The sequence below is a fragment of the Streptomyces sp. NPDC001663 genome (assembly GCF_042893105.1).
Classification (GTDB): domain Bacteria; phylum Actinomycetota; class Actinomycetes; order Streptomycetales; family Streptomycetaceae; genus Streptomyces.
In genome coordinates this window covers 56,373-111,820 of record NZ_JBIAUR010000020.1, presented here as the reverse complement: position 1 = coordinate 111,820, position 55,448 = coordinate 56,373, and the positions used below count along the sequence as shown (strand labels likewise).

The window sequence follows — 55,448 nt, the reverse complement described above, 5'->3', positions numbered from 1 at the left end:
GCCGAACATCAAGGTGCTGGCCGGCTCCGCGAGCCAGGACCTCTTCTACGTCTCCGGCTCCAACCTCTCCATCGACCTGGAGTACTTCAAGGCGCTCGGCGTGAACTTCGTCGAGCCGTCGGAGAAGGCCAAGGCGAAGGGCGGCGGCTGGTACGAGTCGCTCAGCTGGGAGAACGTCGACAAGTACGACGCGGACATCATCATGATGGACAACCGCACGTCGGCGATCCAGCCCGCGGACATCACCGAGGCGACCTGGAAGAAGCTGCCGGCGGTGAAGGCGGGCCAGGTCATCGCCCGCAACCCCGAGCCGATCCTGTCCTACGACAAGTGCACCCCGCTGCTCACCAGCCTTGCCGAGGCGATCGAGAAGGCGAAGAAGGTCAGCTGACATGACTACGGCCGTAGCCGCCCCGTTCCGTTTCTTCTCTCTGCAGGTCGTACGGACGAGGCGGCTCGGCCCGTCTCTGGTCCGGGTCACCTTCGGCGGGGAGGAGCTGCAGTACTTCTTCTCCCACGGGCGCGACCAGTCGCTGTCGCTGTTCGTGCCGCATCCGGGCCAGCCGGAGCCCGTCGTGCCGATCGAGCTCGGCGACGGCTGGTGGCAGGCCTGGCGTGAACTCCCGGACGACGTACGGGCGGTGATGCGGTCGTACACGCTCCGGGCCCTGCGGCGCGAACCCGACGAGATCGACATCGACTTCGTGCTGCACACCCCGGCCGGGCCCGCCTCCGCGTGGGCCGCCCGGGCCGGGGCCGGTGACCGGGTGCTGCTCCTCGGGCCCGCGATCGCCGACAACCGGGCGATCCGCTTCCGTCCGCCCGAGGACACCGACCTCGTGCTCCTCTGGGGCGACGAGACCGCCCTGCCCGCCGTCTCGGCCATCCTCGAGTCACTGCCGGCCGACACCCGTGCCCGGGTCTGGCTGGAGGTGCACGACGCCGGGGACATCCAGGACCTGGTGACCGAGGCCGACGCCGAGATCAACTGGCTGGTCCGGGGCGCAGATGGCGTCGAGGGGTCCCCCATGGCCCTCGACGCCCTTCGTGACGCCCAACTCCCGCCCGCCGAGCGGCCGTACGTCTGGATCGCGGGCGAGTCCGGGTGCGTGAAGGCGCTGCGGCGGCATTTCGTGGGCGAGCGCGGCGTGGACCGGCGTCGCGTCACCTTCGTCGGCTACTGGCGCCAGGGGATGACCGAGGAGCAGCTCCGCGCCGCCGAGTAGCCGTCAAGTAGCCGCCGAACAGCCTCAGTTGAGGCGGACGTGACGACCGTCACGGCACAGGCAGGTTTCCCCTTCATCAACTTAGGTTAGCCTTACCTAAGTTGATTGCCGAGGTCGGAGGACCCCCACCATGCGCTCGCACCTGCTCAATGACACGACCGCGGAGCAGTACCGCCGCTCCGTGACCGAAGGCGTCGAGCGGGTGGCCGGCAAACTCGCCGCCACCAAGCGTCCGTTCACCGGCGTCACGGTCGACGCCCTCGCTCCCCTCATCGACGGGATCGACCTCGACAAGCCGCTGCACGACACCGCCGCCGTACTCGACGAGCTGGAGGAGGTCTACCTCCGGGACGCGGTCTACTTCCACCACCCGCGCTATCTCGCCCACCTCAACTGCCCGGTCGTCATCCCGGCCGTGCTCGGTGAGGCGGTCCTGTCCGCGGTCAACTCCTCCCTGGACACCTGGGACCAGTCGGCCGGCGGCACCCTGATCGAGCGCAAGCTCATCGACTGGACAACCGCCCGCATCGGCCTCGGCCCCGCCGCCGACGGCGTGTTCACCTCCGGCGGCACGCAGTCCAACCTGCAGGCGCTGCTGCTGGCCCGGGAAGAGGCCAAGACCGACAGCTTCGCCAAACTGCGCATCTTCGCCTCCGAGGTCAGCCACTTCAGCGTCAGGAAGTCGGCCAAACTGCTCGGCCTGAGCCAGGACTCCGTGGTCTGCGTCCCCGTCGACCACGACAAGCGGATGCAGACCGTCGCGCTCGCCCGTGAGCTGGAGCGCTGCAAGAAGGACGGCCTGGTCCCCATGGCCGTCGTCGCCACCGCCGGCACCACCGACTTCGGCTCCATCGACCCGCTGCCCGAGATCGCCGAGCTGTGCGCCCAGTTCGGGGCCTGGATGCATGTGGACGCCGCCTACGGCTGCGGTCTGCTCGCCTCGCTCAGGTACCGGGACCGCATCGACGGCATCGAGCGCGCCGACTCGGTCACCGTCGACTACCACAAGTCCTTCTTCCAGCCGGTGAGTTCGTCCGCCGTGCTGGTCCGGGACGCCGCCACCCTGCGCCACGCGACCTACCACGCGGAGTACCTGAACCCGCGCCGCATGGTCACCGAGCGCATCCCCAACCAGGTCGACAAGTCCCTGCAGACCACCCGCCGCTTCGACGCCCTCAAGCTGTGGATGACACTGCGGGTCATGGGCGCCGACGGCATAGGCGAGCTCTTCGACGAGGTCTGCGACCTGGCTGCGGAGGGCTGGAAGCTGCTCGCGGCCGACCCCCGCTTCGACGTGGTCGTGCAGCCCACGCTCTCCACCCTTGTCTTCCGCTACATACCGGCCGCCGTCACCGACCCGGCCGAGATCGACCGCGCCAACCTCTACGCCCGCAAGGCCCTGTTCGCCTCCGGCGACGCCGTGGTCGCGGGCACCAAGGTGGGCGGCCGCCACTACCTGAAGTTCACCCTGCTCAACCCCGAGACGACGACCGAAGACATCGCCGCCGTCCTCGACCTGATAGCCGGCCACGCCGAGCAGTACCTGGGAGAGTCCCTTGACCGCGCGTCCTGAAAACCCGACCAGAACCCATGACTTCGTGGGGATCGGGCTCGGCCCGTTCAACCTCGGCCTGGCCTGTCTGACGGAGCCGATCGACGAACTCGACGGCGTCTTCCTGGAGTCGAAGCCGGACTTCGAGTGGCACGCGGGCATGTTCCTGGACGGCGCCCACCTCCAGACCCCGTTCATGTCGGACCTGGTCACCCTCGCCGACCCGACCTCGCCGTACTCCTTCCTCAACTACCTGAAGGAGCAGGGCAGGCTGTACTCGTTCTACATCCGCGAGAACTTCTACCCGCTGCGGGTCGAGTACGACGACTACTGCCGCTGGGCCGCGAACAAGCTGAGCAGCGTCCGCTTCGACACGACGGTCGCGGAGGTCACTCACGAGGACGGGCACTACCTCGTACGCACCGAGGCCGGGGACGTGTACCGCGCCCGGCACCTCGTCCTCGGCACCGGCACCTCGCCGCACTACCCGGAGGCCGTGCGCGGCCTGGACGGCGACTTCTTCCACAACTCCCGCTACATGCAGAACAAGGCGGAGCTGCAGAAGAAGGAGTCGATCACGATCGTCGGCTCCGGCCAGTCCGCCGCCGAGATCTACTACGACCTCCTCAGCGAGATCGACGTCCACGGCTACCGGCTGAACTGGGTGACACGCTCCCCGCGCTTCTTCCCGCTCGAATACACCAAGCTCACGCTGGAGATGACGAGCCCGGAGTACATCGACTACTACCGCGAGCTCCCCGAGGCCACCCGCTACCGCCTCACGTCCCAGCAGAAGGGCCTGTTCAAGGGCATCGACGGCGACCTGATCAACGAGATCTTCGACCTGCTCTACCAGAAGAACCTCGGCGGCCCGGTCCCCACCCGTCTGCTCACCAACTCCTCCCTCAACAGCGCGCGTCACGAGAACGGCACGTACACGCTCTCCTTCCGCCAGGAGGAGCAGGAGAAGGACTACGAGCTCGACTCCCAGGGCCTGGTCCTGGCCACCGGCTACAAGTACGCCGAGCCGGAGTTCCTGAGCCCGGTCAGGGACCGGCTGCGCTATGACTCCCAGGGCAACTTCGACGTCGCCCGCAACTACTCCATCGACACCACGGGCCGGGGCGTCTTCCTGCAGAACGCCGGCGTCCACACCCACAGCATCACCAGCCCCGACCTGGGCATGGGTGCGTACCGCAACAGCTACATCATCCGTGAGCTGCTCGGCACCGAGTACTACCCGGTCGAAAAGACCATCGCGTTCCAGGAGTTCGCCGTATGACCTTCACCTTCCGCCCGCTCGACCCCCTCAACGACGCCGAGCTGCTGCACGCCTGGGTCACCCACCCCAAGGCGGCCTTCTGGATGATGCAGGACGCGAGTCTGGTGGACGTCGAACGCGCCTACATGGAGATCGCGGCCGACGAGCACCACCACGCCCTGCTCGGGCTGCGCGACGACGAACCGGCCTTCCTGATGGAGTACTACGACCCCGCCCACCGCGAGCTGGTCGGCCTCTACGAGCCGCAGCCGGGCGACATCGGCATGCACTTTCTGACGCCCGCGACCGACACGCCCGTCCACGGCTTCACCCGGTCCGTGATCACCGCAGTGATGGCCCGCCTCTTCGAGGACCCGGCGGTCGAGCGCGTCGTCGTGGAACCGGACGTCTCCAACAAGGCCGTCCACGCCCTGAACGAAGCCGTCGGGTTCGTGCCCGAGCGCGAGATCCAGAAGCCGGAGAAGAAGGCGTTGCTGAGCTTCTGCACGCGCGAGCACTTCTTTGAAATTCAACACAGCCTCGCCGCGACGGGGGTGCCCGCATGACCCTCGCCGACGCAGTGGCCCACCTCTCCCCCGAACGCTGGGAGAAGGCCAACCGCCTCCTGATCCGCAAGGCCCTCGCCGAGTTCGCGCACGAGCGGCTGATCACGCCGGAAGAACAGGGCGACGGCTACGTCGTCCGCAGCGACGACGGCCTCACCCGCTACCGCTTCACCGCCACCCGCCGCGCCCTCGACCACTGGCAGGTCGACGTCGACTCGATCACCCGCCACCGCGACGGCGCCGAACTACCCCTCGCCGCCCTGGACTTCTTCATCGAGCTGAAGAACACCCTCGGCCTGAGCGACGAGATCCTCCCCGTCTACCTGGAGGAGATCTCCTCCACCCTCTCCGGCACCTGCTACAAGCTCACCAAGCCGCAGATCCCGGTCGCCGAGCTCGCCAAAAGCGGCTTCCAGGCCATCGAGACCGGCATGACCGAGGGCCACCCCTGCTTCGTCGCCAACAACGGCCGGCTCGGCTTCGGCATCCACGAGTACCTCTCGTACGCCCCCGAGACCGCGAGCCCGGTCCGCCTGGTCTGGCTGGCCGCACACCGCGACAGGGCCGCGTTCACCGCGGGCGTCGGGATCGAGTACGAGTCCTTCGTACGGGAGGAGTTGGGCGAGCGGACCGTCGAGCGCTTCTACGGCGTCCTGCGCGACCGCGGCCTGGACCCCGCCGACTACCTCCTCATCCCCGTCCACCCCTGGCAGTGGTGGAACAAGCTCACCGTCACCTTCGCCGCCGAGGTCGCCCGCGGTCACCTCGTGTGCCTCGGCGAGGGCGAGGACGAGTACCTGGCCCAGCAGTCCATCCGGACCTTCTTCAACAGCTCCAGCCCCGAGAAGCACTACGTGAAGACGGCCCTGTCCGTCCTCAACATGGGCTTCATGCGCGGGCTTTCGGCCGCCTACATGGAGGCGACCCCGGCGATCAACGACTGGCTGGCCCAACTCGTCGAGGGCGACCCCGTGTTGAAGTCCACGGGCCTGTCGATCATCCGAGAGCGGGCGGCCGTCGGCTACCGCCACCTCGAGTACGAGAAGGCGACGGACCGCTACTCGCCGTACCGCAAGATGCTCGCCGCGCTGTGGCGCGAGAGCCCGGTGTCCTCCCTCCGGGACGGCGAGTCGCTCGCGACCATGGCCTCCCTCGTCCACGTCGACCACGAGGGCGCCTCCTTCGCGGGCGCACTGATCGAGCAGTCGGGCCTGGCGCCGACGGAGTGGCTGCGGCACTACCTGCAGGCGTACTACACCCCGCTGCTGCACAGCTTCTACGCCTACGACCTGGTGTACATGCCGCACGGCGAGAACGTGATCCTCGCCCTGAAGGACGGCATCGTCCAGCGCGCGATCTACAAGGACATCGCCGAGGAGATCGCCGTCATGGACCCGGACGCGGTGCTGCCGCCGACGGTCGAGCGGCTGCGCGTGGAGGTCCCGGAGGACAAGAAGCTCCTGTCGATCTTCACCGACGTCTTCGACTGCTTCTTCCGCTTCCTCGCCGCGAACCTCGCGACCGAAGGAATCCTGGAGGAGGACGACTTCTGGCGCACGGTCGCCGACGTCACCCGTGAGTATCAGGCCTCAGTGCCCGAACTCGCCGACAAATTCCGGCAGTACGACATGTTCGCGCCCGAGTTCGCGCTGTCCTGCCTCAACCGGCTCCAGCTGCGCAACAACAAGCAGATGGTCGACCTGGCGGACCCGTCGGGCGCCCTCCAGCTGATCGGAACCCTCAAAAATCCCGTCGCGGGGTTCTGATCAAGCGGACGGGCACCCCGGAGTACGGTCCTCCGGGGTGCCCGTTCAGCATGTTCAGCCTACTTCGCCGGCCATGGGACCTGCGGCGACCGGTAGTACTTGATCCCCAGCGCGTCCCACCGCGGCCCCTGCGCCGCGAGCCGCACCTTGTAGGCGTCCCAGTCGTGCGTGGAAGCAGGCGACCAGCCGAGCTCGGCCGCACCGGCCAGCCTCGGGAAGACCATGTAGTCGATGTCCGCGTTCGTCACGATGGTCTCGGTCCACAGCGGCGCCTCGACCCCCTTGATCGCCGAACTCGGCGCCCCGGCAAGGTAGTTGCCCGGGTCCCAGTCGTACGACCGCTTCACCTCCACCAGTCCCGCCCAGTCCTGGCCCAGCGGGGTGTCCTCGGTGTACTTCATGTCGAGGTAGATCCGGTCGGCGGGCGAGAGGATCAGTCCCGTCCCGTTCTGCGCGGCCTTCGCGACCTGCGCCTTCTCCGCCGCGTCGGTGTCGTCCAGACCCCAGTACTGCGCGAGCGCCCCCTTGGCCGGATGCGCCCCGGTCAGCTGGTGCCAGGCGATCACCGTCTTGCCGTACTTGGCGACGATCGGCTGCACCCGGTCCATGAACTTCACGTAGTCCTCGTGGCTGGTGGAGTGCGCCTCGTCGCCACCGATGTGCAGGTAGCGGCCCGGCGTGATCGCGGCCAGCTCGCGGATGACGTCGTCCACGAAGTCGTACGTGATGTCCTTGTTGACGCACAGCGAGCTGAAGCCGACATCGGTGCCGGTGTACAGCGGCGGTGCCACGCCGTCGCAGTTCAGGTCGGCGTACGAGGCGAGGGCCGCGTTGGTGTGGCCCGGCATGTCGATCTCGGGGACGACCTCCAGGTAGCGGGAGGATGCGTACCGGACGATCTCCTTGTAGTCGGCCTTGGTGTAGTAGCCGCCCGGGCCGCCGTCCACCTGGGTCGAGCCGCCGTAGGTCGCAAGGCGCGGCCAGGAGTCGATCGCGATGCGCCAGCCCTGGTCGTCGCTGAGGTGCAGATGCAGCTTGTTGACCTTGTAGAGGGCCAACTCGTCTATGTAACGCTTGACTTGGGCCACGGTGAAGAAGTGGCGGGAGACGTCGAGCATCGCACCGCGGTAGGCGTACCGCGGACTGTCCTTGATCGTGCCGCCCGCGACCAGCCAGGGCCCCGGCTGCACGGAGTCCTTCTCCACGGCCGCCGGGAGCAGCTGGCGCAGGGTCTGCACGCCGTGGAAGAGGCCGGCGGGCTCGGCGGCGGTGATGGTGACGCCGCCGCGGCCGCTGTCGAGGCGGTAGCCCTCGGCGCCGAACGGGCCCTTGGCCAACCGGAGTTGGATGCCTCCCCCGCCGTGCGTGGTGAGGGGCAGGCGGTAGCCGGTGGACGGGCGCAGGATGTCCGCGAGGTACTCGCCGACCCGGTGCACCTCGTGCGAGCCGTCGACGCGGATGGCCGTGTCACGGGTGATGCGGTACGGGGATCCGCCCGGGGCGACCGACGCGGGTGCCGGAACCACCCGGTCGAGCGGGGTCGCCGCGGCCTTCGGCGCCGGTGCCGCACCGGCCGTGAAGGCGCCGGCCGCCGCCACGAGCAACAGGCATCCGAGGACGCGGGCCAGGCGCGGAGTCGTTCTGTGGTGCCGTCTCACGTGCGCTCCCTTCAACCGGGACCAGAATTGGTAGAGACCACTCTGCCGCAGAACCGGTGAAACAATCGCCCCATGGCGGAAATCATCCAGAAGGACGGCACGTGGAGCTTCGACGGCGACGCCCTGCGACTGACCCCCGGCCGGGACAGAAACGTCAGCCTCCTGCGCCGGACACTGGGTGAACTCGTCGTCCCGCTGGGCGCGTTGGCGGGAGTCTCGTTCGAGCAGGGCAAGAAGTCCGGACGGCTGAGGCTGCGGCTGCGCGACGGCGCCGACCCGCTGCTGCACGCCTCCGGCGGCCGTCTCACCGAGCCCAACGACCCCTACCAGCTGCTCGTCGAGTCCGACCGCTACGGCGTCGCCGAGTACTTCGTGGACGAGGTCCGCAACGCCCTGCTCCTTGACGAGGTGCCCTCCGACCCGGTGGACGAATACCTGCTCCCCGGCCCGCCCGTCCCGCTCTCCGTCTCCGCCGGGGACGGCACCGCGAGCTTCGACGGCGAGCACATCCGCCTGGAGTGGAACTGGAAGACGGAGGACGCCAAGGCCGCCGCCGGCGCCCGCACCCTCGCCATCACCGACCTGGTAGGCGTGGAGTGGCAGCCCGCGGTCGGCCTGGAGAACGGGCATCTGCGCTTCGCCGTACGCAACGCACCCACCAAGGCGCCGCCCAAGTACGACCCCAACTCCGTTGAGCTGTGGGGCTTCAAGAAGGACCCGCTGATGGCCCTGGTCGCCGCGGCCGTGCAGGCACGGCTGCCGCATCCGTCGACGCCGGCCCTGACGGACGTGGAACCCGCGAGGCCGCAGATCCCCCAGCGGTCCGGTACCGCCGACCAGCGCGAGGACGACCACGACGCGCTGCTGCGGCGGCTGCGCGAGCTCGGCGAGCTGCACCGCACGGGCGTGCTGACGGACGAGGAGTTCGGAATGGCCAAACAGGCGATCCTCAAGCGCATGTGAGGACCGCCTGCCTTACGTACACCCTGCCTTCGGGGTGTGCGCCTACTTGGCCTTGCGCGCCACCGTGAAGTGGTCGATCCGGTCACCGGTCTCGGCTATGCCCTGGACCTTCAGCTTGGCGTAGCGGCCCTTCGCGGCGGGCTCGACGTCCACGCGCAGGAACGAGTAGTTGAGGTAGCGCACCCGGGACCAGGCGACGGTCTCGTTGACCTTGCCGTCCTTGGTGTTGATGAACGAGGCGACGGAGTCACGCTCGTTGAGGTGGCCCTCGTAGGAGTCCGGCGCGGTGAACGCGTACAGGCTGCGGCCCGCCGCACCCGCCGTCACGTAGACGACACCCTCGGTCTCGGAGTACGCCGTCTCACCGATCGGCAGCTTCTTGACGACCGTGTTGCCCTTGATGACGTCGGTGCGCTCGTACTGGTGGTTGTGGCCGTTGATGACCAGGTCCACCGTGTACTTCTCGAACAGCGGCACCCACTCCTGTCGCACGCCCCCCTCCGAGGCGTGCGCCGTGGAGGTGCAGTAGGCGCAGTGGTGGAAGAACACGATGATGAAGTCGATGTCCTTGTCCGCCCGGTACTTCTTCAGCTGCGACTCGAACCACTTGGTCTGCGTGCCGCCGGAGATGCCGAGGTTGGCCGGGATCTCGAAGGAGACGTCGTTCGGGTCCAGCGAGATGATCGCCGTGTTGCCGTAGACGAAGGAGTACACGCCCGGCAGGTTCGCCTTGTCCGGCCCGTTGTCGGGCAGCGTGAAGCGGGCCTCCTCGCCGCCGTAACCGTTCGGCGAGTACCAGGCTTCCATGTCGTGGTTGCCGTAACTGACCATCCACGGCACGGACTTGGCGACCGACTCGGTCTGGGCCAGGAACTGGTCCCACACCCGCGAGTCGAAGCCGGTGTCGGCCGTCTTGCCCGCGCCCGCCGGGTCGGCGTAGGCGATGTCGCCGGCGTGCAGGTGGAAGGCCGGGTTCTGGCCGAGCAGCAGGCTGTCGTTGGCCAGACCGTGGTAGCTGACGCCCTGGTCGCCGAAGGCCGTGAAGGTGAACGGCGCCTTGTGCGCGGGCGCGGTGGTGAAGGTGCCCAGGGTGCCGAGCAGGTGCGGCTCGGCCGGGTCGAAGCCCTGGTGGCCGACGCCGTAGTAGTACGTCCTGCCCGGGCGCAGGTGCGTGAGCTTGGCGTGCAGGTAGTACTGCGTGTGGTCGGCGCTCGCGCCGACGCCCGCCGGGGTGTAGAGGCTGCGGACCTCGGCGTCGATCTTGCGGGAGAGGTCCCAGGGGTGGGCGCCGATGCGGATGAAGGGCTTCTTCACCGCGACCGGGACCTGCCAGGAGACGGTGATCTCGGTGCGCGGGTCGTTGCCCCACGCGAGGTGGCGGCCGAAGGGTGCGACGAGCGAGCCGTCGACCGTCTCCGTGGCGGGGGCGGTGCTCTGCGTCGGAACCGCGGCCTGGGCGACCGCACCCGGCACGAACGCGCCACCGGCGACGGCGCCGATCGTCACGGCACCGCCTCTCATCAGGTTGCGCCGCGAGAATCTCGCGCGCAGGTACTCGTGCTGCTCGGCCATGCTCATGCGCTCGGCCAGCTGCTCCGGTACTCCCATACGAGGAATGTCCATGACGCCTGAAACTCGTCGCCACAGACGACGAGCCACAAGACGAAGGATGGACAGAGTGCGAACAGAGCCTCATAAGCGATTCAACAGAGGTCAATAAGATCCCCAACAGGGCCCTGCCCGATATCGGGCAGGTTTCTTGCGAAACGGCTGCCGGTACCTCAGGATCTACGGGTGCACGACGAACTCGTTGATCATCTGACGCGGTCCACGCCTCTGAGCCGGGGCGAGGCGCTGCGGGTGATCCAGGAAGTTCTCGCCTACTTCGACGAGACGACCGTGGAGTACGTCCGTCGCCGCCACCGCGAGCTGCAGGCCCAGGGCCTGGTTAACGTGGAGATCTTCGAACGGATCGAGGCGGACCTGAAATACCGGGCGGTCGCGCCGCCGGAGCTTACGCTCAGGCAGCTGCGCCGCATCGTCTACGGCTAGGAAGACTTGTACATGTGCGGAATCGTCGGATACATCGGGAAGCGTGACGTCGCTCCCCTCCTGCTGGAGGGCCTGCAGCGCCTCGAATACCGCGGCTACGACTCGGCAGGAATCGTGGTCACGTCTCCCAAGACGGCAGGCCTGAAGATGGTCAAGGCCAAGGGGCGGGTGCGCGACCTGGAGGCCAAGGTCCCGGCCCGCTTCAAGGGCACGACCGGCATCGCCCACACCCGCTGGGCCACCCATGGCGCCCCGTCCGACGTGAACGCCCACCCGCACCTGGACGCCGAGGGCAAGGTCGCCGTCGTCCACAACGGCATCATCGACAACGCCTCCGACCTGCGCCGCAAGCTGGAGGCGGACGGCGTCGAGTTCCTCTCCGAGACCGACACCGAGGTCCTCACCCATCTGATCGCCCGCTCCCAGGCCGAGAAGCTGGAGGACAAGGTCCGCGAGACCCTGCGGGTCATCGAGGGCACGTACGGCATCGCGGTGATGCACGCCGACTTCCCGGACCGCATCGTGGTGGCGCGAAACGGCTCCCCCGTGGTCCTCGGTGTCGGCGAGAAGGAGATGTTCGTCGCCTCGGACATCGCCGCCCTGGTCGCCCACACGCGGCAGATAGTGACTCTCGACGACGGCGAGATGGCCACCCTCAAGGCCGACGACTTCCGCACGTACACCACCGAGGGCACCCGTACGACGTCCGAGCCGACCACCGTGGAGTGGGAGGCGGCGTCGTACGACATGGGCGGCCACGACACGTACATGCACAAGGAGGTCCACGAGCAGGCCGACGCCGTGGACCGCGTGCTGCGCGGCCGTATCGACGACCGCTTCTCCACCGTTCACCTCGGCGGTCTCAACCTGGACGCCCGCGAGGCGCGCCAGATCCGCCGCGTGAAGATCCTCGGCTGCGGCACCTCGTACCACGCGGGCATGATCGGCGCCCAGATGATCGAGGAGCTGGCCCGCATCCCCGCGGACGCCGAGCCGGCCTCGGAGTTCCGCTACCGCAACGCGGTGGTCGACCCGGACACCCTCTACGTGGCGGTCTCCCAGTCGGGCGAGACCTACGACGTGCTCGCCGCCGTCCAGGAGCTGAAGCGCAAGGGCGCGCGGGTCTTCGGCATCGTGAACGTGGTCGGCTCTGCGATCGCCCGCGAGGCGGACGCCGGCATCTACGTCCACGCGGGCCCCGAGGTCTGCGTGGTCTCCACGAAGTGCTTCACGAACACCACGGTCGCCTTCGCCCTGCTCGCCCTGCACCTGGGCCGCACCCGCGACCTCTCGGTCCGCGACGGCAAGCGGATCATCGAGGGCCTGCGCAAGCTGCCGGCGCAGATCACCGAGATCCTGGACCAGGAGGAGGAGATCAAGAAGCTGGCCGAGCAGTACGCCGACGCCCGCTCGATGCTCTTCATCGGCCGCGTCCGCGGCTACCCGGTGGCCCGCGAGGCTTCCCTGAAGCTGAAGGAGGTCTCCTACATCCACGCGGAGGCCTACCCGGCTTCCGAACTGAAGCACGGCCCCCTGGCCCTCATCGAACCGGCCCTCCCCACGGTGGCGATCGTCCCCGACGACGACCTCCTGGAGAAGAATCGCGCGGCGATGGAGGAGATCAAGGCCCGCAGCGGCCGCATCCTGGCGGTGGCCCACCAGCACCAGGAAAAGGCGGACCAGACGATCGTGGTCCCCAAGAACGAGGACGAGCTGGACCCCATCCTGATGGGCATCCCCCTCCAACTCCTCGCGTACCACACGGCTTTGGCGCTCGGCAGGGACATCGACAAGCCCAGGAACCTCGCAAAGTCCGTGACTGTGGAATAACAGAAGGGACCCCCACGCGTCGCCACCAGACACGTGGGGGTCCATTCATCGCCGGGGCCGCCCAATACCCCGGCGGCGGCTGCCATTCAGCCGGTGGCCGTCACCCCCCGGCCGGCAGCACGTCGAGGAAGAACCGTCGGCCAGTGCGCGAGTGCCGCGGTCGCCGCGTACCAGGCCACCGCTCCCGCCGCCACGGCGAACCAGCCGCCGACCTTCGCGAGGGAGTCGCTGGTCGCGAACTGCCCGATGGCGAGAAGCACGAGAGAGACGAAGAACAACCCGTAGGTGCCCTGCGTGAGTTGGTCCCCGCCCGCGAGGGTCAGGGAGAGCGTCACGAGGGCGAACAGCAGCAGGAACAGCCCCGCCGCATTGGCGGACGCGGTCGCCCCGGCCGTCACGGCCCAGGTGAACCACAGGGCGCCGAGCACCGAGTAGGCCGTACCTGTCACGGTGTCACGGTCACGGAAGGCGAAGAGACCGGCGACGAACAGCGCAACGCCGCCTACGTAGTGGGCCAGTGATACGGCGTCAGCGGCCGACACGCCGTCGATCACGTCGGTGTGTCCGAGTCCGAACGCCAACAGGGTGACACCCAGGGCGAGTCGGCCGACCACGGTAGTGGTTCCGCTTCCCGCAGAGACGTCGTTGTCCACGGCGGGCTCCCTTCATGCATGTGCAGTTGTGCGGTGACCGATATATGCCCTTCACAAGGGCACAAACACCTCTACGCACGAGTAGATTTGCAGGCTGCACAAAGGAAGTTGACCGTTCCCCCGGCACATCTCACCAGGGAGAACGAGGAGTTACGGAATGACAACGACGGGCCGCTTGGCGCGCTTGGCGAGCCGCCCGGCGACTGACCCGAAGATGCGTCCCACGATCCCGTGCGTGGAACCCACGACGATCGCGTCCGCTTCGTACTCCCGCCCGACCTCTTCGAGTTCGTGGCAGATGTCGCCGCCGCGCTCGACGAGGATCCAGGGCACCTCGGCCAGATACTCCGCACAGGCGAGCTCGAGCCCCAGCACCTCGGTGCGGTGGTCCGGCACGTCGACGAAGACCGGCGGCTCGCAGCCGGCCCACACCGTGGTGGGCAGCCGGTTGGCGACGTGGACGATGATCAGACCCGAGCCCGATCGATGAGCCATGCCGATCGCATAGGCGAGGGCGCGCTCACTGGACGTGGAGCCGTCGAAGCCGACTACGACGCCGTGCTTGAAAGCGGGATCGCAGGAATGGCGTGGCTCTTCCGCCGCCTGGGGCTCGGCCGCCGTAGGGTCGGCGACGGGCCGCTTGCGGTCCGCGGGTTCGAAGAATTCGTGACCGGCCATGGCTGTCTCGGCGTTTTGATCCTTTTATGGGAGGGACAACAGTGTGCTGCGGAGCTGTGTCCGGGAATCATCTTCCCAACCCCATACCCCCAAGGGTACGGCGGCACGCCTCCTTAGCCCAGATCCCGCCCACGGTGCGTGGGGGTTCCAGGGAGCATGCACGAGGGGGCGCCCGTAACGCAATGGTTGCTGCGCTGTACAGGCGGTTTGCACAGGATTCAATTGTCGGCGACCGGGAGGGCGGGCTCCCACAGTGACCGACCGCTCGAACAGGCGTTGAACTCCGTGACCCACGCCCCAGGGAGCCCGCATGTCCGGACCGCACCCCAACCCCGAGACTCCCCGCACGACCGCCCCGCCCCAGGACGCCGCGACCGATGTCGTCCGATGGGCGGCCTTCAGCTGCGTCCTGGTCCCCGTGGTCCTCCTCTGGTACGGCACCTCCCTCGCCGGCGCCACCGGCACGGCACTCGGTCTCGCCGCCGTCACCGCCGTCTGCCGCCTCCTGCTGCGCCAGTCCGAACGCGGCGCGGCCCGCCCGTCGGCCGAGGGTCACGCACCCCGCCGGCGGCCTCGTCACAGAAGTGGCACGGGCGCTCACAGAGGCGGACGTCACACTGGGGGAAATACACCGGTCGGCTGACCGGTTTCCGCGCACGCGCCCGGCGCTTTTCAGCCAACTTCCGGACACCGCGCATCCCTTGCCCTGACCACCCCCCAACCCCCGTTCGACCTGCACGGAAAGGGGTGCGGAGGGTCCGCGTACCCTACGGGGATTGGCCACTGCGACGAGGCGCACTTCCCTGCACGGCCCACGAGTGCAACGCTTCGTGATCGAATGCTTCACGCCAAGTTGCCATGTCGACAATGTGCCGGTTGCCGAACTGGTCACCCCGGCACCACGCGACACAGTAGATTCGATCTTGACGTCTTACGGCGGGGGACTCGTGCAGGACCGAGGGGAAACGTGCAGGAGCGACACAACCGAGGAGCCGCGACCACCGAGGGGGGCTTAGCAGTATGAGCCACGACTCCACTGCCGCGCCGGAAGCCGCGGCCCGGAAGCTTTCCGGGCGACGCCGCAAGGAGATCGTCGCGGTGCTGCTGTTCAGCGGCGGCCCCATCTTCGAGAGTTCCATACCGCTGTCGGTGTTCGGGATCGACCGCCAGGACGCCGGCGTGCCGCGCTACCGACTGCTGGTGTGCGGCGGCGAGGAAGGCCCGCTGCGGACCACAGGGGGCCTGGAACTCACCACGCCGCATGGCCTGGAAGCGATCTCGCGCGCGGGCACGGTCGTCGTGCCGGCCTGGCGCTCGATCACTTCCCCGCCGCCGGAGGAGGCGCTCGACGCTCTGCGCCGGGCGCACGAGGAAGGCGCCCGCATAGTCGGGCTGTGCACCGGCGCCTTCGTACTGGCTGCGGCGGGCCTGCTGGACGGCCGACCCGCGACCACCCACTGGATGTACGCGCCGACGCTGGCCAAGCGCTACCCGTCGGTGCACGTGGATCCGAGAGAACTCTTCGTGGACGACGGAGACGTGCTGACGTCCGCCGGTACGGCGGCCGGAATCGATCTCTGCCTCCACATCGTGCGCACGGACCACGGCAACGAGGCGGCGGGCGCACTGGCCCGGCGTCTGGTCGTGCCTCCGCGCCGTTCGGGCGGTCAGGAGCGCTACCTCGACAGGTCTTTACCGGAGGAGATCGGCGCCGACCCGCTCGCGGAGGTCGTCGCCTGGGCGCTGGAGCACCTGCACGAGCAGTTCGACGTCGAGACGCTGGCGGCGCGCGCGTACATGAGCCGCCGCACCTTCGACCGCCGGTTCCGCTCGCTGACGGGCAGCGCCCCGCTGCAGTGGCTGATCACGCAACGCGTCCTCCAGGCCCAGCGTCTCCTCGAGACGTCGGACTACTCGGTCGACGAGGTCGCGGGCCGCTGCGGCTTCCGCTCGCCGGTGGCCCTGCGCGGCCACTTCCGCCGCCAGCTGGGCTCGTCGCCGGCCGCCTACCGCGCCGCGTACCGCGCCCGTCGTCCGCAAAGCGAGAAGCCGGCCGACGTGGACGGCACGGGCGGCCCGCCGGGACCTCCGCCGGTGCTGCACCCGGAGGGCCCGGTGCCACTGCAGAGCCGCCGGGCTGCGGCGAGCGCGGTGGGCTCGGGCGCGTCGCTGTCGACCGCGGCGGCGACGGAGAACGGCCGCGAGGCATATGTGACAAGCCGGGCAAGCCTGCCGAGCCAGCGCAGCGGCACGTGAGCCGGTGACGGCATCCGCCCAGGGGGCACCGGCCCCCTGGGCGAGGCCGGCTGCAACACCGGTCACCCCAAAAGGCGACGCCAGCTTTAGGGTGGTCGCATGAACGATCGCATGGTGTGGATCGACTGCGAGATGACCGGCCTCTCGCTGTCCGACGACGCTCTCATCGAGGTGGCCGCCCTCGTCACCGACTCCGAGCTGAACATCCTCGGCGAAGGTGTCGACATCGTCATCCGCCCGCCGGACCGGGCGCTGGAGACGATGCCGGAGGTGGTCCGGCAGATGCACACCAACTCCGGGCTGCTGGAGGAACTCGCCGGCGGCACCACCCTCACGGACGCCGAGGAACAGGTCCTCGCGTACGTACGGGAACACGTCAAGGAGCCGGGCAAGGCCCCGCTGTGCGGCAACTCGGTCGGCACCGACCGCGGCTTCCTGCTGAGGGACATGCCGACCCTCGAGGACTACCTCCACTACCGGATCGTCGACGTGTCGAGCGTCAAGGAGCTCGCCCGGCGCTGGTACCCGCGCGCCTACTTCAACAGCCCCGAGAAGAACGGCAACCACCGCGCCCTCGCCGACATCCGCGAGTCGATCGCGGAGCTGCGCTACTACCGCGAGGCGATCTTCGTCCCGCAGCCCGGCCCCGACTCCGACACCGCCAAGTCGATCGCCGCAAAGCACGTCCTGCCTGCGCAGTAGCGGTCCGGAAGGGGTGCCGGAAAAGCCGTGCACGAGCACCCCTTCGGACCCTGTACACTTTTTCTCGGCCGGTCGGAGAACCACGAAGTGAACCGCCGGTCGTGGTGGGTGTAGCTCAGCTGGTAGAGCACCTGGTTGTGGTCCAGGATGTCGCGGGTTCGAGTCCCGTCACTCACCCTGAGTAATCGGCCGGTGACCCTGGGAACAGGGTCACCGGCCGATTCGTTTCTTGGAGGGTCTCGTGCACACCGACACCATCCGCACTCCACGCCTCGATCTCCTCCCCCTCCGCGTCGAGTACGCCGACGAAATGGCCGCCGCGCTCTCCGACCCCGCGCTGCACGACTTCATCGGCGGCGGCCCCAGCTCTCCCGAGGACGTGCGCGTCCGTTACGAGCGACTCGTCGCCGGTTCCCCCGACCCCGCGGTCATCTGGTGCAACTGGGTGCTGAGGCTGCGCGAGGACCACCGGCTCGTGGGGACCGTGCAGGCCACGATCGCCGGGACGACCGCCGAGATCGCCTGGGTCGTCGGCACCCCGTGGCAGGGGCGGGGCCTCGCCTCCGAGGCAGCCTGCGCACTCGTCGCCCGGCTCGCGCAGCGGCCCGGCACGGATACGGTCGTCGCCCATGTCCACCCCGACCACGCGGCGTCGGCGGCGGTCGCCCGGGCCGCCGGGCTGCAGCCGACGGAAGAGGAGCACGACGGCGAGACCCGGTGGCGGCTCTCGCTAGCGCCCTGACGTCGCCGCCCGCCACTCCTCAGTCAACTCCCTTACGCCCGCGAACCGTTCGCCCGGATCCGCCCGCGTCCCCCGCTCCACCACCGCCAGCTGCGCCGCCGTACCCCGCCAGGCGCGTTCCTCGTTCCCGGCGTCCAGGAGGAGACGGGCCGCGCGGCAGAGGACGTAGACCGTCGTGCGGGTGTCGATCACCGCGCCACGGTGCCACTCCTCCGGGGCCATGAAGCGGCGGGAGCCGGGGAGGCGGTCCGTCGTCAGGACGAACGGGCCCGGGCGGTACTCGTCGAGGTCGATGAGGTGCAGGGCGTCGGCGTCGAAGTCGTAGAGGAAGGCTCCGTCGTAGAGATCGACGGCGACCCGGCCCGCGGACTCCACCGCCAGGTGGGCGTCGAGGATGCGGTCCAGGGCGCGGAGGATGCGCGGGACGGGCAGGGCGCGGAAGCGGGCTCGTACGGCGGGGCCGTAGAGGAGTTCGCCCTGGCGCCAGGGCATCACCGCCGCCGTACGGCCGCCGGTCCGTACGGCGATGCGGTGGAGTTGCGGGACGATCGCCGGGTGCCGTACCGCCCGGTGGAAGGCCCAGGCGCGGTCGAGGGACTCCTGTGCGCGGTCGGTCACCGCCTCCTTGACGAACCAGCGGTCGCCGCCGTGGAGTTGGACTCCGTACGACACATTGCCCGAGTCCTGTTCGCGGAAGGTGCGGAACACCTCGCCCACCGAGCGGAGATACGGCTCGACGGCGGGAACCTCGTCAGCGTCCAGCAGGGGATGGGGAGTCATGGGTGTCAGCATGCGCCGCGGGGCGGGCGGGGGCCGCCGGTTTTCCGCGCAGCGGGACCTCCTCGACGAGGATCGCCGCCAGGAAGCCGGCCGCGCACAGGACGGCCGCCGTGAGGAAGATGTGGTGCGTGCCCGTGGCCACCGAGTGGAGGTACTCGGCCTTCGGCGCGCCCGGGTGCACGGCACGGGTGAAGAGCGAGCCGAAGACCGCCACGCCCAGGGAGCCGCCGAGGGTGCGGAAGAGGTTCGTCGACGCGGAGGCCGCGCCCATGTCGCGCAGGTCGACACTGTTCTGGGCGATGGTCGTGGCCATCTGTAGGGCGAGGCCCAGGCCCAGGCCGGTCAGGGCCATGTAGCAGCCGGTGAGGGTGCGGGAGGTGCCGGTGTCCATGGTCGACAGCAGGAGCATGCCGACGGCGAGGAAAGCCGTGCCGAGGATCGGGAAGATCTTGTAGCGGCCGGTGCGGGACATGATCTTTCCGGCGATGTTCGAGGCGATGACGACCGGGATCATCAGCGGGAGCAGGAGCAGGCCCGAGCTGGTCGCCGAGGCGCCCTGGACCGTCTGCTGGAACAGGGGGAGGTAGAGCGCCGAGCCGAACATCACCACGCCCGTCGTGAGCAACAGGGCTGTGGCGAGCGGGAAGTTGCGGTGCCCGGTGAAGATCCGCGGCGGGAGGAGGGGCTCGGCGGTCCGGCGTTCCACGGCCACGAAGGCCAGGGCGGCGAGCACGGCCACGGCGGCCAGGGTGAGGATCTGCCAGGACGTCCAGGCGTACGTCGTACCGGCCCAGGTCGCGGCGAGGACGGTCGCGGTGATCGCGGCGGTCAGCAGGGCGACGCCGGGCCAGTCGATGCGGGCCTTGACGCGTTGCGCGGGCAGTTTCAGCAGCAGGTGGACCCAGACCATGGCGACCAGGCCGAGCGGCAGGTTGACGTAGAAGGCCCAGCGCCAGCCGAGGTGGCCGGTGACGAAGCCGCCGAGGAGGGGGCCGCCGACGGTGCCGACCGCCATGACGGTGGCGGTCATGCCCTGGTAGCGGCCCCGTTCGCGGGGTGAGACCAGGGTGCCGATCAGGGCGAAGGCGCCGGCCGCGAGCCCGCCTGCGCCCATCCCCTGCAGTGCGCGGAACTCGATCAGCTGGGTCATCGAGTGGGCGGCGCCGGTCAGCAGCGAGCCGATCAGGAAGACCGCGATCGACGCGAGGAAGACGCGCTTGCGGCCGTACAGGTCACCGACCTTGCCCCAGACGGGAGTTGAGACCGCGGTGGCGAGCGTGTACGCGGTGACGACCCAGGAGATGTGCTCCAGGCCGCCCAGGTCTTCGACGATCGTCGGCATCGCCGTACCGACGATGTTGTTGTCGAGCATCCCCAGCAGCATCGCGAGCATCACGCCGAGGAGCGTCCAGCGGACGTTCTTGGTTGGTGTGGTCATGGCCGCCAGAAAAGCACACTCACTAAATAAGTGCAACGAGTCAACTTTTAAATCGAGACAACCGAAGGGGTACGCTGCTGCCATGACGGAGACGATGGGGCGCCGCGAGCGCAAGAAGGCCGCCACGCGGCAGGCGCTGGCCGACGCGGCACTGGAACTGTTCCTGGAGCACGGCTACGACAAGGTGAGCATCAGGGACATCGCCGAGGCCGCGGACGTCTCCACGACGACCCTGTTCAAGCACTTCCCGAGCAAGGAAGCGCTGGTCTTCGACCTGGACGCCGACCAGGAGGCGGCCCTGGTGGCCGCGGTGCGGGACAGGGTTCCGGGTACGTCGATCCCGCAGGCACTGCGGGCACATGTGCTGAAGTCGCGGCTCTTCTCACCCGAACACGACGGGCAGATCACCGAGTTCATCGGGCTCGTCCGCAGCACCCCGGCACTGACCGACTACCAACGCCGCATGTGGATGCGCCACGAACACGCCCTCGCCGAGGCCATCGCCGCCGAGACCGGCACCGGCGCGGACGACCCCCGATGCACGGCCCTGGCCCACTTCGCCCTGGAGGCCCGCAGCCTGGGCAGCGCCTCGTCCGACCCGGTGGGCACGGTCAACGCGGCGTTCGATCTGCTGGAGACGGGCTGGGACGCCGTACAGCCACAGCAGTGATCAGGAAGACGTCCGCGTCACCAGTTCCGTCGCCAGTACCACCTGCCGCCGCTCCAACCCCCGCGACACCGCAGGCCTGCGGTCGGCGATTTCCTCCAGGAGGAGGTCGATCATGCGGCGGCCCATCTCCTCGATGGGCTGGCGGACGCTGGTGAGGGGTGGGTCCATGTGGCGGGCTATGGCCGAGTCGTCGTAGCCGACGAGGGCCACGTCGTCGGGGATGCGGCGGCCCTCCTCGCGCAGGACCTGGCGGGCGCCGGCCGCCATCACGTCCGAGCCGGCGAAGACCGCGTCCAGGTCGGGGTGGCGGGCGAGCAGGTTCGTCATCGCCCGGCGGCCGCCCTCCTCGGTGAAGTCGCCCGGTTCGATGAGGCGTTCGTCGGCCTCGTGGCCGGCGTCGCTCAGGGCGTCACGGTAGCCGTCGACGCGGCGCTGGGCACCGTACACGTCGAGGCGGCCGGTGATGTGGGCTATCTTGCGGCGGCCCCGGGTCAGCAGGTGCTCCACCGCCGAGCGGCCGCCGCCGTAGTTGTCGGAGTCCACCGAGGTCAGGGTCTCGGCGGCCGAGCGGGGGCCGCTGATCACCGCCGGGATCTCCAGTTGGGCCAGCAGGTCCGGGAGGGGGTCGTCCGCATGGACCGAGACCAGCAGGACACCGTCCACCCGGTGCGCGGCCAGGTACTGGGCCAGGCGGCGGCGCTCGCGGTCGCCGCCCGCGAAGATCAGCAGCAACTGCATCTCCGTGTCGGAGAGTTCGGCCCCCACGCCCTTGAGCATGTCCGAGAAGTACGGCTCCGCGAAGAAGCGGGTCTCCGGCTCGGGGACGACCAGGGCGATCGCGTCCGTGCGGTTCGCCGCGAGGGCCCGGGCCGCCGTGTTGGGGACGTAGCCGAGCTCCGCGACCGCCGCCTCGACCGCCGCGCGGGTCGCGTCGCTGACCCGGGGCGAGCCGTTGATCACCCGGGAGACCGTGCCGCGGCCCACGCCGGCGCGGGCGGCGACCTCTTCGAGGGTGGGCCGGCCACCGCTTCGGCCGCGCGCTCCGTGGCTTGTTGCCATTGGCTCCGCCCTCCCATGCACCTACGTTGGCCTGGAATCTAACAGTCCTGCCGGCTGCGACGACCGGCACGGCGGGAGCCACCGCCCCATGCCGCCCGGCCCCCTTCAGGAGACCGGATCACGGACTCTCGGATTCCAGTTAACGTCCCGATAACTGAACGCATAACTCCGCGTCCGCTCCCTTGACACCCCCGCCCGAACCGACGACTCTTCAACACATCACTTGTGGGAGCGCTCCCACAGTACCTGACACATACACATCCCGCACGTTCCCCGCCCGAGCCGCAGCGAGTACGAACGGGCCCAACCAATGCAGTTGGCCGGGGGGTCGGCACGTCAGGCAACAGGAGGACGCAAATGGGCACGAGTACCCGACGGTCCCGCAGGCTTATGGCCCTCGCGGCCGTGGCCGCGCTGACCACGGGGCTGCTGGCCGGCTGCTCCAAGGACTCGGACGACAACTCGTCGAACGACAGCGGCGGCAACGCCAAGGGCAAGACCACGCTGACCGTCGGCACCTTCGGTGTGTTCGGTTACAAGCAGGCCGGCCTCTACGACGAGTACATGAAGCTGCACCCGGACATCAGCATCAAGGAGAACGTCACCACCCGCACCGACGTCTACTGGCCGAAGGTCCTCACCCGTCTGCAGGCCGGTTCCGGCACCGACGACATCCAGGCGATCGAGGTCGGCAACGTCACCGAGGCCGTGCAGACGCAGGGCGCCAAGTTCGTCGACCTCGGCAAGGACGTCGACAAGTCCCAGTGGCTGAACTGGAAGAACGCCCAGGCCACCACCAAGGACGGCAAGCTGATCGGGCTCGGCACCGACGTCGGCCCGATGGCGATCTGTTACCGCAAGGACCTCTTCAAGAAGGCCGGCCTGGAGACGGACCGCACCAAGCTCGCCGCGCAGTGGAAGGGCGACTGGGCGAAGTACGTCGACGTCGGCAAGGAGTACATGAAGAAGGCGCCGAAGGGCACCAAGTTCGTGGACTCGGCCTCCTCCGTCTACAACGCCGCTCTCGGTGGCGGGAGCGAGCGGTACTACGACAAGGACGGCAACGTCATCTGGGACAAGTCCGACGGCGTGAAGAAGGCCTGGGACGTCGCGATGTCGGTGGCGACCGGCAACATGTCGGCCAAGCTGAAGCAGTTCGACAAGCCGTGGGACCAGGGCTACGCCAACGCCACCTTCGCCACGGTGGCCTGCCCGGCCTGGATGATCGGCTACATCGAGCAGAAGTCCGGTGACTCGGGCAAGGGCAACTGGGACGTCGCCGCCGCGCCGACCGCGTCCAACTGGGGCGGCTCCTTCCTCGGCGTGCCGACGGCGAGCAAGCACCAGAAGGAGGCCGTCGCCCTGGCGAAGTGGCTGACCGCGCCCGAGCAGCAGGCGAAGGTCTTCGCCAAGCAGGCCAGCTTCCCGTCGACCCCGTCGGCGTACTCGACCCTGAAGCCGGCCGCCGACACCACGGCGTACTTCGACAACGCGCCGATCACGCAGATCTTCTCCGACTCGGCGAAGACCATCCCGGTCCAGTACTTCGGCATCAAGGACCAGCCGATCAACACCGCGATCACCGACGTCGGCATCCTCCAGGTCGAGCAGAAGGGCAAGACCCCCGACCAGGGCTGGGACGCCGCGTCCAAGGAGATCAAGGACGTGCTCGGCCAGTGAGCAGCTCCAAGCAGGCACTCGCGCATCCCGCGTCGAGCGCCGAGGCCGCGCCCGGCACCCCGCCGGGCGCGGCCCGGGGCGCTCACGGTCGCGGTACACCGCCCCCGGGTCCCGACTCGTGGCGCAGCCGGCTGTACCGCTGGGACATGAAGGCGTCCCCGTACGCGTTCATCGCCCCCTTCTTCATCATCTTCGGGGCCTTCTCGCTGGTCCCGCTGCTGTACACGGCGTGGTACTCGCTGCACAACGTGCAGTTGTCCTCGCTGGACACCCAGACCTGGGCGGGCCTGGACAACTACAAGAACCTGCTCAGCTCGGACTTCTTCTGGAACGCCCTCAAGAACACCTTCACCATCGGTGTGATCTCGACCGTGCCCCAGCTGATGGCGGCGATCGGACTTGCGCACCTGCTCAACTACCGGCTGCGCGGCTCGACCGTGTGGCGGGTCGTGATGCTGACCCCGTACGCCACCTCGGTGGCGGCGGCGACCCTCGTCTTCACGCTGCTGTACTCGTGGGACGGCGGCATGATCAACTGGCTGCTGCACTTCGTCGGGATCGATCCGATCAACTGGCGTGAGTCCGACTGGGGTTCGCAGTTCGCGGTGTCGTCGATCGTGATCTGGCGGTGGACCGGCTACAACGCGCTGATCTATCTGGCGGCGATGCAGGCGATCCCGACCGACCTGTACGAGTCGGCGGCGATCGACGGCGCCAACCGCTGGCAGCAGTTCCGGCACGTCACCATCCCGCAGCTGCGCCCGACGATCCTGTTCACCGTTGTGGTGTCGACCATCGGTGCGACCCAGCTCTTCGGTGAGCCCCTGCTGTTCGGCGGGGTCAGCGGGTCCAAGGGCGGCTCCGAGCACCAGTACCAGACGCTCGGTCTGTACATGTACGACCAGGGCTGGATCATCGGCAACCTCGGCAAGGCGTCCGCGATCGCCTGGTCGATGTTCCTGATCCTGCTGATCGTCGCCGTGATCAATCTGCTGTTCACCCGACGCCTGAGGAAGTCCCAATGACCACCAGTGAACTGACCTTGCCTCAGGTCCAGAAGCCGAAGAAGGACCGGGGCCGCCGGGTGATGGGCGCGGGCAAGCAGCTGCACGCCGGCCCGGTGACGTACATCGTCCTGACCGTCTTCGCGCTGATCTCGCTGGCGCCGCTGGTGTGGACGGCGATCGCGGCCTCGCGCACCGACCGGAGGCTGGCCGAGACGCCGCCGCCGCTGTGGTTCGGCGGGAACCTGTTCAAGAACATGCAGTCCGCGTGGGACCAGGCGGGCCTGGGCACCGCGATGTTCAACAGCGTGCTCGTCGCGGGCACCATCACCGTCAGTACGGTGGTCTTCTCCACGCTCGCCGGGTTCGCCTTCGCCAAGCTGCGGTTCCGGTTCTCGAGCGTGCTGCTGCTCCTGACCATCGGCACGATGATGATCCCGCCGCAGCTGGCCGTCGTACCGCTGTACCTGTGGATGGCGGACCTGGGCTGGTCGAACCAGCTGCAGACGGTGATCCTCCCGACCCTGGTGACGGCCTTCGGCACGTTCTTCATGCGGCAGTACCTGGTGCAGGCGCTGCCGACCGAGCTGATCGAGGCGGCGAGAGTGGACGGCGCGAGCAGCCTGCGCGTCGTGTGGCACGTGGTCTTCCCGGCCGCACGACCCGCGATGGCCGTCCTGGGCCTGCTGACCTTCGTGTTCGCCTGGAACGACTTCCTGTGGCCGATCATCGCCCTCAACCAGCAGAACCCGACCGTGCAGGTCGCCCTCAACTCCCTCGGCACCGGCTACGTCCCCGACCAGGCCGTGATCATGGCGGGCGCGCTGCTGGGCACGCTGCCGCTGCTGATCGCGTTCATCCTGTTCGGCAAGCAGATCGTGGGCGGCATCATGCAGGGTGCGATCAAGGGCTGACGGTTCGTCATATCGCTTTTGCCGTACGTCCCTTCGGGGCCGGGTCAGCGCCGCCTCGGCCCCCTCCTCCCCCCTCCAACTCTTCGGTCTGAACGACCTCTTATGGGAGCGCTTCCATGTCTGAGTCCGCACACCCGGCGACCACGGTGACCTTTCCCCCCTCCTTCCTCTGGGGCGCCGCGACGTCCGCGTACCAGATCGAGGGGGCGGTGCGGGAGGGCGGCCGTACGCCCTCCATCTGGGACACCTTCAGTCATACGCCGGGCAAGACCGCCGGTGGCGAGCACGGTGACATCGCTGTCGACCACTACCACCGCTACCGCGAAGACGTGGCGCTGATGGCCGAGTTGGGCCTGTCCGCGTACCGCTTCTCGATCTCCTGGTCGCGGGTGCAGCCCACCGGCCGGGGCCCGGCGGTACAGGTGGGCCTGGACTTCTACCGGCGGCTGGTGGACGAGCTGCTCGAGCACGGCATCAAGCCGGCCGTCACGCTCTACCACTGGGATCTGCCGCAGGAGCTGGAGGACGCGGGCGGCTGGCCGGAGCGGGACACGGCGTACCGGTTCGCCGAGTACGCGCAGATCGTGGGCGAGGCGCTGGGCGACCGGGTGGAGCAGTGGATCACGCTCAACGAGCCGTGGTGCAGCGCCTTCCTGGGCTACGGCTCCGGGGTGCACGCGCCGGGCCGGACGGACCCCGAGGCCTCGCTGCGGGCCGCCCACCATCTGAACCTGGCGCACGGGCTGGGCGCTTCGGCCCTCCGCTCGGTCATGCCGGCCCGCAACTCGCTCGCGCTCAGCCTCAACTCCTCGGTGGTCAGGCCGCTTTCGCCGCAGGACCCGGCGGACCTGGCGGCGGTGCGGAAGATCGACGACCTGGCCAACGGAGTCTTCCACGGCCCGATCCTGCACGGGGCGTACCCGGAGTCGCTGTTCGCGGCGACCGAGCTGATCACCGACTGGTCCTACGTCCTCGACGGCGACCTGCGCGCGATCCACCAGCCGCTGGACGCGCTGGGCCTCAACTACTACACACCGACGCTGGTTTCGACGACCGACCCGGACGCGAGCGGTCCGCGCGCCGACGGCCACGGCGCGAGCGACCACTCCCCGTGGCCGGGCGCGGACGACGTCGCCTTCCACCAGACGCCGGGCGAGCGCACGGAGATGGGCTGGACGATCGACCCGACGGGCCTGCACGAGCTGATCATGCGTTACACGAGGGAGGCCCCGGGCCTGCCGCTCTACATCACCGAGAACGGCGCGGCCTACGACGACAAGCCCGACCCCGACGGCAGGGTCCACGACCCGGAGCGCACCGCCTATCTGCACGGCCACCTCTCGGCGGTGCGCCGTGCGATCACCGACGGCGCGGACGTCCGCGGCTACTACCTGTGGTCCCTGCTGGACAACTTCGAGTGGGCGTACGGCTACGAGAAGCGCTTCGGCGCGGTGTACGTCGACTACGCGACCCTCGCGCGTACGCCGAAGTCGAGCGCCCTCTGGTACGGGCAGGCGGCGCGGACGGGGACCTTGCCCTCGGTGGAGGCCGACTGACGGGGGCCCAGGAGCGGGGGGCGGGGTGCGGCGGCCGAGGGGGGCGCCGCACCCCGGTTCTTCACCCATGGCAACGCGGCGGGGCGACCGAGCCTGACCGCCGGGCTCCTTCTGAACAGCGGTGCGCGCCCCGGCCGGATGGGGGGAAGACCGGCCGGGGCGCGTCGACCCCCGTTGCGCAGTGGTCAGTTGAAGGTGCCGAACGCCTTCGAGAAGGCGAACTTGTCCTGGGTGATCGAGCTGCAGGTCGCGTCGGCGGTGGGCTTGGTGCCGCCGTCGCACTGCTTGTCGCGGGTGGCGGACCACATGGACAGCCAGCCCAGGCCCTTGGACTTGGCGAAGTTCACCAGCTGGGTGGCGTCGTCGACCTTGAAGATCTCGGACGAGACGTCGTTGACGCCGATCATCGGGGTGACCGCCACCGCCTTCCAGGCAGCGGAGTCCGAGAGGCCGAGCACGCTCTTGACCTGGGCCTGCGTGGCGGTGGCGGCCTGCTCGGCGTACGTGCCCATGTCGCCGCTGTACGAGGCGCCGTAGTCCATCGCCATGATGTTGACACTGTCGATCTTCACGCCGTTGGACTTGGCGTTGGACAGGAGGTTCACGCCGTCCTGGGTGAGGCCCTCGGGCATGACCGGGAGGGTGTACGAGACGTCCAGGTCGGGATGCTGGGCCTGGAGCTTCGCTATCGCCTGCGCCCGCCGGGTGTTCGCCGCCGTGTTGGGCAGCGCGCCGCCCTCCACGTCGAAGTCGACCTTGGTCAGCTTGTACGCGTCCACGACCTTGCCGTACGCCGTAGCCAGCGCGTCCGCCGAGGAGCATGTCGTCGCCAGCTCGGAGCCGGACGCGCCGCCGAAGGAGACGCGGACGTCGCCGCCCTTGGCGCGCAGCGCGCCGATCTGCGAGGCCACGCCGTCGCTGCCGAGGTCGCTCACCCCACCCCACTTGGGTGTGCAGCCGCCGCCGTCGGTGATGAAGGCGAGGTTGTAGTTCTTCACGCCGGTCGCCTCGGCGCTCGCGAGCAGGTCGAAGGCCGGGTAGAGCGAGGTGTCGACGTAGGGGGCGAAGCCGGCGCTCGCGGTGGTGCCGGTGCCGGAGCTCTGGGACGGGGTCGGCGTCGGGGTGGGGGTCGCGGTCTTCGTCGGCGTGGCCGTGGGAGTGGAGGTCGGCGTCGGCGTCGCGGACTGCGTCGGGCGGCCGCTCGGCTCCGGCGTCGGGCCGTCGTCCGCGGAACACTTGGCGCCGTCGATGAGACAACTCTTCGGATCGGCGCTGCCGTTGACGACGAAGCCGACGGTGACGGACTTGCCGGGCGCGAGGCCGTCGGTGTCCCACTTGGCCGGCGTCACGGTGACGTGCTGCCCGCTGACGCTGGACTCCGCGTTCCACAGCGAGCTGAGCTTCGAGCCGGAGGGCAGGTCGAACTCCAGCTTCCAGGTCTTCTCCGTCCCCCCGCTGTTGTTCGTGACGACGTACTGCGCGGTGTAACCCGTCGACCAGTCGCTGGTCTTGGTGTACGCGGCGCCGATGCCGGCCGCCTGCGCGGTGCCGGTGAGCAGAATCGCACCGCCACCGATCACGGCCGCGGCGACCGCCCCGCCGATCACCTTGTTTCTACCGCTCACCTTGCGCCGGTGCGTGCTCATCACGTGTCTGCCTTCACTTTTCGGGGGTCGGGTGCGGCAGCACGCTAGCGATCCGGAATCGGGCAAAGCGCCTGATCCGGACGGGGGTTGGGGATCTTAGGGTGCGCTTAAGGAAGGGATCGGGGACGGTTAAAGGTAGAGACCAATTTGCCACCCACGGTCACTTCGCGACCGCCCGCCTACGGCGCCGCACCGATCGATGCCCCCGCCCGCCCGGCGTCCGTACCCGCCCGTCCAGCTGGATCCAGATCCGCACCTCGGTGCCGCCGAGGACCGACGAGCCGATCCGGACGTCACCGCCGGTCGCCTCCGCGAGCCGCCGCACGATGTCCAGGCCGAGCCCGGTCGAGCCGTCGCTGCCCGACCCGCGCCCGCGCGCCATCGCCGCCTCGGGGTCGGTTATGCCCGGGCCCGCGTCGGACACGAGGACGATCACCGCGTCCTCGCCGTTGTGCAGGTCGACCGCGAAGGCCGTGCCCTCGGCGGTGTGCCGGAAGACGTTGCCGAGCAGGGCGTCCAGTGCGGCCGCGAGGTCGGCCCGGGCCACGGGTATCCGCACCGGCCGGTCGGCGCCGGCCACCCGCCACTTGCGGCCCTCGTCCTCCGCGAGCGCCGACCAGAACCCCATCCGCTCCCGGACGACCTCGGCCGCGTCGCACCCGGCACCGGGCCCGGCCGCCGCGGTCTGCGGCTTGGCGTCCCGGGCCGTGCGGATGATGGTGTCGACCTCGCGCTCCAGCTGGGCGACCGCGGCCCGGGTCTGCTCGGCGGCGGGCCCGTCCCCGAGTGAGGCCGCGTTGAGCCGCAGCACGGTCAGCGGCGTCCGCAGCCGGTGGGACAGATCCGCCGCCAACTCCCGCTCATTGGCGAGGAGTTGCACGACCTGGTCGGCCATGGAGTTGAACGCGACCGCGGCCAGCCGCAGTTCGGTCGGCCCTTCCTCCGGGACCCGCGACCCCAGCTTCCCCTCCCCCAGCTCGTGCGCAGCCTCGACCAGCCGCTGGGCGGGCTGCACCATCCGCACACCCAGCCGGTCGGCCACCGCGACGGAGCCGACGATCAGTGCGACACCCACACCGGCCAGCACCGCCCACGCCGTACTCACGCCGTTGCTGACCTCGGCCTCGGGGACGTACACCTCGACGACCGCTATCTCACCGGAGCTCAGCGCGACCGGGGAGAGCAGCGTGGAGCCGCCGGAGACCTCGGTGGTGGAGGCGCGGCCCAGCTTGCGCACGGTCGCGATGTCGCCGTCGGCGGCGCGCTGCCGGCCGATGTCGAGGGCCGCCTGGTCGCCGGCCGCCGGTATGTGCACGGCCATCCCGGAGTCCGAGCCCGCCGAGGCGACGACCCGCTCCAGCTGGTCGCGCTCGGTGGTGATGGACAGCGCGGGCGCGACCGCCGCGGCCTCCCGCTCGGCGTTGGAGAACGCGCGGTCCCGGGCCATCTCCTTGATGACGAGCCCGAGCGGCACCGCGAAGGCGACCACGACCATGGCGGTGACCGCCAGACAGACCTTGACCAGTGCCCATCTCATCGCGGCGGCTCCGATCCACCGGGTGGCTCCAGCTTCACACCGACGCCCCGCAGGGTGTGCAGATAGCGTGGCTGCGCCGCCGTCTCGCCCAACTTCCGCCGCAGCCAGGAGAGATGGACGTCGATGGTCTGGTCGTCGCCATACGACTGCTGCCACACCTCTGCAAGGAGTTCCTTGCGCGGTACGACGACGCCGGGCCGGCCGGCGAGGAAGGCGAGCAGGTCGAACTCGCGGCGGGTGAGGTCGAGCCGCACGCCGTCCAGCTCGGCCTGACGGCGCAGCGGGTCGACGGTGAGGCCGCCGACGCGGATGACGCTGGAGGGCGGGGCGTCACCGGGAGCGGTACGGGCCCGGCGCAGCACCGCCGCCATCCTCGCCGACAGGTGCTCGACCGAGAACGGCTTGGTCAGGTAGTCGTCCGCGCCGGCGTTCAGCAGCTGGACGATCTCCGTCTCGTCGTCCCGCGCGGTGGCGATGATCACAGGGACGTCGGTGATCCCGCGCAGCATCTTCAGGGCCTCGGACCCGTCCAGATCGGGCAGACCGAGGTCCAGGATCACCACGTCGAAACGGAAATGGGCGACCTCGCGCAGCGCCTCCAGCGCCGTCCCGACACTGCGCACGGTGTGCGCGGCATCGGTCAGGTGCCGGATCAGCGCCGAGCGTACGAACTGGTCGTCCTCGACCACGAGCACACTTGCCATGCGCGGCACCGTACCCCCTGCGGGCGGCCCTCATCGGAGCCTGTGGATAACTCCGACCGTGTGCGGCTCGTGGGACGCGTGAGGCAGTATGGCCCGCGATGCGCAGAGGACTCGTACACGTACTGGCTTGGTCGCTCGCCACGGGCGCGGCGGTCACGCTGTCGTGGTGGGGCGTCCACACGGTGATGGCGGGCACGGCCTACGACCCGCCCCGCGCCCTGCCGATCACGGCGGCGGACGCGACCACGCAGGAGTCGAAGCCGCTGGCGTCGTCGACCGCACGGCCCTCCCCGTCGGAGACCGCGTCGGTCAAGCCGTCCCCGACGCCCACCCCCACCCCGTCGAGGACCCCGTCGAAGAGCCCCACCCCGTCCACCTCCCCCTCCGCATCCGGCCAGGTCAAGAGCTACGACACCGACGGCGGGCGCGCCGTCTTCGACCTGGGCAGGACTTCGGCGTCGCTCGTGATGGCGATCCCGGCCACCGGCTGGTCGATGCAGACGTGGAAGACGGACACCTGGATCCGCGTGGAGTTCACCTCGGGTACGGACAAGGTGTCGGTGATCTGCACCTGGCACGACGGTCCGCCGCATGTGGAGATCGGGAACTACTAGTTCGGGGCTCTCCGCTAGCGGAACACCGAGGGCGGCGGCGCCGGTGAGGCGACCGCCGCCTCGTCCGTCACCGGCTGCGCCCCGCCGGTGAAGTCCACAAGGGAGCGGCCGTGTTCGACGCGGCCGGGGTGCGGGTCGGAGGCGGCGCGGCGGGTGAGTTCCGCGATCGGCAGCGGGGTGTCGGAGGCGACCAGGACCGCGTTGCCGAAGCGTTTGCCGCGCAGCACGGTCGGGTCGGCGACCAGGGCGAGTTCGGGGAAGCGGGCGGCCGCGGTGGCGATCTGGCCGCGGAGGTGGGCGAGCGGCGGGCCGTCGGCGAGGTTGGCGGCGTAGCAGCCGCCCGGCTTCAGGGCCCGGCGGACCTCGTCGAGGAACTCGGTGGAGGTGAGGTGGGCGGGGGTGCGGGCGCCGCTGAAGACGTCGGCGATGATCAGGTCGGCCCAGCCGTCGTGCACCTTGGCCAGCCCTTCGCGGGCGTCGAGGGCACGCACCCGGATCCGGGCGTTCGCCTCCAACGGCAGCTCCCGGCGCACCAGTTGGACCAGCGCCGCGTCGCGCTCGACGACCTGCTGGGTGGAGCGGGGGCGGGTGGCGGCGACATAGCGGGCGAGGGTGAAGGCACCGCCGCCGAGGTGCACGGCATGGACCGGTTTCCCGGCCGGTGCGACGAGGTCGATGACGTGCCCGAGCCGGCGCTGGTACTCGAAGGAGAGGTGGGCGGGGTCGTCGAGATCGACGTACGACTGCGGCGCCCCGTCGATCAGCAGCGTCCAGGCCCGCGACCGGTCCCGGTCGGGTATCAGCTCGGCGAGCCCGCCGTCGACGGGCTCGACGACGGCCTCGACGGCCCCGCTCGCCCGCCGGGCGTTCCTGGACTTCCCCATTGGGCCATTATCGGCAGCCGCGTGGGGCCACGCCTGCGCAGGGTCCGCCCGGTTCCGGGCGTCACCTGCAGTTGTCGGCCGCCGCGATGATCCGCGCCGCCTCGCCCAGTGCGGCGCGCAGGACCGACGGGTCGGTGGCGAGGTCGGCCTCGCCGGGCGGGAGCAGCCAGTCGGAGCCCTCGACGGGGGGCTGGGGGTTCAGGCTGAGGCCGCGACCGTTGGTCTCCGTGCAGGTGCTGCCGGGGACGTCCCAGGCGGCGGCCGTGCCGGGCGGTACCACGAAGCCGAGGGTGCGGCCGCCGTCGTCGTGCAGGACGGGACCGACCGCCTCGCAGGCTCCGCGCCGCAGGATGTCGACCGCCTCCAGTCCCTGCCGCGACGGCACGGTGACGAGGTCGCACGCGCCCGCGGGAAGGGGCGGCTCACTGTGCTCCGGGGTCGGTGCGTGCCCCACCGTCGTCGACGGCGTGCGAGGAACGACGCTCCGGCTCGTCTCCATCCCGGTCTCCACCACGGAACCCCTCCTTGAACGAAGCGGGTCGGGAGTCGGGTGGCTCCCGGTCCACAGGGGTAAACGCTTCACCGCGTCAACGGCTACGGCGGAAGTCCGCCGCAAAGGATGGCAGTTCATGGCAGATCCTGGATGAGATATCCGGTTTGTAGCCAAACACAGCGTGGCGGGTCGGACACAGCAGGTACGTTCTTGCCCGCCGGACACGGGGTGCTACACGGACAACTCCCTCCGATTCCGGCATGGTTCGACGGTTCGCACGAGAGGACCCGGCCATGACGTCGTCAAGGGTGACCTCGTCTCAGCCCCAGCCCACCCGGCCACCGCGGCCGAACCTCGTCTTCCGGCAGTTGCGCGGCCAGCGCTCGCCGGCCGAGTTCGCCGCGGCGGTGCGGCGGGCCGCGCGCGAGATCGGTGAGCGGGTCAGCTGCGACGCGCGTTACGTCGGCCGGGTCGAGGCGGGCGAGATCCGCTGCCCCAACTACGCGTACGAACGGGTGTTCCTGCACATGTTCCCCGGCCGCACGCTCACCGACCTGGGCTTCGCGCCCCGCTCGTCCGTCCGCGGACGCCGGGCGCACGCCTCCGGTGAGACGGGAGGGGCGTACGAGCCGTATGACACGCAGAACGTTCAGCATCCGCACAACCCGCTGAACCCGTACGACCCGCAAGATCCCGACGACCCGCATGAGCATCACGACGGCCGTGCGCGTCACGAGAACCACCCCGAGAACTACGAGGAGAGCGACGTGCTGCGTCGCGCATTCATGACCGGCGGGGGCGCCACCGTGGCCGCCGCCTCGCTGGGCCAGATCGGGCTCGCCTTCGACGCCGCGGCGGCGGGACGCCCCGTGCGCCGCGCCGGGACGGGCGACGCGTACGCGCTCGAGGAGGCCGTACGCAGAATCCGGCTGCTCGACGACCGGCACGGCGCGGACGGGCTCTACCGGCGCGCGTCGGAACCGTTGCGTGCCGCCTATGCGCTGCTGGACGCCGGGGCGACCCGGCAGACGACCGCCGACCGGCTGCACTCGGGCGCGGGTGAACTCGCCATCTCCGTGGGCTGGCTGGCGCACGACTCGGGGCGGTTCGACGACGCGCGCTCGCACTATGCGGAGGCGCTCGCGACCGCCCGGATGACCGGGGACGACGCCCTGGAGGCGCACGCCTTCTGCAACACGGCGTTCCTCGCGCGTGACGCCGGGCGGCCGCGCGAGGCGGTCCGGGCCGCGCAGGCCGCACAACGCGTCGCGCGCCCACTGGGCTCGCCCCGCCTGATGTCGCTGCTCGCGCTGCGCGAGGCGGGCGGCTGGGCCGGGCTCGCCGACCGCACGGGCTGCGAACAGGCGCTGGCCCGCGCGCAGGCCCTCTACGAGCGGGGCACCACGGAGGCCGACCCCGAGTGGATGAGCTTCTACGGGGAGGCCGAACTGGAGGGCCTGGAGGCGCAGTGCTGGTCGACGCTGGGCGACTGGCCCCGCGCCGCCCGCCACGCGCGCCGTGCGGCCCATCTGCAGGACCCGCACTTCACCCGCAACATCGCCCTGTACACGGCGGAACTCGCGGACGACCTCGCCAGAGGCGGCCGCCCGGACGAGGCCGCGGCGGCGGGCATGCGCGTACTGGACCTGCTGGACCAGGTCCAGTCGTCCCGAATCCAGACGATGCTGGCGGGAACGGCGAGGGTGCTCCTGCCGCACCGCCGGGCGTCGGGCGTCTCGGACTTCCTGGAACGCCACGCCTCAGTGCCGCGCATGGCTTGAGGCACGCGCGCGTACGTAACGCCGGGCAGAGGGGTCCTAGACCAGGTGCCCCAGGTCGTTCCAGCTCTCGATCGCCGGCTCCCCGTACGCCCACCCCAGCACCGAGAGCGACGTCGGGTTCAACCTGATCCGTGCCGCGAAATCGATCGGCAGCCCCAACCACCGCGCCCCGATCGACCGCAGGATGTGCCCGTGCGCGAAGACCAGCACGTCCCGGTCCGCGTCGCGCGCCCACGCCACCACCTCGTCGGCCCGCGCGGTCACCTCGGCCAGCGACTCGCCTTCCGGGACGCCGTCGCGCCAAATGAGCCAGCCGGGCCGCACAGCCTGGATGTCGTCCGGCGTCAGGCCTTCGTAGGCGCCGTAGTCCCATTCCATCAGCGTGTCCCAGACGCCAGCGCGCTCCCCGAACCCGGCGAGCTCGCACGTCTCACGCGCGCGTGCCAGCGGGCTGGTGCGCACCTCGACCCCGGGCAAGCCCTCGAACGGCGCCCGGTGCAGTCGCTCCCCGAGCAGCTTGGCCCCGCGCCGGCCCTCCTCCAGGAGCGGCACGTCGGTCCTCCCGGTGTGCTTGCCGGACAGCGACCACTCGGTCTGTCCGTGCCGGGCCAGCAGGATGCGCGGTGCCATGAGGAGAGGGACCCTTTCGAAAGAAACCACAGGCGGAACACCTCCATCATCGCGCACGCTGTGTGAGGGCAACCCGGTGGGCGATCCTCGCGTCTTTGAGGGCCGGGGGCGCCCGAGGGCGGCGCTCACATACGCCGTAAAGTGGCACGACCGGACCACCGGACGTCGCGCGAGAACGAAGGGGGAGGCGATCGGATGCCGCAGACCGAGACACCAGGCATCGAGGCAGCAGCCCCGCGCACGCGCCTGCGCTGGTGGACGGAGCTCCCGCTGATCCTGCTGGTGTACGCCTGCTACTCGGCCGGCCGGCTCCTCGCCCGCGGCAACACCTCCGGTGCCGTCGACCACGGCCTGGACATCCTGCGCATCGAGAAGTTCCTGCACCTCAACGCCGAGCACCCGCTGAACCGGCTCTTCACGCGCGAGGCCTGGCTCGGCGTCCCGGCCGACTTCTGGTACGCGTCGCTGCACTACCTGGTCACGCCCGCGATCCTGGTCTGGCTGTTCAGGTCGCGCGCCGTGCACTACCGCGCGGCCCGCACCTGGCTGATGACGTCGACCTTCTTCGGCCTGATCGGCTTCACGCTGCTGCCGACCTGCCCGCCCCGTCTGCTGTCGGCGGGCCACGGCTTCGTGGACACGATGGCCCAGTACAGCTCGTACGGCTGGTGGGGCGGCGAGGCCAGCGCTCCGCGTGGCCTCGGCGGCATGACGAACCAGTACGCGGCCATGCCGAGCCTGCACGTGGGCTGGGCGCTGTGGTGCGGCGTCATGCTGTGGCGGTACGGCAGGACGCCTGCGACGAAGGTCGCCGCCGTCGCCTACCCGCTGCTGACCACCATCGTGGTCATGGGCACCGCGAACCACTACTTCCTCGACGCGGTCGCGGGCGCGGCCGTGATGGGCGTCGGGCTGTTCCTGACGCCGTACGTCATACAGGGCGCGGACCGGATCAAGGAGCTGCTGCCCCTCGGCGCAGGCACCTCTCAGGTCGCGGGTTCCTCAATTGTCAGTGCCGGATGCCAGACTTCCGCGGGTGAGCGAATTCCACGGCAGCGCGAGTCCCGGATCGAATCCGGAGCCGAGCCCGGTGCCTCTTCCACGGACGCCGGGGAAGGCGCTGCGGCAGCGGCTCGCTGAGCTGCGCGGTCCCGACGTACCGGCCAAGGCGCTGGACGCGCGCGCCCTGGCCGCCCTCGCCGCCAACCCCGGCTGCAAGCGGCGCGCGATCCTCGACGGCGCCGGGGTGAACAAGGCGACACTGGCGAGCTCTCTGGGCTCCCCGTCGGTCTTCGGGCAGTCGCAGTTCGCGTTCACGCGGGGCAACGCGTTCGAGGCGAAGGTCAAGGCGGACGGCGGCGCCGAGCTGCTGCGGCTGGTGCACGAGAAGCTGGACCGGCACGCGGAACCGCCGGCCGACGCGCGCGTGCCCGACCTCGCGGCGTCCGGCCCCGAGGGGCGCACGGCCCGTACGGCACTGGCCCTCCGCGAGGCCTCCGACACCCCCGGCACCTGGACGCTCCTCGACCACCCGATGCTCGCCCTCGATGTGGCGGGCTCCCCCGCGTTCCTGGAGCCGGACGCGGTGGTGGTCCACCCGGACGGCAGCTGGACGGTCGTGGAGATCAAGTCCTTCCCGATGCTGGACGGTTCGGCGGATGCCGCGAAGGTGGGCGCGGCGGCCCGCCAGGCGGCGGTCTACGTGCTGGCGCTTGAGGAGGTGGCCGCCCGCCTCGATCCGGCCCCCGAGGTGCGGCACCGGGTCCTCCTCGTCTGCCCGAAGGACTTCTCCAACCTCCCCACCGCCTCGGCCGTCGACATCCGCAAGCAGCGTGCGGTCACCCGCCGCCAGCTGGCCCGCCTCACCCGCATCGAGGACATCGCCGACACACTCCCCGAGGGCACCTGCTTCTCCCCGGAGCTGTCCGCCGACGAGCTGACGTCCGCCGTGGAATCGGTCCCGGCGACGTACGCGCCCGAGTGCCTGTCCTCCTGCGAGCTGGCCTTCCACTGCCGCGACCGCTCGCGCGCGGCCGGCGCGGTGACCTCCCTGGGCCGCTCGGTCCGCGCCGAGCTGGGCGGCCTGACGACCGTCGAGGACGTCCTGTCCGCGTCCCGCGGCGAGACCGGCGACCCGGACGACCCCGCGGTGGCGGCGCTGCGGAGAGCGGCGCAGCTTCGCGCGGAAGCCCTCGGCCAGGAGGTCACCCCGTGTCGCTGATCTCCACCCTCGCCCGCCTCGAGGCCGTCCGCACCGGCCGCGCCCAGCCCGCCGCCACGGTCCGGCACCGCCACCTGTCCGAGCGGCCGCTGGTCTTCGTGCCGCTCACCACCGCCGGTGAGGCCGGAGCCCCGCTCGGCGCGCTCGTCGGCACCGACCGGGACGCGCCGCGCCTGCTCGTCGTACCGCAGCCGCGCGACCGCGACCTGAGGTTCGCGTTCCTGGCCGAGCTGGCGGACGTCGTCCTGCCGTACATCGACTCGCACGCCGAGGCCGTGGAGGCCGCCGAGCGCAACGAGACCGACCCCGAGACCGGCAAGCGGGTCAAGGTCGAGGTCGAACTGTGCGCGGACGCGCCCCAGTTGATCGTCCCGAGCCGCGCCGGCATCGACTTCGTACGGCTGCTCGGCCGCTCCATGCGCTTCAGGCGTACGGCGGAACAGGACCCGGAGACCCCGCATCCCGCTCCCCCGCGCGTCCCGCTGCTCGGCCGTTGGCTGACCCACTTCGGCGAGCGCGCCCGGGTCCCCGGCTCCTCGCTCCTGCTGGCGACGACGGACGTCCTGGCCCGGCACTGGGCCACCGGCCAGTCCACCCTGGAGGACCAGCATCTGGGCGCCCTGCTCGCCTGGATCGCCCCGCCGGAGGGCAGCACGGGCGCGGAGGCGGCGCTCCAGGCCGAACTCGCCCGCGGCCCCAAGGACCAGCTGCTCTGCCCGCCCGCCGGACCGGCCACCGACCCGGTGTTCGACAACAAGCTCCTCGCCCCCGCCATCGAGCGCTACGACCGCGCGCGTACCGCCCTCGCAGCCGCCGAGGACGGTCTGGAGGCCGACGACCGGCTCGGTGAACTCACCGCCGCCGAGCGCGAGATCCGCGACCTGGTGCTGAGCCGCACCCTGCCCACCTGGGAGAAGGTCTGGGACGGCCTGGACCTGCTGCGGGCACTGCCCGTCGGCGCGCACGTCGAGGAGCGATGGACGCGTGACCGCTGGTCGTTCACCGCCCACCGCGACCGCGTCACCGCGGGCGAGCCCCCGCAGCCGCGCCGCGACGACGCCGTCACCGCCGCGAACAAGCTCGCCTCGCGCGAGCGTGAGCAGGCCCGCCTGGAAGCCCAGGAGGCGCTCGACGACCCGCTGGTGATGGCGGGGCGGCGGCTGTCCGGGGAGGCGTTCGCGGGTGAGGTCACGGACGTCGTGATGGCGTACAGCGAGAGCAAGCGCCCCAGCCCCCGCCCGCTGGTCACCGTCCGTACGGACGACCGGCCGCACCTGGGCGAGCGGGCCAAGGCGTACCGCTCGCTGGGCGGCAAGCCGCAGACGGCGGAGTTCGTCGGGTACGAGTCCCTCGACGACGGGGACGCCCTGCTGGTGCTGCGCATCCTCGACAAGATGGGCCGCGGCAAGGAGCCCGATGCCGGGTCCGTGCCCGAGAAGGGCGACCGGCTCTGCTTCACCCTCTTCGAGCACGAGCAGCGGGGCGGCCCTAAGCTGCCCGACCCGGAGGAGACGCCGTGGACGCACGGCGGCCCGCCCGGTGAGGCCGCCGCGGAGGCCGCCGATCCCGTGACCCAGGAGGACGTCCTGTGACCCCCGACGCCGCCTTCGACCCCGGCGCCGAGGCCGCCCGCGCCACCGCCGACATCCTCCACGACACCCTGCACGGCACCGACCGCGGCGTGGTCGTCGACTCCCCGCCCGGCGCCGGCAAGTCCACGCTGGTCGTGCGCGCGGCGCTCGAACTGACCGACGCAGGGCGCCCGTTGATGATCGTCGCCCAGACGAACGCCCAGGTGGACGACCTGGTCCTGCGTCTCGCGGAGAAGAGCCCGCAGCTGCCGGTCGGCCGGCTGCACAGCAGCGACTCCGACCCGTACGACAAGGCGCTCGACGACCTGCCGAACGTACGCAAGTCGGCGAAGGCGGGCGAGCTGACCGGGCTCGCGGTCGTGATCTCGACGGCCGCCAAGTGGGCCCATGTGAAGGTCGACGAGCCGTGGCGGCACGCGATCGTCGACGAGGCGTACCAGATGCGCTCGGACTCGCTGCTGGCCGTGGCCGGCCTCTTCGAGCGGGCACTGTTCGTGGGCGATCCGGGCCAGCTCGACCCCTTCTCCATCGTCGGCAGCGAGCAGTGGGCGGGCCTGTCGTACGACCCCTCGGCCTCCGCCGTGACCACCCTGCTGGCCCACAACCCCGAGCTGCCGCAGCACCGCCTGCCGGTGTCCTGGCGCCTCCCCGCGTCCGCCGCGCCTCTGGTCTCCGACGCGTTCTACCCGTACACCCCGTTCCGCAGCGGCACCGACCACGGCGACCGCGGCCTGACCTTCGCCGTCCCCTCGGACGGCTCCGGCCCCGACCAGGTGATCGACGAGGCCGCGGAGTCCGGCTGGGGCCTGCTGGAGCTGCCCGCCCGGCACACCCCGCGCACCGACCCCGAGGCGGTGCGCGCGGTGGCGACGGTCGTACGGCGGCTGCTGGACCGGGGCGGTGCGGCCACGTCGGAGCGCGCACCCGAGGAGCCCGCACCGCTGACCCCCGACCGGATCGCCGTCGGCACGGCCCACCGCGACCAGGCGGCGGCGGTGCGGGCGGCGCTCGCGGAGCTGGGCGTCACGGAGGTCACCGTCGACACGGCGAACCGCCTGCAGGGCCGCGAGTACGACGTCACGGTCGTCCTCCACCCCCTCTCCGGCCGCCCCGACGCCACCGCCTTCCACCTGGAAACGGGCCGCCTGTGCGTCCTCGCCTCCCGCCACCGGCACGCCTGCATCGTGGTCTGCCGCGCGGGGGTGAGCGAACTGCTGGACGACTATCCGTCGACGGAGCCGGTCCAGCTGGGCACGCTGATCAAGTTCCCGGACGGCTGGGAGGCGAACCATGCGGTGCTCGCGCGCCTGGCGAAGCACCGGGTGACCTGGAGACCGTGACGGTCGGCGCACCCGTTCCCGGGAACATCGCGCGCCCCTCACAGCTTGATACCGCCGGAGGCACTCGGCCCTCTTGTGCGGACGCGGGACAATGGACGGTGGCCCGGCCACGCACGGGTCGTCCGCGACGTACGAGGAGGAGAAGACATGGCGGAGCCCACGCCGCGTCGGAACGAACCGCGGCTACGCCCCGCGCCCCTGCTCTTCGAGCCCGCGGAGGCGGCCTCCGACCCTGAGCACTTCTTCGACCTGGAGTCGATCGACGACCCGCGGGCGCTGCTGGCCCGCTCGACGGAACTGGCCCAGGCGTTCCGCGCGGCGGCGGACCGGGCGGTGGAGTACCAGGCGATGGCGGCCGCGCAGCTGGCGGACCCACGGCGGTTCGACCGGCTGACGCCGGCGGACATCGCGGAACGTGCGGAATGGACCGAGGACTATGCCAAGAAGATGGTCGAGTTCGGCCGGGACCTGATGCGCGGCGCCGAGGGACGAGGCTCCGCGGACCCCGTGTGAGCGGTGTGAACACGGTCCACTTCGGATTGGCATATGCCAGGCGGGCAAGATACTCCTCGCCACCCCCTCCTGTCCCGATTTCCGGCAACCCTCAGGAGCCGCGCGCTCACGGCCGGTAGATGTAGATGCCATGAGCAGCGAACGCAACGATCCGTTCTCCGACCGATTCGACGTCTGCGGGGTCACCTCGGACGGCGCCGCCTGGCTCGCCTCAGCCGGAACGTATCCGCGCAGCACGCTCGCCCTGTGGGAGGAGCGACCCCACGCCCCGGTCGTGCTGCCCTGCGGCTCCGCTTTCGACGTCGTCAGCGCGCCCGCGGTCTTCGGGCGCCGGATGGTCGACCGGCTGTGGGAGGAGGGGCCGGGCTCGGGCCCGGTGGCGACCTTACGGGGCCGCATGCTGCTGTTCGCCGCCCCCGGCACCGCCCAGCGGCTGCCCTCGCTGCTGCGCTGGGAGGAGATCGGCCGTACGGGAGCGATCCCGCCGCTGCTGTGCCACGGCAACGGCGACGCGGTGACCGTGCCGGCCCTGCGGGCCCCCACCACCCCGACCTCGGGCGACTCCCGCTGGCTCGTCGCCCCGGACACCCGTCACCCCTGGCTGCCGGGCCCGGAGATCCTGCTCTGGGCGGCCGTGCGGGCGGCCCGCGCCGCGGTCCGGATATCGATTTTTCCTCCCGCCGATCAGGATGCTAAGGTCTACGACGTCAGCAGGCGCCGCTAGCTCAGTTGGTTAGAGCAGCTGACTCTTAATCAGCGGGTCCGGGGTTCGAGTCCCTGGCGGCGCACGATGTCGATGGCGAGGCGTGTTCGCGGAAAGCGCGAACCCGCCTCGCCATCGTCGTTTTTGCGCGGCTTCGCCGCGCGTTGTGGGGGCTCCGCCACCCACACCCCCTTCACCGTCGGCCGATGTGGCCGTCAGCCGATGTGGCCGTCGGCCGAGGGCTACTCGGACGTGATCTTCACCGTCCACGCCCCCGAAACCGTCCGCCCCTCCACCTCCACCCGTACGTGCGTGTCCGGGACCGTGAAGCTCTCGCCCAAGCCGACCGGGGCGTCCGCCAGGGGTGGGTAGACGGAGTTCTCCCAGCAGGCCTCGGTGTGCGGGTGGGCGTCGACGACCTCGATCGGGCCCGTGCCGGACTCGATGCCGCTGCGCACCCGGTAGACGAGGATGCCCGCCCGGCAGACCGCCGTGTCGTTGCCGACCGGACCGCGCGCCTCGAAGGCGAGCACACTGTCGGGCCCCGTCCGCACCACCGCGAGCTTGGTGCCGTGCCCGACCCCGAAGGCCGGCGGCCCCGCCACGCCCGTCGCCGGGACGCCCGGCCCCGCGCCCAGCGGCTCCAGGGTAAGTCGCGTGACGCCGGCCTCCCGCACGCACACCACCTGCCGCGGGTCCAGCCACCCGAGCTTCCACTTGTGCCAGCCGAACAGATCGGGGGCCAGCCCGAACTGGCTGCCCATCAGGTCCCAGTCGCCGACGTACGTGTCCCAGTCGCCCTTGCCGTCGTCCGGCCGGTGGTACAGGTCCGGCAGATCGAAGACGTGCCCGGTCTCGTGCGCGAGGACGAGCCGGTCCGGCGGATGCCGCTCGAAGACCGTGACGACCCGCCGGATGTCCTTGCCGTCGGCGTGCAGTGGGCTGTCGAGATTGACGACCTTCGTCGCGTCCGAGTCCACCCCGGGCGCGTCCGGGTCGGCGACGAAGTACACGATGTCGTAGCGGGAGAAGTCGACCTGGGGGTCGGCGGCGGCCAGCGCGTCATGCAGGTAGGCGTCACGGTTCTTGGCGTTCCAGTCGCGCTGTATGGCGTACGACGTCGACGCCCGCGGCATCCGGATCCAGTGGTTCAGCGGATGCGGGCGGAGGGTGAACCTGCCGTAGGAGGCCTGCTCGAAGAAGCGGCTGGTGGCCGGGAAGTGGTCGGCGGTCAGCTCGGCGGGCGTGGTCCGCGGCACCGAGTCCGGGAAGGACAGGAAGACCATCACCGCGTTCAGGGCGCGGGTCGGGCGCGGATAGGCGGCGTTCCAGGTGTCGAGGCCCTCGGAGTGGTGTGCGTCGGTGCGCTGCAGAGCGCACGGCACCGCCGAGAACGGCTCGGCGACCGACGGCCCGGTCACCAGGGAGGTCGCCGCGAGGGCGGACAGGGTGGTGAACACGGCGGCGGTGCTGCGCAGTCGGGGGCCCCTGAATCCCTTGAGGGGGAACTGACGCGGCACAGGGACCTCCGGGAGCGGTACACGGGACACCGCACCCAGCTTGTGTTTATTTGTCGTACTACGCCCTGTTTGCCTACCCCGGACGAGTGAGTGAGCCGGGAAACCGTCAGGTCCGACACCCCCGAATCGCTCACGGAACGTCACAAATGGTCGGGGGCCCCAAGAACCCGTCCAGCTGCGGGCAGAAACGATCTGTCAGAAGTGCCACTCAATCCGGGACACTGGACTGTGGCTGGAAGGCCCTTGGGTCTGCCTCTATGATCGGCACACTTTCCTGCACGGACAGAGATCGAGTGCACTGCGGGAGCGAGCGGTGAGCGGAACGTCCGAAGGGCCGGCGCCCGCGGCAGACCTCGAGCGGTCCGCCGTTACAGAGAGTGACACCTACGCGTCTCCTCGTACCGAGCCGCAGGCGACTCGTACGGAGCCGCCGGCGTACCACTCGGTCTTCAGGGCTGCCCCCCTGGCCATGGCGGTCGTCGACCGCGAGGGCCTGGTGGTCGGCGCCAACGACGGCTTCGGTGCCCTGTTCGGCACCGCCACCGACGCGCTGACCGGCCGTATCGCCGCCGACCTGGTGGACCTGGCGTCCGACGCGCGCAACTGGCACGCCTACCGCGAGATGCTGCGCGGCCGCGAGGCCCTGATGCGCTGCACGCGCCGGCTGAAGCATCCCGACGGGCAGTCGGTGTGGGTTCAGGTCACGGTCACGCCCCTCGGTCAGGACGGCTGCCTGCTGATGTCTCTCAGCGACATCAGCGCGCACCGTGAACTCCAGGGACGGCTGCGGCACTTGGAGATGCACGACCCGGTGACCCGGCTGCCCAACCGCACCCTGTTCTTCGAGCGGCTGACGGCCGCGCTGGAGGCGGAGTCGTACGCGGAGAGCGGCACCGGCCGGATCGGGCTGTGCTACCTGGACCTCGACGGGTTCAAGGCCGTCAACGACACGCTCGGCCACCGCGTCGGCGACCGGCTGCTGGCCGCCGTCGCCGAACGGCTCACGCGCTGTGCGGACGAGGCGGGTTACGCCAGAGCGAGCGCGCCGCTGGTGGCCAGACTCGGTGGCGACGAGTTCGCGCTGCTGGTGGAGGACTCGACGGGCACGGACCAGTTGGCCGAGCTGGCGGAGTCGGTGCTGGAGGCGATCCAGGCGCCCTTCGACCTCGACGGCCGGCGGCTGTCGGTGTCGGCGTCGATCGGCGTCGTGGAGCGCCGCGCGGTCGGGACCACGCCAACTGCCCTGATGCAGGCGGCCGACACCACCCTCTACTGGGCGAAGGCCGACGGAAAGGCCCGCTGGACGCTGTTCGACCCGGAGCGCAACGCCCACCGCATGACCCGCCAGGCCCTGGCCTCCACGCTGCGTCCCGCCATCGAGCGCGGTGAATTCGTCCTCGAATACCAGCCGTTGGTGGGCATGGAGGACGGCCGGCTGAACGGCGTCGAGGCGCTGGTGCGCTGGAACCACCCGCAGTTCGGTGTGCTGACGCCGAATCGGTTCATCGGATTGGCGGAGGAGGACGGCTCGATCGTGCCGCTGGGCCGCTGGGTCCTCGTCACGGCCTGCCGCCAGGCGCGGCAGTGGCAGTTGGACCACCCGGACGAGCCGCCGCTGTTCGTGAGCGTCAACGTGGCGGTGCGTCAGGTCTGGGACTCGGACCTGGTCGCGGACGTCGCGGAGACCCTGGCGGAGACGGGCCTCGCGCCCCACCTGCTCCAGCTGGAGCTCACCGAGTCGGCCGTGATGGGCTCGGCGGGCCGGCCGCTGCAAGCGCTGCAGGCGCTCAGCGACATGGGGGTGCGCATCGCGATCGACGACTTCGGCACGGGCTACTCGAACCTGGCCTACCTCAGCCGGCTGCCGGTGTCGGTGCTGAAGCTGGACGGCTCCTTCGTACGGGGCTTCCAGTACGAGAGCGACAAGGACGGGGCCGTCCCGCCGAACCCGGCCGACGAGGTCGTCGTGGAGGCGATGATCCAGCTCGCCCACCGGCTCGGTCTGACGGTCACCGCGGAGTGCGTGGAGACGTCGGCGCAGGCGACCCGGCTGCGGCGGATCGGCTGCGACACCGGCCAGGGGTGGCTGTACTCACGGCCGGTGTCGCCGGATCGCATCTCCGAGCTGCTCGTGCCCGCCGAGCCCGCCGCGCACGTCGGCGATCAGGTGGTCGGCAACCCGTAGGCGTCGGCGATGAGTTCGTACGAGCGCAGGCGTACGTCCCCGCTGTGGGCGTTGCCCGTGATCATCAACTCGTCGGCGCCGGTGCGCTTCTGGAGGTCGTCGAGGCCGGAGCGGACCTCGTCCGCGGTGCCGTGGATGACGTTGGAGTTCCAGGAGTCGACGAAGTCCCGCTCCATCGGGCTGAATTCGTAGGCCTCGGCCTCCTCAGGAGTGGGGACGAGGCCGGGGCGGCCGGTGCGCAGGCGGACCATGTTGAGCGCGGCGGCCAGGACCTGACGGCGGGCCTCCCGCTCGTCGTCCGTGGCGAGGGCGGAGACGCCGATGAGGGCGTAGGGGGCGTCCAGCACCTCGCTCGGGCGGAAGGACTCCCGGTACAGGTCCAGGGCCGGGATGGTGTTCTGCGCCGAGAAGTGGTGCGCGAAGGCGAAGGGCAGGCCCAGGACGCCGGCCAGGCGGGCGCTGAAGCCGGAGGAGCCGAGCAGCCAGACGGGCGGGCGGTGCGGGGACTGGACGCCGCCGGGCGAGGTCGCCTGGACCGGGCCGGGGACGGCGTGGATACGGCGGTAGGGGTGGCCGTCCGGGAAGTCGTCGTCCAGGAAGCGGGTGAGCTCGGCGAGCTGCTCGGGGAAGTCGTCGGCGCCCTCGTTGAGGCGTTCGGTGCGGCGCAGGGCCGCGGCGGTGGCGCCGTCCGTGCCGGGCGCGCGGCCGAGGCCGAGGTCGACACGGCCGGGGGCCATGGCCTCGAGCGTGCCGAACTGCTCGGCGATCACGAGGGGCGCGTGGTTGGGCAGCATGACGCCGCCGGAGCCGAGCCGGATGCGGTCGGTGTGGGCGGCGAGGTGGGCCAGGATCACGGCGGGCGAGGAGGAGGCCACGCCGGGCATGGAGTGGTGCTCGGCGACCCAGTACCGGTGGAAGCCGCGGTTCTCCGCGAGGCGGGACAGGGCGACGCTGGTGTGCAGGGCGTCGGTGGCGGTGCGGCCGGCTCCGACGGTGACCAGGTCCAGTACGGAGAGGGGTACGGGGGCGGTGCCCTGTGCGGTGCCCCGGATCTCGTCTGCCGTCACGGTGGATGCCTCCTGTTTGGTACGACGCCGTATGCGCACGGCCATAACAGGAGGCACTCTCCGCTTTATTCCCGGAGGCTGCTCACACCTGGACGATCGGCTCCCGGGTGAACAGCGCCCCCAGGTTCGGTGCGTTCACCCGGCGGTCCGCAAGCCGTAGCGCCTCCCACACGGTGACCTGGTTCGCCGTGAGGACCGGCTTGCCCAGCTCCTTCTCCAGGGCGGGGATGTGGGCCGCCGTGTGCAGGGCGGTGTCCGGGAGGAGGAGGGCGTCCGCGTCGTCCCGGTCGGCGTCGCGCGCCAGCAGGAACACCTCCGCCTCGCCCCAGGTGCCGACCTCCGCCGCCGTGATGATCCCGGCACCGCGGACCGACGTCACCTCCACGCCGCCCGCCCGCAGGAACTCCGCGAAGAGCGCCGCCACGTCCTCGGGATACGTCGCGCCGATCGCCACCCGCCGCGCCCCGACCTCCTGCAGCGCGTGCACGAAGGCGAAGGACGTCGAGGAGGCGGGCATTCCGGCCGCGCGGGCGAGGGCGCGCACCTGGTCGTGGGCACCCTCCCAGCCGTAGACGAAGCTTCCGCTGGTGCATGCCCAGACGACCGACTCCGCGCCCGCCATGCGCAGTTCCCCGACTCCCGCCGCGAGCCGCTCGGCCGAGCCCATGTTCAGCAGCGCGTCGACCCGGTGCGCGTCCTCGCCGATGTCGGTGTGGACGACGTCGAGGCGGATGTCGCTGCCGAGCAGCTGCTCGATGCGCGGGTAGTCGTCCTCGGCGGAATGGCCGGGATAGAGGAATCCGAGTGCCGTCATGACCTGCCTTCCTGCTGCTGTTCACCGTCCGGGAGTTCCGGCAGTACGGGACCGGAACGCGCCGCCGGATCGATCAGCGCCTGATACGGCCCCACCGCCCGGGTACCCAGCCGGGCCAGGGCCGCCCACATCGTCACCTGGTTGGCCGAGATCACGGGGATGCGCAGTTCGGCCTCCAGCTGCGGAATGACGTCGTAGGTCGGCAGGTTGGTGCAGCTGATGAACAGGACGTCGGCGGAGCGCCGTACCGCCTTGTGGGCCATGGCGACCACATCGCGGTACGGGACCTTCCAGATGTGCCGGGTCAGGCCCATGTACACGCAGCCGGTGACCTTGACGCCCGCCTCGGCGACATAGTCCTCCAGCGCGCGCGTCACCGACACGGTGTACGGAGTGACGAGTGCGACCCGCCGTGCACCGAGTGCCGCCAGTGCCTCGAGGAGCGCGCCCGAGGTGGTGATCGAGGGGACCGCGCCGGCGCGCGTCATGGCCGCGCACATCGCGCGCTCCCCGGCGATCCCGCCGACGAAGCTGCCCGAAGTGCAGGCGTAGGCGACGACCTCGGGTGTGATCGCGGTCAGGGTGCGGACCGCGTCGTCGAGCGTCTCGTGCTCGCTGACCAGCCGCGCGAGGTCGAGACTCACCTCGACCGGCACAAAGGGCGTCCGTGTCAGATGGAGCGAGACATCGTCCGGGACCCAGCGCCAGAGCTCTCGATCCAGCGCGAAGTCGAAAGGGGCGACCACACCGACACCGCGTTGCGGGCGGGGTCCACCGAGAAATGAAACGTCCATGGTGCCCATGGCAGCCACCGCCTCACCGTGAGAAACAGCGGAGCAACGGACCCCCCATAGCGCCCGTGTTGACGAAGGTAGGTTCGGGTGCGAGCGTGGTCAAACCTCCCATGTCAGACGGCCGCAACCGCCCCGAGAAACGGCTTTCGCATGACCACCCCCACCCTTCTCGTCCTTGACGCCGAACCCCTCCCCCGCCTCGGCAGACTCACCGGTCGCGCCCGTATCGAGCACGCCGACGAGTCGACCCTCGCCGAGCGGCTGCCGCACGCGGACGTGCTGCTGGTCTGGGACTTCGCGTCCCGGGCCGTGCGCGCCGCCTGGCCGGGCGGGGGTCCGCGACCGCGCTGGGTGCACACGGCGAGCGCGGGCGTGGACCATCTGATGTGTCCGGAACTCGCTGCGTCCGACACAGTGGTGACCAACGCGCGCGGCATCTTCGACCAGCCGATCGCCGAGTACGTCGCGGCCCTCGTCCTCACCATGGCCAAGGATCTGCCGCGGACCTGGGAGCTGCAGCGGGAGCGGACCTGGCGGCACCGGGAGACACAGCGCGTGGCGGGCACGCGCGCGTGCGTGGTCGGGTCCGGGCCCATCGGCCGTACGATCGCCCGCACGCTCAAGGCGCTGGACATCACCACCGCGCTCGTCGGGCGCACCCCGCACACGGGCATACACGGCCCCGACGATCTCGACCGGCTGATCGCCCGCGCCGACTGGGTGATCGCTGCCGCGCCGCTCACCGAGCAGACGTACGGCATGTTCGACGCGCGCCGCTTCGACGTGATGCAGCCCTCGGCCCGTTTCATCAACATCGGGCGGGGCGGTCTGGTCGTGGAGGACGCGCTCGCGGAGGCGCTCGCCAAGCGGTGGATCGCGGGCGCGGCGCTGGACGTCTTCGACCACGAACCCCTCACCCCCGAAAGCCCGTTGTGGGAGGTCCCGGGGTTGATCGTGTCCCCGCACATGAGCGGTGACACGGTCGGCTGGCGGGACGAACTCGGCTCGCAGTTCGTGGAGTTGTACGAGCGCTGGGAGGCCGGCCGGCCGCTGCTGAACGTGGTCGACAAGAAACGCGGGTACGTACCAGGACGCTGAACCGCCCTAGCGATGGAGGGCAGATGACGGACCTCGAGCTCACCGAGCTGACCGCCGCACGACTCGTCGAGGGGTTTCGCAAAGGGGAGTTCAGTCCGGAGGAGGCCACGCGGGCCGCGCTGGAACGGGCCGAGCGGATCCAGCCGGAGGTGAACGCGTTCGTGCGGCTGCTGGCCGACGAGGCGCTCGCACAGGCCCGGGAGTCGACGGAGCGCTGGCGGCGCGGTGAGCCGAAGGGGCTGGTGGACGGGGTCCCGACGACCGTGAAGGACATCCTGCTGCTGCGCGGCGCCCCGACCCTCAAGGGCTCCAACACCATCTCGGAGAAGGGCAGCTGGGACGAGGACGCCCCCTCGGTCGCCCGGCTGCGCGAGCAGGGCGCGGTGTTCATCGGCAAGACGACGACACCCGAGTTCGGCTGGAAGGGCGTCACGGACTCACCGCAGTCCGGGGTCACGCGCAATCCGTACGACCCCGCCCGCACCGCCGGCGGTTCGAGCGGCGGTGCGGCGGCCGCCGTGGCCCTCGGCGCGGGGCCGCTGGCGCTGGGCACGGACGGCGGCGGCAGTGTCCGTATCCCGGCGGCCTTCTGCGGCATCTTCGCCCTGAAGCCGACGTACGGCAGGGTCCCGCTCTACCCGGCCAGCGCCTTCGGCACCCTCGCCCATGTGGGCCCGATGACCCGGGACGCGGCGGACGCTGCGCTGCTCCTCGACGTGATCGGAGTGCCGGACAACCGCGACTGGTCGGCGCTGTCCGCCGCGCCCGGCTCCTTCGTCGCCGCACTGCCGGGCGGGGTGAAGGGCCTGCGGGTCGCGTACTCGCCCTCGCTCGGCGGCCAGGTGGCCGTGCAGCCCGCGGTCGCCGCGGCGGTGCGGCGGGCGGTGGAGCGGCTGGCGGAACTCGGCGCGTACGTCAGCGAGACCGACCCCGACTTCACCGACCCGGTGGACGCCTTCCACGCCCTGTGGTTCTCGGGAGCGGCCCGGGTGACCCAGCAACTCGGGCCGCACCAGCGGAAGTTGCTCGACCCCGGGCTGCGGGAGATCTGCGGGGTCGGCGCCCGTCTCTCGGCGCTGGACTACCTCGCCGCGGTGGACGTCCGCATGGAACTCGGCCGCCGCATGGGCCACTTCCACGAGTCCCACGACCTCCTGGTCACGCCGACGCTGCCGATCACCGCGTTCGAGGCGGGCGCCGAGGTGCCGAAGGGCTCGGGGCACCGGCGCTGGACGGGGTGGACCCCGTTCACGTACCCGTTCAACATGACGCAGCAGCCCGCGGCGACCGTCCCGGTCGGCACCGACGGGGACGGCCTGCCGATCGGACTGCAGCTGGTGGCCGCCCGGCACCGCGACGATCTGGTGCTGCGGGCGGCGCACGCGCTCATGTCCGGCGGAAGCTGAGCGTCTCCCCCGCCGCCCCCGACCGCCAGAGGTCGTTGCAGCCCTCGGCCATCTCCGCGAGGCCTTCCACGATCTGGCCCCAGACGATGCCCGGCACCCAGCCGACGTCGGCGTTCAGCAGCAGGTTGTTGCGTTCGTAAAACAGGGCCAGGTCCACGACGGTCGTGCCGGCGCGGACCTCGCGGTCGTAGCCGTAGGCCTTTGTGCCGAGTTCCGTTCCCGCGAAGGAGAAATAACAGAGATCTCCGGGAATCGGGGTAACTGTCGGATTTTCCAGGGGTGGTTCCGATGCCGCGAACGGCGGGAAAAGGGCGTAGATCTCGTTACGGGCGTATTTCGCGTGATAGACGTCGCTGCCCAGTGGAAGGGCGTCCCACACGGCCGCGCAGGTGAGAGGGGCGCGGTCGTCCAGCAGTTTTGCCGTGCAGGTGATTCCACGCTTGACCAGCGAGACTTCGATGTAGCGGTCAGCCATGCATCCCATGGTGCATACATCGCATGCTCTCGGGTAGCCGCGCCGCCATGGCTCCACCTTTTGGGAACGACAGACACACACCCGGACCCACCCGCCGGTCGCTGCTCGCGGGGGTGGCGGCGCTCGGTGCGCTGGGCGCCGCGGGTTGCAGTCGCGTGGCGACCGCGTCGACGACGGCAGGCGGTGAACTGCTCGACCGGCTGAAGGCGGCAGGTGTCGTACGGCTGGGAATAGCGGGCGAGATCCCCTTCGGGTATATCGACAAGAACGGTGAACTGACCGGCGAGGCACCGGAATTGGCCAAGGTCGTCTTCAAACGGCTCGGCGTCGACAAGGTGCAGGCCGTGCCGACGGAGTTCGGCTCGCTGATTCCGGGCCTGAACTCGCAGCAGTTCGACGTCGTCGCGGCCGGGATGTACGTCAATCCCGAGCGCTGCCAGCAGGTCATATTCGCCGACCCCGACTACCAGATGCTCGATTCCTTCATCGTGCGCAAGGGAAACCCGAAGGGCCTGCACGACTACAAGGACGTCGTCGCGAAGAAGGCCAAGTTCGCGACCGGTACCGGGTATGCAGAGATCCAGTACGCCGTCGAGGCGGGGTACAAGGAGAGCGACATCCTGATCGTGCCGGACCAGGTCGCCGGGATGAACGCCGTGGAGGCGGGGCGGGTCGACGTCTTCGCCGGTACGGCGCTCACCACCCGCGAGGTCGTCAAGAAGTCCTCCAAGACCGAGGCGACCAAGGCCTTCGCACCGCTCGTCAAGGGCAAGCCCCATGTCGACGGGGGCGCCTTCGCCTTCCGGCCGACCGAGACCAGGCTGCGGGACGCCTTCAACGTCGAGCTGCACAAGCTGAAGGAAAGCGGCGAACTGTTCCGCATCCTGCAGCCCTTCGGGTTCACCAAGGCCGAGATGACCGATCTCACGGCCAAGGAGCTGTGCGGAGGGAAGAGCGGATGACCTCGGGACTCTGGGAACTCGTACTCCACGGAATCTGGGTCACCGTCCAGCTGCTGGTCCTCAGCGGACTGGTGGCCGCGGCGGTCGCCTTCGGGGTCGGCATGGCCCGCACGCACCGGCTGTGGATCGTCCGCTTCCTCGCGGGCTTCTACACCGAGGTGTTCCGCGGGACCTCCGCCCTGATCATGATCTTCTGGGTGTTCTTCGTGCTGCCGGTCGCCTTCGGCTGGCAGCTGGTGCCCCTGTGGGCCGGCACGCTCGCACTCGGCCTGACCTACGGGGCGTACGGCGCCGAGATCGTGCGCGGCGCACTGAACGCCGTCGACCCGGCGCAGCGCGAGGGCGGGATCGCGCTCAGCTTCACGCCCTGGCAGCGGATGCGGCTGGTCCTGCTGCCGCAGGCCGTGCCGGAGATGATCCCCTCCTTCTCCAACCTGCTGATCGAGCTGCTGAAGGGCACCGCGCTGGTGTCCGTCATGGGCATGGGCGACCTGGCCTTCAGCGCCAACCTGGTGCGCCTCGCACTCCAGGAGAGCGCGGAGATCTACACGTACGTCCTGCTGATCTACTTCGTCATCGCCTTCCTGCTCACCCGGGGGATGCGCGGACTGGAACGCAAGCTCAAGGCAGGGCTGGGCAAGCAGGTCGGGCGCACGCCCGAGCAGGAGCTGCACCGTCCTGAGACGACCGGCGTCGGAGCGGGCGCGGGCGCGGGAGGTATCTCATGACCTGGGACTGGAGCGCTGTCTCCGACTTCATGCCGAAGTTCTGGGACGGACTGCTGGTCACCCTGCAGATCCTCGCCCTCGGCTCGCTGATCTCCTTCGCGCTGGGCCTGGTGTGGGCACTGCTGATGCGCACACCGACCCGCTGGGTGCGCTGGCCGGTCGGGGTGGTCACGGAGTTCATCCGCGACACCCCGCTGCTGGTGCAGCTTTTCTTCTTCTTCTACGTGCTGCCCGAGTGGGGCCTGACGTGGCCCGCGCTGACCACGGGCATCTGCGCGATCGGGCTGCACTACTCGACGTACACGATGCAGGTCTACCGGGCCGGAATCGAGGCGGTCCCGGCCGGCCAGTGGGAGGCCGCGACCGCGCTGAACCTGCCGGTGCGCCGCACCTGGACCGTGGTGATCCTGCCGCAGGCGATCCGCCGGGTCGTGCCGGCCCTCGGCAACTACGTCATCGCGATGCTCAAGGACACACCGATCCTGATGACCATCACCGTCCTGGAGATGCTCGGCCAGGCACGGCTGTTCTCCCAGGAGCACTTCCAGTTCACCGAGCCCCTGACGGTCATCGGTGTGGCCTTCATCTTCATCGCCTACCCGGCCTCCCTTCTCGTACGAGCCCTGGAGCGACGCCTTGTCCGCTGACACCCCTCTGATGAAAGATCCCGACGCGAGCGCCAACCCGCCGGTGGACGGCAGCGAACTGATCCGCTTCGACCACGTCACCAAGCGCTTCGGGTCCAACACGGTGCTGGACCGGCTCGACTTCTCCGTCGAGTCCGGCAAGCACGTCACGCTGATCGGCCCGTCCGGCTCCGGCAAGACGACGATCCTGCGGCTGCTGATGACCCTCACCAAGCCGGAGGAGGGCACGATCACGGTCGCCGGGGACCAGCTCTTCCCGGCCCCCGAGAAGCAGATCCGCGAGGTCCGCAAGAAGATCGGGATGGTGTTCCAGCAGTTCAACCTGTTCCCGAACATGTCGGTGCTGCGCAACATCACCGAGGCCCCGGTCACCGTCCTCGGCCTGTCCAAGGACGAGGCGGAGCAGCGGGCGCGCGACTTGCTGGACCTGGTGGGCCTCGCCGACAAGTGCGACGCCCGCCCGACCCAGCTGTCCGGCGGCCAGCAGCAGCGGGTGGCGATCGCCCGGGCGCTGGCGATGCGGCCGCAGGTGCTGCTGCTGGACGAGGTGACCTCGGCGCTCGACCCGGAGCTGGTCGCGGGCGTCCTCGACGTGCTGCGCGACATCGCCCGCACCACGGACATCACGATGCTCTGCGTGACCCATGAGATGAACTTCGCAAGGGACATCTCGGACCAGGTGCTGATGTTCGACTCCGGCCGGGTCATCGAGTCGGGGCCGCCGGAGAAGATCTTCAGCGAGCCCGAGAACGACCGGACACGGGAATTTCTCAGCGCGGTGCTCTGACTTCGGGAAGGCTTCGGAGGTTGAACGCGGTTCAACCTCCGAGGTCCCGGCGTCGGGTCATGTCATCGGCATATGCCAGAGTGTCTGAGCCCCTGTTGAGAGCGGTGGGGCGGGGTCGGAATCTCGTCAACAGCCGCTCACAACAAGCCTCTTGACCGTTATCGTAGAAAAGATTCGCTGTCCGGATTACGGCCCAGTAGTGAGCGAGCGCAGGGGGAACACCGTGGCGCTGAAGCACGAGCCGACCGCGCCGTACCACTCGGCCCAGGACGCCCTGCGCGTCCTGGAGACCGTGGCACGGCACACCACCGGAATCACCGACACCGAGCTCGCCCGGCTCACCGGCCTCACCCCGGAGCGGCTGACCACCCTCCTGAGGATGCTGCGCCGCGAGGGCTACGTCGAGCAGATCACCGACGGCGCGTACGTCACCGGGGACGCGCTCACCCGCCTCGGCTCCGCCCAGGGCCGGGAACAGGCGCTGCGCGAAAAGCTCCAGCGCACCCTGGACCGGCTGCGCGACTCGGTGGGCGCGGCCGTGTACCTCAGCACGTACGTCGACGGCGAGGTCAAGGTCGCCCAGTACGCCGACGGACCCACGACCCCGGTGGTCAACGAGTGGGTGGACTTCCGCTACTCGGCCCACGCCACCGCGATAGGCAAGAGCCTCCTCGGCCAGCTCGACCACAACAGCCGCCGCGACCACCTCTCCCGCCACAAGCTGGCCCGCCTCACCTCGCGCACGATCACCAGCGACCGGCTCCTGCTCTCCCGCCTGGAGTCCCAGCCGCCGACCGTGCCCCACCTCGACCTCCAGGAGTACGCGGTCGGCACGGTCTGCGCGGCCGTCCCGATCAGCGCCGGTTCCTCGGTCGGCTGCCTGGCCCTGTCCCTCCCGGTGGAGGACGCCCACCGCCTGCGCCAGGCCGCGGACGCCCTGAACCGGAACGCGGCGCCGGTGCTGCTGTCCCTGGCGATCTAGACGTCCCGACCGCCCCGGCCGGTGGTCAGGAGCACCCCTTCGGACCAGGTACTATTTTCTTCGTCGCCGCCCGCGAGACACAGATCAAGCGGTCGGCGTGAGTCATGCGCCGCTAGCTCAGTTGGTTAGAGCAGCTGACTCTTAATCAGCGGGTCCGGGGTTCGAGTCCCTGGCGGCGCACCAACAGTGAAGGCCTCTCGTGGGAGCGAGGGGCCTTCCCTTTTGGGCAGATATCTCCCGGGTCCTGCAGGAGCGGCTGGGGGTCCGGGGGTTATCCCCCGGAAAATGCAGCATCAGCGGGTCCGGGGTTCGAGTCCCT

General features: G+C 70.2%; 52 protein-coding genes and 3 tRNA genes (1 of these 55 only partly in view). 37 read left to right on the top strand and 18 right to left on the bottom strand.

What is annotated here, in order from left to right; translation table 11 throughout:
* The 6 genes from ACFY1L_RS45800 to ACFY1L_RS45775 all read left to right on the top strand — a co-directional run.
* A protein-coding gene (locus ACFY1L_RS45800; protein WP_388839379.1) for an ABC transporter substrate-binding protein crosses the window boundary here: on the top strand, positions 1-391 show its final stretch. It extends 662 nt beyond the left edge of the window; 391 of the gene's 1,053 nt are visible here — the last part of the coding sequence; its start codon lies beyond the left edge, outside the window; its stop codon occupies positions 389-391.
* A gap of 1 nt (position 392) precedes the next feature.
* Complete coding sequence (locus tag ACFY1L_RS45795; protein ID WP_388839376.1) at positions 393-1,226, top strand: siderophore-interacting protein; 834 nt, start codon at positions 393-395, stop codon at positions 1,224-1,226.
* 130 nt (positions 1,227-1,356) lie between these two features.
* Entirely contained in the window at positions 1,357-2,799 is a 1,443-nt protein-coding gene (desA, locus tag ACFY1L_RS45790; protein ID WP_388839372.1) for a lysine decarboxylase DesA, read from the top strand.
* Complete coding sequence (locus ACFY1L_RS45785; RefSeq protein ID WP_388839369.1) at positions 2,783-4,060, top strand: lysine N(6)-hydroxylase/L-ornithine N(5)-oxygenase family protein; 1,278 nt, start codon at positions 2,783-2,785, stop codon at positions 4,058-4,060. The genes desA and ACFY1L_RS45785 overlap by 17 nt, the downstream gene beginning before the upstream one ends.
* A complete protein-coding gene (locus tag ACFY1L_RS45780; protein WP_388839366.1) occupies positions 4,057-4,605 on the top strand; it encodes a GNAT family N-acetyltransferase in 549 nt (182 codons plus the stop codon). Before ACFY1L_RS45785 ends, ACFY1L_RS45780 begins: the two co-directional genes overlap by 4 nt.
* Positions 4,602-6,371 (top strand): IucA/IucC family protein, encoded by a 1,770-nt coding sequence (locus ACFY1L_RS45775; RefSeq protein ID WP_388839363.1) that lies wholly within the window; start codon positions 4,602-4,604, stop codon positions 6,369-6,371. Before ACFY1L_RS45780 ends, ACFY1L_RS45775 begins: the two co-directional genes overlap by 4 nt.
* A gap of 59 nt (positions 6,372-6,430) precedes the next feature.
* On the opposite strand, the gene ACFY1L_RS45770 is transcribed toward ACFY1L_RS45775, so the two are convergent.
* Positions 6,431-8,029: a beta-N-acetylhexosaminidase gene (locus ACFY1L_RS45770; protein ID WP_388839360.1), complete on the bottom strand. Its 1,599-nt coding sequence runs from the start codon at positions 8,027-8,029 to the stop codon at positions 6,431-6,433.
* 72 nt (positions 8,030-8,101) lie between these two features.
* On the opposite strand from ACFY1L_RS45770, the gene ACFY1L_RS45765 reads away from it, so the two are divergent.
* The gene (locus tag ACFY1L_RS45765) at positions 8,102-8,992 is read left to right on the top strand and encodes a DUF4429 domain-containing protein (protein ID WP_388839356.1); all 891 of its coding nucleotides are present in this window, start codon (positions 8,102-8,104) and stop codon (positions 8,990-8,992) included.
* A 42-nt stretch (positions 8,993-9,034) separates the two neighbouring features.
* Here the strand turns inward: ACFY1L_RS45765 and ACFY1L_RS45760 are convergent, their stop codons facing one another.
* Positions 9,035-10,600 (bottom strand): fibronectin type III domain-containing protein, encoded by a 1,566-nt coding sequence (locus tag ACFY1L_RS45760; RefSeq protein ID WP_388839353.1) that lies wholly within the window; start codon positions 10,598-10,600, stop codon positions 9,035-9,037.
* A 186-nt stretch (positions 10,601-10,786) separates the two neighbouring features.
* Between ACFY1L_RS45760 and ACFY1L_RS45755 the strand changes: the two genes are divergently transcribed.
* Both ACFY1L_RS45755 and glmS read left to right on the top strand, forming a co-directional pair.
* Complete coding sequence (locus tag ACFY1L_RS45755; RefSeq protein ID WP_388839350.1) at positions 10,787-11,044, top strand: hypothetical protein; 258 nt, start codon at positions 10,787-10,789, stop codon at positions 11,042-11,044.
* A gap of 12 nt (positions 11,045-11,056) precedes the next feature.
* Positions 11,057-12,874, top strand: coding sequence for a glutamine--fructose-6-phosphate transaminase (isomerizing) (glmS, locus tag ACFY1L_RS45750; protein ID WP_361257298.1), 1,818 nt, complete (start codon positions 11,057-11,059; stop codon positions 12,872-12,874).
* An 86-nt stretch (positions 12,875-12,960) separates the two neighbouring features.
* Here the strand turns inward: glmS and ACFY1L_RS45745 are convergent, their stop codons facing one another.
* Both ACFY1L_RS45745 and ACFY1L_RS45740 read right to left on the bottom strand, forming a co-directional pair.
* Positions 12,961-13,527, bottom strand: a complete 567-nt coding sequence (locus tag ACFY1L_RS45745) for a GPR1/FUN34/YaaH family transporter (protein WP_388839346.1) — start codon at positions 13,525-13,527, stop codon at positions 12,961-12,963.
* A gap of 150 nt (positions 13,528-13,677) precedes the next feature.
* Positions 13,678-14,205 carry a universal stress protein gene (locus ACFY1L_RS45740; RefSeq protein WP_361257292.1) on the bottom strand — a complete coding sequence of 176 codons (528 nt, stop codon included), beginning with the start codon at positions 14,203-14,205 and terminating at the stop codon, positions 13,678-13,680.
* 310 nt (positions 14,206-14,515) lie between these two features.
* On the opposite strand from ACFY1L_RS45740, the gene ACFY1L_RS45735 reads away from it, so the two are divergent.
* The 5 genes from ACFY1L_RS45735 to ACFY1L_RS45715 all read left to right on the top strand — a co-directional run bounded on the left by ACFY1L_RS45735 (position 14,516) and on the right by ACFY1L_RS45715 (position 17,905).
* Positions 14,516-14,848 (top strand): hypothetical protein, encoded by a 333-nt coding sequence (locus ACFY1L_RS45735; RefSeq protein ID WP_388839342.1) that lies wholly within the window; start codon positions 14,516-14,518, stop codon positions 14,846-14,848.
* A 377-nt stretch (positions 14,849-15,225) separates the two neighbouring features.
* Positions 15,226-16,461, top strand: a complete 1,236-nt coding sequence (locus tag ACFY1L_RS45730; RefSeq protein WP_388839339.1) for a helix-turn-helix domain-containing protein — start codon at positions 15,226-15,228, stop codon at positions 16,459-16,461.
* Positions 16,462-16,560: 99 nt separating this feature from the next.
* A complete protein-coding gene (orn, locus tag ACFY1L_RS45725) occupies positions 16,561-17,163 on the top strand; it encodes an oligoribonuclease (protein ID WP_361257284.1) in 603 nt (200 codons plus the stop codon).
* A gap of 104 nt (positions 17,164-17,267) precedes the next feature.
* Positions 17,268-17,340 (top strand) — tRNA-His (locus ACFY1L_RS45720).
* Positions 17,341-17,404: 64 nt separating this feature from the next.
* On the top strand, positions 17,405-17,905 hold the full coding sequence (locus ACFY1L_RS45715) for a GNAT family N-acetyltransferase (RefSeq protein WP_388839335.1): 501 nt from the start codon (positions 17,405-17,407) through the stop codon (positions 17,903-17,905).
* Here the strand turns inward: ACFY1L_RS45715 and ACFY1L_RS45710 are convergent.
* On the bottom strand, positions 17,894-18,685 hold the full coding sequence (locus ACFY1L_RS45710; protein WP_388839333.1) for a serine/threonine protein kinase: 792 nt from the start codon (positions 18,683-18,685) through the stop codon (positions 17,894-17,896). The genes ACFY1L_RS45715 and ACFY1L_RS45710 overlap by 12 nt on opposite strands.
* Entirely contained in the window at positions 18,657-20,123 is a 1,467-nt protein-coding gene (locus ACFY1L_RS45705) for an MDR family MFS transporter (protein ID WP_388839330.1), read from the bottom strand. The genes ACFY1L_RS45710 and ACFY1L_RS45705 overlap by 29 nt, the downstream gene beginning before the upstream one ends.
* An 82-nt stretch (positions 20,124-20,205) precedes the next feature.
* Here ACFY1L_RS45705 and ACFY1L_RS45700 point away from each other — a divergent pair, with 82 nt between their 5' ends.
* Positions 20,206-20,793: a TetR/AcrR family transcriptional regulator gene (locus tag ACFY1L_RS45700; protein ID WP_388839327.1), complete on the top strand. Its 588-nt coding sequence runs from the start codon at positions 20,206-20,208 to the stop codon at positions 20,791-20,793.
* On the opposite strand, the gene ACFY1L_RS45695 is transcribed toward ACFY1L_RS45700, so the two are convergent.
* A complete protein-coding gene (locus ACFY1L_RS45695; protein ID WP_388839324.1) occupies positions 20,794-21,852 on the bottom strand; it encodes a LacI family DNA-binding transcriptional regulator in 1,059 nt (352 codons plus the stop codon).
* Positions 21,853-22,209: 357 nt separating this feature from the next.
* Here ACFY1L_RS45695 and ACFY1L_RS45690 point away from each other — a divergent pair, with 357 nt between their 5' ends.
* From ACFY1L_RS45690 to ACFY1L_RS45675, 4 genes are all read left to right on the top strand, one after another.
* Positions 22,210-23,532, top strand: a complete 1,323-nt coding sequence (locus tag ACFY1L_RS45690; RefSeq protein WP_388839321.1) for an ABC transporter substrate-binding protein — start codon at positions 22,210-22,212, stop codon at positions 23,530-23,532.
* Positions 23,529-24,557 (top strand): carbohydrate ABC transporter permease, encoded by a 1,029-nt coding sequence (locus ACFY1L_RS45685; RefSeq protein ID WP_388839318.1) that lies wholly within the window; start codon positions 23,529-23,531, stop codon positions 24,555-24,557. Before ACFY1L_RS45690 ends, ACFY1L_RS45685 begins: the two co-directional genes overlap by 4 nt.
* Positions 24,554-25,450, top strand: a complete 897-nt coding sequence (locus tag ACFY1L_RS45680; protein ID WP_388839315.1) for a carbohydrate ABC transporter permease — start codon at positions 24,554-24,556, stop codon at positions 25,448-25,450. The genes ACFY1L_RS45685 and ACFY1L_RS45680 overlap by 4 nt, the downstream gene beginning before the upstream one ends.
* 116 nt (positions 25,451-25,566) lie before the next feature.
* Positions 25,567-27,006: a GH1 family beta-glucosidase gene (locus ACFY1L_RS45675; RefSeq protein WP_388839312.1), complete on the top strand. Its 1,440-nt coding sequence runs from the start codon at positions 25,567-25,569 to the stop codon at positions 27,004-27,006.
* Between the two features lie 185 nt (positions 27,007-27,191).
* Here ACFY1L_RS45675 and ACFY1L_RS45670 read toward each other — a convergent pair whose 3' ends face one another.
* From ACFY1L_RS45670 to ACFY1L_RS45660, 3 genes are all read right to left on the bottom strand, one after another.
* On the bottom strand, positions 27,192-28,652 hold the full coding sequence (locus ACFY1L_RS45670; protein ID WP_388839309.1) for a cellulose binding domain-containing protein: 1,461 nt from the start codon (positions 28,650-28,652) through the stop codon (positions 27,192-27,194).
* Between the two features lie 160 nt (positions 28,653-28,812).
* Positions 28,813-30,189 (bottom strand): sensor histidine kinase, encoded by a 1,377-nt coding sequence (locus ACFY1L_RS45665; protein ID WP_388839306.1) that lies wholly within the window; start codon positions 30,187-30,189, stop codon positions 28,813-28,815.
* Positions 30,186-30,893, bottom strand: a complete 708-nt coding sequence (locus ACFY1L_RS45660) for a response regulator transcription factor (RefSeq protein ID WP_388839303.1) — start codon at positions 30,891-30,893, stop codon at positions 30,186-30,188. Before ACFY1L_RS45660 ends, ACFY1L_RS45665 begins: the two co-directional genes overlap by 4 nt.
* Positions 30,894-30,991: 98 nt before the next feature.
* On the opposite strand from ACFY1L_RS45660, the gene ACFY1L_RS45655 reads away from it, so the two are divergent.
* Positions 30,992-31,507 (top strand): hypothetical protein, encoded by a 516-nt coding sequence (locus tag ACFY1L_RS45655; RefSeq protein ID WP_388839300.1) that lies wholly within the window; start codon positions 30,992-30,994, stop codon positions 31,505-31,507.
* A gap of 14 nt (positions 31,508-31,521) precedes the next feature.
* On the opposite strand, the gene ACFY1L_RS45650 is transcribed toward ACFY1L_RS45655, so the two are convergent.
* Together ACFY1L_RS45650 and ACFY1L_RS45645 are read right to left on the bottom strand one after the other, a co-directional pair.
* A complete protein-coding gene (locus ACFY1L_RS45650; RefSeq protein WP_388839298.1) occupies positions 31,522-32,391 on the bottom strand; it encodes a spermidine synthase in 870 nt (289 codons plus the stop codon).
* 61 nt (positions 32,392-32,452) lie between these two features.
* Positions 32,453-32,905, bottom strand: coding sequence for a hypothetical protein (locus ACFY1L_RS45645; protein ID WP_388839295.1), 453 nt, complete (start codon positions 32,903-32,905; stop codon positions 32,453-32,455).
* A gap of 272 nt (positions 32,906-33,177) precedes the next feature.
* Here ACFY1L_RS45645 and ACFY1L_RS45640 point away from each other — a divergent pair, with 272 nt between their 5' ends.
* A complete protein-coding gene (locus ACFY1L_RS45640; RefSeq protein ID WP_388839292.1) occupies positions 33,178-34,665 on the top strand; it encodes a hypothetical protein in 1,488 nt (495 codons plus the stop codon).
* A 36-nt stretch (positions 34,666-34,701) separates the two neighbouring features.
* On the opposite strand, the gene ACFY1L_RS45635 is transcribed toward ACFY1L_RS45640, so the two are convergent.
* The gene (locus tag ACFY1L_RS45635) at positions 34,702-35,295 is read right to left on the bottom strand and encodes a histidine phosphatase family protein (RefSeq protein WP_388839289.1); all 594 of its coding nucleotides are present in this window, start codon (positions 35,293-35,295) and stop codon (positions 34,702-34,704) included.
* Positions 35,296-35,490: 195 nt separating this feature from the next.
* On the opposite strand from ACFY1L_RS45635, the gene ACFY1L_RS45630 reads away from it, so the two are divergent.
* The 7 genes from ACFY1L_RS45630 to ACFY1L_RS45600 all read left to right on the top strand — a co-directional run bounded on the left by ACFY1L_RS45630 (position 35,491) and on the right by ACFY1L_RS45600 (position 41,749).
* Entirely contained in the window at positions 35,491-36,435 is a 945-nt protein-coding gene (locus tag ACFY1L_RS45630) for a phosphatase PAP2 family protein (protein WP_388839287.1), read from the top strand.
* A complete protein-coding gene (locus tag ACFY1L_RS45625; protein ID WP_388839284.1) occupies positions 36,386-37,516 on the top strand; it encodes a hypothetical protein in 1,131 nt (376 codons plus the stop codon). The genes ACFY1L_RS45630 and ACFY1L_RS45625 overlap by 50 nt, the downstream gene beginning before the upstream one ends.
* Complete coding sequence (locus tag ACFY1L_RS45620; protein WP_388839281.1) at positions 37,507-39,108, top strand: hypothetical protein; 1,602 nt, start codon at positions 37,507-37,509, stop codon at positions 39,106-39,108. Before ACFY1L_RS45625 ends, ACFY1L_RS45620 begins: the two co-directional genes overlap by 10 nt.
* The gene (locus tag ACFY1L_RS45615) at positions 39,105-40,448 is read left to right on the top strand and encodes an AAA domain-containing protein (protein WP_388839278.1); all 1,344 of its coding nucleotides are present in this window, start codon (positions 39,105-39,107) and stop codon (positions 40,446-40,448) included. Before ACFY1L_RS45620 ends, ACFY1L_RS45615 begins: the two co-directional genes overlap by 4 nt.
* A 147-nt stretch (positions 40,449-40,595) precedes the next feature.
* Complete coding sequence (locus ACFY1L_RS45610; RefSeq protein ID WP_361257225.1) at positions 40,596-40,961, top strand: hypothetical protein; 366 nt, start codon at positions 40,596-40,598, stop codon at positions 40,959-40,961.
* A 130-nt stretch (positions 40,962-41,091) separates the two neighbouring features.
* On the top strand, positions 41,092-41,685 hold the full coding sequence (locus ACFY1L_RS45605; RefSeq protein ID WP_388839274.1) for a bifunctional DNA primase/polymerase: 594 nt from the start codon (positions 41,092-41,094) through the stop codon (positions 41,683-41,685).
* Positions 41,676-41,749: transfer RNA gene (locus ACFY1L_RS45600), tRNA-Lys, on the top strand. Before ACFY1L_RS45605 ends, ACFY1L_RS45600 begins: the two co-directional genes overlap by 10 nt.
* A 157-nt stretch (positions 41,750-41,906) precedes the next feature.
* Here the strand turns inward: ACFY1L_RS45600 and ACFY1L_RS45595 are convergent.
* Complete coding sequence (locus ACFY1L_RS45595; protein ID WP_388839271.1) at positions 41,907-43,184, bottom strand: M6 family metalloprotease domain-containing protein; 1,278 nt, start codon at positions 43,182-43,184, stop codon at positions 41,907-41,909.
* Between the two features lie 313 nt (positions 43,185-43,497).
* Here ACFY1L_RS45595 and ACFY1L_RS45590 point away from each other — a divergent pair, with 313 nt between their 5' ends.
* Positions 43,498-45,369 (top strand): putative bifunctional diguanylate cyclase/phosphodiesterase, encoded by a 1,872-nt coding sequence (locus tag ACFY1L_RS45590; RefSeq protein WP_388839269.1) that lies wholly within the window; start codon positions 43,498-43,500, stop codon positions 45,367-45,369.
* Here ACFY1L_RS45590 and ACFY1L_RS45585 read toward each other — a convergent pair.
* From ACFY1L_RS45585 to ACFY1L_RS45575, 3 genes are read right to left on the bottom strand one after another with little or no spacing between them, the layout of a single operon-like run.
* The gene (locus ACFY1L_RS45585) at positions 45,348-46,481 is read right to left on the bottom strand and encodes an LLM class flavin-dependent oxidoreductase (RefSeq protein WP_388839266.1); all 1,134 of its coding nucleotides are present in this window, start codon (positions 46,479-46,481) and stop codon (positions 45,348-45,350) included. The two genes, ACFY1L_RS45590 and ACFY1L_RS45585, sit on opposite strands and share 22 nt — an antisense overlap.
* A gap of 37 nt (positions 46,482-46,518) precedes the next feature.
* The gene (locus ACFY1L_RS45580; RefSeq protein WP_388839263.1) at positions 46,519-47,250 is read right to left on the bottom strand and encodes a decarboxylase; all 732 of its coding nucleotides are present in this window, start codon (positions 47,248-47,250) and stop codon (positions 46,519-46,521) included.
* Positions 47,247-48,044 (bottom strand): aspartate/glutamate racemase family protein, encoded by a 798-nt coding sequence (locus tag ACFY1L_RS45575; protein ID WP_388839260.1) that lies wholly within the window; start codon positions 48,042-48,044, stop codon positions 47,247-47,249. Before ACFY1L_RS45575 ends, ACFY1L_RS45580 begins: the two co-directional genes overlap by 4 nt.
* A 150-nt stretch (positions 48,045-48,194) precedes the next feature.
* On the opposite strand from ACFY1L_RS45575, the gene ACFY1L_RS45570 reads away from it, so the two are divergent.
* Complete coding sequence (locus ACFY1L_RS45570) at positions 48,195-49,142, top strand: D-2-hydroxyacid dehydrogenase (protein ID WP_388839256.1); 948 nt, start codon at positions 48,195-48,197, stop codon at positions 49,140-49,142.
* A gap of 23 nt (positions 49,143-49,165) precedes the next feature.
* Positions 49,166-50,548, top strand: coding sequence for an amidase (locus ACFY1L_RS45565; protein WP_388839253.1), 1,383 nt, complete (start codon positions 49,166-49,168; stop codon positions 50,546-50,548).
* On the opposite strand, the gene ACFY1L_RS45560 is transcribed toward ACFY1L_RS45565, so the two are convergent.
* Positions 50,529-51,023 carry a DUF3830 family protein gene (locus tag ACFY1L_RS45560; RefSeq protein WP_388839250.1) on the bottom strand — a complete coding sequence of 165 codons (495 nt, stop codon included), beginning with the start codon at positions 51,021-51,023 and terminating at the stop codon, positions 50,529-50,531. The genes ACFY1L_RS45565 and ACFY1L_RS45560 overlap by 20 nt on opposite strands.
* Before the next feature lie 47 nt (positions 51,024-51,070).
* Here ACFY1L_RS45560 and ehuB point away from each other — a divergent pair, with 47 nt between their 5' ends.
* The 6 genes from ehuB to ACFY1L_RS45530 all read left to right on the top strand — a co-directional run bounded on the left by ehuB (position 51,071) and on the right by ACFY1L_RS45530 (position 55,312).
* Positions 51,071-51,985: an ectoine/hydroxyectoine ABC transporter substrate-binding protein EhuB gene (gene ehuB / locus ACFY1L_RS45555; protein WP_388839247.1), complete on the top strand. Its 915-nt coding sequence runs from the start codon at positions 51,071-51,073 to the stop codon at positions 51,983-51,985.
* Positions 51,982-52,713, top strand: coding sequence for an ectoine/hydroxyectoine ABC transporter permease subunit EhuC (gene ehuC / locus ACFY1L_RS45550; protein WP_388839244.1), 732 nt, complete (start codon positions 51,982-51,984; stop codon positions 52,711-52,713). Before ehuB ends, ehuC begins: the two co-directional genes overlap by 4 nt.
* Complete coding sequence (gene ehuD / locus ACFY1L_RS45545) at positions 52,710-53,360, top strand: ectoine/hydroxyectoine ABC transporter permease subunit EhuD (RefSeq protein ID WP_388839241.1); 651 nt, start codon at positions 52,710-52,712, stop codon at positions 53,358-53,360. Before ehuC ends, ehuD begins: the two co-directional genes overlap by 4 nt.
* A gap of 10 nt (positions 53,361-53,370) precedes the next feature.
* On the top strand, positions 53,371-54,147 hold the full coding sequence (gene ehuA / locus ACFY1L_RS45540; protein ID WP_388839238.1) for an ectoine/hydroxyectoine ABC transporter ATP-binding protein EhuA: 777 nt from the start codon (positions 53,371-53,373) through the stop codon (positions 54,145-54,147).
* A 223-nt stretch (positions 54,148-54,370) separates the two neighbouring features.
* Positions 54,371-55,129, top strand: coding sequence for an IclR family transcriptional regulator (locus tag ACFY1L_RS45535; RefSeq protein WP_388839574.1), 759 nt, complete (start codon positions 54,371-54,373; stop codon positions 55,127-55,129).
* A 106-nt stretch (positions 55,130-55,235) separates the two neighbouring features.
* Positions 55,236-55,312: transfer RNA gene (locus tag ACFY1L_RS45530), tRNA-Lys, on the top strand.
* The last annotated feature ends 136 nt before the right edge of the window (positions 55,313-55,448 follow it).

What these genes read in the sequence shown, in the direction of transcription:
- ACFY1L_RS45795 (WP_388839376.1), top strand. Translation starts at nt 393, where the DNA reads ATGACTACGGCCGTAGCCGCCCCGTTCCGTTTCTTCTCTCTGCAGGTC.
- desA (WP_388839372.1), top strand. Translation starts at nt 1,357, where the DNA reads ATGCGCTCGCACCTGCTCAATGACACGACCGCGGAGCAGTACCGCCGC.
- ACFY1L_RS45780 (WP_388839366.1), top strand. Translation starts at nt 4,057, where the DNA reads ATGACCTTCACCTTCCGCCCGCTCGACCCCCTCAACGACGCCGAGCTG.
- ACFY1L_RS45775 (WP_388839363.1), top strand. Translation starts at nt 4,602, where the DNA reads ATGACCCTCGCCGACGCAGTGGCCCACCTCTCCCCCGAACGCTGGGAG.
- ACFY1L_RS45765 (WP_388839356.1), top strand. Translation starts at nt 8,102, where the DNA reads ATGGCGGAAATCATCCAGAAGGACGGCACGTGGAGCTTCGACGGCGAC.
- ACFY1L_RS45760 (WP_388839353.1), bottom strand. Translation starts at nt 10,600, where the DNA reads ATGGGAGTACCGGAGCAGCTGGCCGAGCGCATGAGCATGGCCGAGCAG.
- glmS (WP_361257298.1), top strand. Translation starts at nt 11,057, where the DNA reads ATGTGCGGAATCGTCGGATACATCGGGAAGCGTGACGTCGCTCCCCTC.
- ACFY1L_RS45740 (WP_361257292.1), bottom strand. Translation starts at nt 14,205, where the DNA reads ATGGCCGGTCACGAATTCTTCGAACCCGCGGACCGCAAGCGGCCCGTC.
- ACFY1L_RS45735 (WP_388839342.1), top strand. Translation starts at nt 14,516, where the DNA reads ATGTCCGGACCGCACCCCAACCCCGAGACTCCCCGCACGACCGCCCCG.
- ACFY1L_RS45730 (WP_388839339.1), top strand. Translation starts at nt 15,226, where the DNA reads ATGAGCCACGACTCCACTGCCGCGCCGGAAGCCGCGGCCCGGAAGCTT.
- orn (WP_361257284.1), top strand. Translation starts at nt 16,561, where the DNA reads ATGAACGATCGCATGGTGTGGATCGACTGCGAGATGACCGGCCTCTCG.
- ACFY1L_RS45710 (WP_388839333.1), bottom strand. Translation starts at nt 18,685, where the DNA reads ATGACTCCCCATCCCCTGCTGGACGCTGACGAGGTTCCCGCCGTCGAG.
- ACFY1L_RS45705 (WP_388839330.1), bottom strand. Translation starts at nt 20,123, where the DNA reads ATGACCACACCAACCAAGAACGTCCGCTGGACGCTCCTCGGCGTGATG.
- ACFY1L_RS45700 (WP_388839327.1), top strand. Translation starts at nt 20,206, where the DNA reads ATGACGGAGACGATGGGGCGCCGCGAGCGCAAGAAGGCCGCCACGCGG.
- ACFY1L_RS45695 (WP_388839324.1), bottom strand. Translation starts at nt 21,852, where the DNA reads ATGGCAACAAGCCACGGAGCGCGCGGCCGAAGCGGTGGCCGGCCCACC.
- ACFY1L_RS45690 (WP_388839321.1), top strand. Translation starts at nt 22,210, where the DNA reads ATGGGCACGAGTACCCGACGGTCCCGCAGGCTTATGGCCCTCGCGGCC.
- ACFY1L_RS45680 (WP_388839315.1), top strand. Translation starts at nt 24,554, where the DNA reads ATGACCACCAGTGAACTGACCTTGCCTCAGGTCCAGAAGCCGAAGAAG.
- ACFY1L_RS45675 (WP_388839312.1), top strand. Translation starts at nt 25,567, where the DNA reads ATGTCTGAGTCCGCACACCCGGCGACCACGGTGACCTTTCCCCCCTCC.
- ACFY1L_RS45670 (WP_388839309.1), bottom strand. Translation starts at nt 28,652, where the DNA reads ATGAGCACGCACCGGCGCAAGGTGAGCGGTAGAAACAAGGTGATCGGC.
- ACFY1L_RS45665 (WP_388839306.1), bottom strand. Translation starts at nt 30,189, where the DNA reads ATGAGATGGGCACTGGTCAAGGTCTGTCTGGCGGTCACCGCCATGGTC.
- ACFY1L_RS45660 (WP_388839303.1), bottom strand. Translation starts at nt 30,893, where the DNA reads ATGGCAAGTGTGCTCGTGGTCGAGGACGACCAGTTCGTACGCTCGGCG.
- ACFY1L_RS45655 (WP_388839300.1), top strand. Translation starts at nt 30,992, where the DNA reads ATGCGCAGAGGACTCGTACACGTACTGGCTTGGTCGCTCGCCACGGGC.
- ACFY1L_RS45650 (WP_388839298.1), bottom strand. Translation starts at nt 32,391, where the DNA reads ATGGGGAAGTCCAGGAACGCCCGGCGGGCGAGCGGGGCCGTCGAGGCC.
- ACFY1L_RS45640 (WP_388839292.1), top strand. Translation starts at nt 33,178, where the DNA reads ATGACGTCGTCAAGGGTGACCTCGTCTCAGCCCCAGCCCACCCGGCCA.
- ACFY1L_RS45635 (WP_388839289.1), bottom strand. Translation starts at nt 35,295, where the DNA reads ATGGCACCGCGCATCCTGCTGGCCCGGCACGGACAGACCGAGTGGTCG.
- ACFY1L_RS45630 (WP_388839287.1), top strand. Translation starts at nt 35,491, where the DNA reads ATGCCGCAGACCGAGACACCAGGCATCGAGGCAGCAGCCCCGCGCACG.
- ACFY1L_RS45610 (WP_361257225.1), top strand. Translation starts at nt 40,596, where the DNA reads ATGGCGGAGCCCACGCCGCGTCGGAACGAACCGCGGCTACGCCCCGCG.
- ACFY1L_RS45605 (WP_388839274.1), top strand. Translation starts at nt 41,092, where the DNA reads ATGAGCAGCGAACGCAACGATCCGTTCTCCGACCGATTCGACGTCTGC.
- ACFY1L_RS45585 (WP_388839266.1), bottom strand. Translation starts at nt 46,481, where the DNA reads ATGGCCGTGCGCATACGGCGTCGTACCAAACAGGAGGCATCCACCGTG.
- ACFY1L_RS45580 (WP_388839263.1), bottom strand. Translation starts at nt 47,250, where the DNA reads ATGACGGCACTCGGATTCCTCTATCCCGGCCATTCCGCCGAGGACGAC.
- ACFY1L_RS45575 (WP_388839260.1), bottom strand. Translation starts at nt 48,044, where the DNA reads ATGGACGTTTCATTTCTCGGTGGACCCCGCCCGCAACGCGGTGTCGGT.
- ACFY1L_RS45570 (WP_388839256.1), top strand. Translation starts at nt 48,195, where the DNA reads ATGACCACCCCCACCCTTCTCGTCCTTGACGCCGAACCCCTCCCCCGC.
- ACFY1L_RS45565 (WP_388839253.1), top strand. Translation starts at nt 49,166, where the DNA reads ATGACGGACCTCGAGCTCACCGAGCTGACCGCCGCACGACTCGTCGAG.
- ACFY1L_RS45560 (WP_388839250.1), bottom strand. Translation starts at nt 51,023, where the DNA reads ATGGCTGACCGCTACATCGAAGTCTCGCTGGTCAAGCGTGGAATCACC.
- ehuB (WP_388839247.1), top strand. Translation starts at nt 51,071, where the DNA reads ATGGCTCCACCTTTTGGGAACGACAGACACACACCCGGACCCACCCGC.
- ehuC (WP_388839244.1), top strand. Translation starts at nt 51,982, where the DNA reads ATGACCTCGGGACTCTGGGAACTCGTACTCCACGGAATCTGGGTCACC.
- ehuD (WP_388839241.1), top strand. Translation starts at nt 52,710, where the DNA reads ATGACCTGGGACTGGAGCGCTGTCTCCGACTTCATGCCGAAGTTCTGG.
- ehuA (WP_388839238.1), top strand. Translation starts at nt 53,371, where the DNA reads ATGAAAGATCCCGACGCGAGCGCCAACCCGCCGGTGGACGGCAGCGAA.